A 50,203-nucleotide genomic window follows, 5' to 3' on the forward strand; every position below is an offset into this window, starting at 1 on the left:
GCCTGGCCAACAACACCGAGTACGGGCTGGTGGCGTACGTCTTCACCCGCGACCTGAACCGCGGCATCCGGATGGGCGAAAAGCTCGAGACCGGCATGCTCGGCCTGAACGCCGGCGTCATCTCCAACGCCGCCGCACCCTTCGGCGGCATCAAACAATCCGGACTGGGACGCGAAGGCGGCCACGAAGGCATCGAGGAATACCTCTACACCCAATACATAGGCATCGCCGACCCCAACGCCGGCTAAACGCGGCGGCAGCATCCTCCTGAAGCACCATTTATAAGATTGGCGGGTAGTCAAATGAGTACAACGATGAATTCAACGACCACGAAGTCGAGGCTTACGCACAGCCTGACCAGGGGCGTTTCCAGCATGGCTTTCACCGAGTTGTGGGAACGCTTCTCGTTCTACGGGCTCCAAGGCATCCTCTCCTTTTACCTTCTATATTCCCTGGACAGAGGCGGTCTGGCGCTGGATCCAGCCATTGCAGCTGGAATAGTCGGAGCGTATGGCGGATGCGTCTATCTGGCGCAGATCCTTGGAGCCTGGCTGGGCGACCGCCTGATTACCCCGCAGAGCATGGTTTCCAGCGGTGCAGTGGTAATCACTATCGGCCACCTTGTACTGGCCTTCGCCCCAGGTATCACCGGGCTGGCGATCGGCCTTATTCTGATTGTCCTGGGAACAGGAGCCTTGAAGACGAACATCACTTCAATTGTCGGGTTCGTGCTCGAAAACGAAGGAACCAAGCGAGACGCCGGATTCTCCTACTTCTACATGGCGATTAATGCCGGTGCCGTCTTGGGCCCGCTCAGCACCGGATTTGCCCAGAATCAGTTCGGCTTCCACTACGGATTCGGTCTCGCCGCTATAGGCATGTTCGCAGCCCTTCTCCAGTACAACGTTTCCAAAAAGAACCTCCCCGACCGCGCCCGGACCCTCGGCAATCCCCTGCCGAAAGAACACCGGATCCGGCACCTCCTCCTTGCGGCCACGGCCGTCGTGCTTCTCGTCCTGGCCATCCAGTTCAGGTTCCTTAATGAAAACAACCTCGTAGCCACAGTCACCACGGCTTCACTGGTCGCTGCCGTCGCCTACTTCGTCACCATGCTCCGCTCAAAGATCGTCACGGGAGACGAGAAACGCAGGGTTGCTGGCTTTATTCCAATGTTCATCGCCGGCGGCATCTACTTTGGCTTCCTGTTCCAAAAATTCACCGCCATCTCAATCCTGATCACACAAAGAATCGACCTTTCGATGGGCTCGTGGAGCTTCCCCGTCGCATGGATCACCACCATGAGTCCGTTGGCTGCGGTGCTTGTCACACCACTGATCGCCCGCCTTTGGAACCGCCTCGGAAGCCGTCAGCCAGGGCCAGCAACCAAGTTCGCACTTGGACTGACTCAGATTGGCTGCGCCTACCTGTTCCTGCTCCTCATCTCTGAAGCCACCGGCGATGCCTACATTCCACTTGCTCTGATCCTGCTTTTCATGATGATGGCGGGATCGTCCGAAGTTCTCATAGGTCCCATCGGCCTATCGCTGGCCACGAAGATTGGCCCCGAAAAGTTCAAAACACAGATGGTCGGGCTCAACTTCCTAACCCTCGCACTTGGGTCATCCCTGTCTGGCCTCCTTGGCCAAGTATTCACAAAGGTGGACAATGCAACCTACTTCACGTTGGTTGCTGCCGGCGCAATAGTACTTGGCGCCACCCTGTTTCTTGCTAGAAGCAAAATCAACCATCTGCTTGGCACCTGGACCAGGTGATTCGGCTCTGGCCCCCGACCGACCGAACAGCTGGCCGGAATCAAAGAGGGGCAGTCCGGCACGGATCCCGCCTTCCATGGACGAATCATGAAAGCACCTCGTTTCCGCGGTCCAACTCGCGCAACGGCGCTTGGGCCAAGGCACGGTAATGGTCAGAATCTACGTCACGTTGATGCTTGTGCTGACAGTCGTGGGAATCAGCTGCATTTCCCTTGCCAACGGAACTCTCGCAGGACTTTTCCTGCTGAGTATCGGCGCCGCAGGGCTCTCCGCAGGATTCATGTGCCGTCCGAGGGCCGCCCGGAGACCCGTCACGCCGAACCGCCAAGAACCAAATGATCAGAAAGACAACCCATGAACGATTCACTGCTGTGGTAGCGCCGGCAATGGAAACCGAAAGACCCAACAAAGAGGCAGCACCCGCCGAGCAGGATGCGGCCTGGCCCGCGGTGACCACCATCGACACGGCCGCCCGACCCAGCAGTGGCAGCACGCTCACGCCTGACGACTGGGTTTGGCTTAGCCCAAACGACAGGGTAAGAATCCAGCGCGAAAATGAGGCGGCCCTGGCCGGGTTCATAGACATCGTTGCCCCGGATGCATCCATCTTCTGGATCTGGCTCGACGAAGGACGGGGACGAGTGGCCCTGCATATGGACGACGACGTGGGCGTCTGGCTTGAAGCAGAACAGGCCTAACCAGTCCACGCCACTTGACAGCCCGAAATTTCCAGAAAAGGACTGCCACAATGCCCACACAACTAAGCATCACAATCAAAGTTGAGGACCCCGCCTCAAGAGACAGGGAAATTGAGCACACCTGTGCCCTGCTCCGCGGGAAAGCTACCAACTGCGGCATTCTCGTCACCAGGGTCGATTACAACACCTTCGAAATCACCCTCAGCCCCGATGTCGCCTTCGGAACCACCCGTGAGTTAGACCTGCTCTGACCCAGCAGCCCTGCGGCCACTGGCCCAGATGCCCGGATGATCCGTCGCCGGCCATCTGCGCGGCCAACCCGGCGGGGTCCAAGCCCACACCGGCGTTATCAATGTCCACGGTGACTTCGCTGCCCGGAACAGCGAGGATCACGACGGCGTTGCAGCCTCGGCGATGTCCCTGACGTTGCCGGGGGCTTGGGCTCGTCGTCAATTCCTCACGCCTGTGAGGACCTCGCTGATTATAGTAAGGACGAGGTCCGGGTGGCTGTAGTGGACATAGTGGCTGCTCTGGCCGGCGTCTATGACCCGGGTATCTTTGGTGAGCGTTTGGAAGTGACCCGTGTCGCCCACACTGTCCGTGGTCAATAGAACCACCGCCGGAAGACTCCGGTCCGTGAGCGGTTGCCCGGTGACTTGATTCGCACCGTCCAGCGACGCGGAGAGCTCCGAGTTGTTGGTATCGAGCGCGCTGGCACGGTAGAGGAAGGGCGCGTCCCGGGTGATGGCCTCAGGAGGATTTTCGCCCACCTGGTCAGCGACCAATCCGGAGATGAACGGGCGCAACAGACCGAACCGCGATATGAGTGCCTGGCCGCGGGTCAGCAGGGCCGGGATCCTCGGCTCCCCGGCTTGCAGGGCCGAGTTCTCATTCGTAGGGTCCACCAGTACCAGCCCTGCCACCTCATCCGGGTACCGTGCCGCGTACAGCCGGGCGATGAAGCTGCCCAGCGAGTGGCCCACCATGATGTACGGTCCGCGGACGCCCGCCGTCTGGAGCAGGCCATTGAGGTCCGCAGCCTCTGTGACGGCGTCACGGCTGCCCACCCCGGGATCGCTCCAGCCGTATCCTGCCCGGTCGTAAGAACAGACGCGCGTGGTTCGACTCAGTGCCGGCTGGATGCCGGACCACGTCAGCCCGGATTCGCCCAGACCGGCTTCGAGAATGACCGTCAGCTCACCCTCCCCGGTGCAGTCCAGCCGCCAAGTCCGTTCACTGGTATGGACAAGCCGGCCGGGAACCGGCAAAACCTCCTGGTCATGCCGGATAAGCGCCGCTTCCAACAGGAGCCCGGCAGCCAGCACCCCGGCGAGCAGGGCCAGCCAGCCCGTGATCAGTCTTACCCGGCGGCGGCGCGGGATGGTCCGCCCAGTGGACGCCGTCGTGGTGCTGGGATCCGGTCCGGTGGCTGATTTGCCCGGTTCATCCGTCGGGGAAGCATTCACTGCCGGTCCTTCTCCCACCCGGATCCGTACATCGGGGTGAACACGAGCGACTCCCTCACAGCAGATCTGAAACCCCATCGAGATCAAGTGCACCACGGGAAAAGGAACCCAAGATAAACAACCCGCGAAATGCCACTTCGTCAAGATAAGGAGAACACGAACCCGATGGCTGCGCAGGCCAACCCCCTCCGAATGGCGGGGCGCCGGGCATGCATGCCGGACGCCGCTTGGCCCCTGGGAGACGGGCTGTCCCGGTACGAGCGCGTCTCAGGGGCTGCCACGAGACCATCCGAAAGGAGGGGGTGCGCCCGGCCCTTCCCCCGGCATCGGACTTTCACTCATGGCCGTCCAGAGGCGTTTTCTGCCCAGCGCTTCGGGTGCGGCGTCGGCCTACGGCAACGTGTGTGTGGCTTGCGTTTCGTTTCCGGCCACGCGCAGGTCAAGCTAAACGGTGCTTCCGAAGGGGACTTCAGGCGTGAGTTGTGCTGGCTCGGAGCATCACTTCCCCTTCCAGGACACAATCAACGTCCTCCCCGATCGCCATCTCGGCTGCTCGGGCGCCGATTTCCTGGAGCGGGAGTCTCACTGTCGACAGGAGTTGCCAAAAGTCTTGGAGTTGAGGAATGTCATCAAAGCCCCCGATGGCATAGTCGCGGGGGCTTTCGCAGCCGGCAGCGCTGAGGGCTGAAATACACCCCATGGCAACCCTGTCGTTGACGGAAAGGACGCCGTGCCTCATCCCGTACTGCTGGTCCCTGATGGTGCGAAGGACTTCCTGTCCGGCCTTGAGGCCGCCCGCACGGTTCATCTCGCCGCGGATCACATTGGCCATCGGAGCACCCGACTCCCTCAGCCCACGGATGAACCCACTAACCCTACGATCGGACTGGCGCACAAGATCAGGCCCCGCGACAATCGTGAATCTGCTGCAGCCCCGAACTGCCAAGGCAGAGGCCAGTTCGGCGGCGCGTTCCGCCTCCTGGATACGGAGGACAAATTCAGCGCCGGGCGTGTTGGCGAGGATTCCTTCACCTATTGTCACCACGCGTCCCCTGGAACGCGTGTACATTTCTATTGCCTCCGCCAGGAGCAAGGTCGTTTCATGGAAACCGGGACCATCGCACCTGCTGCCTGCGAGAATGATCCCCTCGACACGCTGGGAAACGAGTGCCTTAAACGCACGCAGCTCGTCGCCGGTGCTTCCGTCGATGCCGGCCAACAGCAACAACGTTCCGTTCCGCGCACTTGCCTCCTGTGCCCCTTTAGGGATTGAGGAAAAATAGGGGTCGCCGATGTCGGGGACGACGAGCCCAAGGAGTCTGGATGTTGACCGGATCACGGCCTGTGCAGTTGCGTTGGGCCGGTAGTCGAGCGTCTCAGCAACAGATCGAACGCGTTCCACAATATCCGGCTTCGACCGTCTATTCCCCGACCCGTTAAGGACCCGTGATGCCGTGGCAACAGATACGCATGCCTGCCGGGCCACGTCGATGAGTGTCGCTGCCACCGCGGTTTTCCCCTCCACCCTCCGCTCGCCGAACACATCTGGCCGTTCTCACGCCGCAGAGCAGGCCCACATGGCTCATCGAGGAAAACACTGGAGAGCGCAGGATACTCATGGCCGCTCCCACAATTACTCACCGAGTTCGCTGGAGTGGACCAAACTGACGCTGTATTCCTGAAATTCCACGATGCGCCGCTCACCGTGGTCGTCGGTTGCCCAGAATAGGTCAAATTGAGGCATCAGCTCAGTGACGCGCGCTGAGAAGTAGAGCACGCCCCCCCGACGGGCCTCGATCCGGTCGCCAGACCTTATCCCATCACAGGATTCGATGGCCGGGTGTGAGCCGGTGGCTGCCGCGTCGGCCAGTTCAACAGTGCCGGACCCGGTTGGGATCATGGACGTCATACCCCCACTGCAAGGACTGAAGCCTTGGACTTCCACGGAAAGCGCCGTTCATGGGCTCCTGCAGCAAGGACCTCATCCGCTGCGCCAGGGACACGCAGAACAGCCTCGGTACCCGCGGGGATCACGAGAACGAGATGCAACTCATCCTCACGGATGACCTCCCACCGGACACACACGAGTCCGTGCAGAGTCTCAAGAGTTGTCTTGGCCCAGGTGAGCCCGCCGCCTGGCTGGGGGGCGACCAGGATGCGGCGGTAGCCCGGCTCCAGCGGCGCCAGACCACCGACACAACGGTGCAGCCAGTCCACGACCGCGCCGAGGGCGTAATGGTTGAAGCTCGTCATGTCGCCGGGGTTGATGGTCCCGTCCGGGAGCATCGAGTCCCACCGCTCCCAGATAGTCGTGGCGCCGTTGGTTACCGAGTACAGCCACGACGGGCATTCTGTCTGCAGCAGCAGCAGGTACGCGGTGTCCAAATGCCCTGTGGCAGTGAGGGCGTCAGTGACGAACGGGGTGCCGGCGAACCCGGTCGAGATCCGGTGCCCGGCGGCCTCGACGAGTCCGGCCAGCCGGTCACCGGCAAACTCGACGTCGGCCTGGTTCAGGACCCCGAAAACGATTGCAAGGGCGTACACCGTTGTGCAGTCGCTCTTAACCACCCCGCCTTGGACATAGTGCTCGTTGAACGCTGCGCGCAGTCCGTCGGCCATGGCACCGAACTCGGCGGCCGCGGACGCGTCGCCAAGGACCTGGGCAATGCGCGCGAGAAGGTCCACGGTCCGGTACGCACAGAGCGTGGCGACCACGTGCCGGTCCGCTTTCGCCTCCGCGGGCTGCTCAGGGGCCGCGTCCGGATCCAGCCAGTCACCGAACTGAAACCCCGTGTCCCAGAGCCCGTTCGGCGAGAGCAACTGACCTAAACGCCTGGCGTGGGAAAGCATCGAGGGAAACGCCTCCTCGAGCACCCTCCTGTCACCGTAGGCCTGCCAGAGCGCCCAAGGCACCCACACGGCCGCGTCGCTCCACAAGGCTGTGGTTACCGGATCTGGCAGCTCCGCCGAATGGTTAACGTACTTGAGTACATCCGGGACCACAAAGGGCACAATGCCGTCCTGGTGCTGCTGCTCTAGAGTCAGATCACGCAGCCAGTCGCGTAAGAAGCCCTGGGAGTCGAAGAGAAAGCACGCGCTGGGGGCGAACGCCGCGATGTCCCCGGTCCACCCCAACCGCTCATCGCGCTGCGGACAGTCCGTGGGCACATCAACAAAGTTCCCCCGCATCCCCCACACCGTATTCTCATGCAGCTTGTTCACGAGCCGGTTCGACGTTTCAAACCTACCCGTCCTGCGCAGTTCGGATGAAACTACGACGGCGGTCAGCCCACCATGGGACTGCAACGCCCCGGCACCGCCCGGCCAACCCGCGACCTCGACATACTGGAAGCCGTGGAACGTAAACGACGGCTCGAACACATCCGCCCGGCCCGAAAGCGTGAACCGGTCCGTCGCCTCCGCCGTACGCAGCGGCCGCGTGCCCAGTTCCCCATGCTCCAGAACCTCAGCGTGCCGCAACGTCACCACAGCACCTTCCGGCCCGACAACTTCGGTCCGCACCCACCCGACTACGTTCTGACCAAAGTCCACAAGCACACGGCCCGACGGGGACTCCCAAACCCTCACCGGCTCCAGCTCCATCTGCTTCCGCACCGGCGGACCAACATACGGCTCAAGGCGGGACAGGTCGTCGTCGAGCACAAGCACGCCCACCCACTCAGGTGAGGCGAACCCGGGAGCCAGCCAACCGTCGTCGTACTTCCGGGCATCAATATCCTGCCCGTCATACAGGTCATTCGAGGTCGTAGCCGACGCCCCCGCGCTCCAGGAGGAATCCGTCCCGAACACCTGCACATGCCCATCCGCGAACCGCACCCGCAACTCCGCGAAGCCGGCCAACTCATCCCCGTACAACGCCGACGCGCCAGTCCACGTCAACCTCCCCCGGTACCAGCCATTACCCAGCGCAAGGCCCAGCACCGTCGTCGGCCCCACCAACGCGGTCACGTCCACTTCGGAATACCGGACCCGCCACTCGTAAGCCGACCACCCCGGCGTCAGCAAGTCCTCCGAAGCCTTCTTCCCGTTTACCCACGCCTCAACCACACCAAGCGCGGACACGAACAGCGTCGCCGAGAGAACCTCCCCATGTCCCTCCTCAAGGAGGAACTCCCCGCGCAACAGCGGGGCACCACCAAACTCATTGTCGGGGGAAACAAACCGGGCATGCCAGGAAGTCATCATCGTGCTCCATTGCGTTGGAAGGGTACTTTGAATATGTTGACTGCCGTCTATAGGCAGTACTGTCCGGATGGTTGGGAAGTCTGGGGGCACTCAGGCCTGTAGGGCCAGTGTTTCCCTGGTAATCGGGCTGAGTGGGGGCAGCCCAGTGGCGTACCGTTCAAGTTCGGTGAGTACTGCATGTGTCATCCTCCGAGTCTCTGAGCCCATCGAGCCCGCCACATGCGGGGTCAGGACGACGTTCGGAAGGTCATAGAACGGCGAGTCCGCAGGCAGGGGTTCGGGGTCGGTGACGTCCAGAATGGCGTCCAGCCGGCCCGTGGCACACGCGCGTTCCAGGGCCGCGGTGTCTACCAGCGACCCGCGGGCAGTGTTGATCAGCGTCGCTCCCGGCCGAAGCAGCGCAAGCTCCGCCGCCCCGATCATGTGCCGTGTCTCCGGCAGGGAAGGGGCATGCAACGAGAGGACATCCGCGCGCGCGAGGGCATCGGCCAGAACTGCCGGTTCGGCGCCCGCCGCCATGACTTCGGCAGGGTCCGCGTACGGGTCCACCACCAAAATCGTGTTACCGGTCTCAAGCCTGCCCAGCAGATCAACAACCCGCCGGCCAATCCGGGAGAAGCCCACTACTACCACCGTGCGTCCGTAGCCGCTCAGCTCGCCGTGCCGGTCACGATACGACACGTCCTGGCGGAACCGGCGGGCGTCCTGCGCGAGGAACGGGACCTTCTTCAACGCCCACAGCACAGCTGCCACCGTGTACTGCGCTACCGGCTCGGCGTTGACACCCGCGGCGGTCGTGACCAGGAGACCACGCTCAAACACCGCCTCACCCACGTGCCCCCGCACGCTTCCGGCCGCATGCAGGACCGCCCGAAGACGCGGGGCAGCATCCAGAACCGCTTTATCAAGCGGCGGGCATCCCCAGGACGTAATCAGCACCTCAACCTCGGCAAGACGGGCACGGACACCAGCCGACCCCAGCTCATCGGTCACCACAGGCGTCCCAACACGGGCAGTTTTATGAAGCCGAGCCAGCTCCGCCGCACCAAACTGCCACCCCACCACATCGTTGCCCATAACCAGCAAGGTCTCAGGCCTATGCTGTCGGGTGCTCAAGTCGCGTTCGTGTAATTCAGGAAAATTCATATGTACCTCCAGTGAAAGGGTGGCCGCGGGTCCAGCCTCCGGCATTAATCAAGATTGGGGTCGCACGAAAGTGAGAGCCACCGCCCCGGGGCTCGCCGGGATGCCCAGGACGCTCACTCCAGATGGGAAGGAAATTGTGCCGAAGCGGTATTCAGCGCTGAGCCAAGCGCGTTCCCGAAGACGCTTCGGATCTGCTCCAGATACCCGGTGCCGTGAAGCGTATCCGGTTCAAGGTAGCTACCCTCAGTCCATTCGTTCCACGCGTTGATGGTCACTAATGGAACCTTGTTGTTTTCCACGAAGTGGCGGACTTTCTCCAATGCGCGTCGGAATTGCTCCGGATTGGCATCCGAGAGGATATTGGTGTGCGGGTAGCCCAGGCTCGGGTCATATACGTCGGACTGGACAGTTCGAGGCGACGGGTCCCAGCCAACTGTGACATTGGGGAAGTACGGTACGTCGTACCGTGCTGAGTTCGTCTCCCAGCCCTTCTCAGCTTGTTCGAGCATCTCAATGTAGGGGGTTTGCAGCTTTTGCATAGGGTAGTGGTGCACCCAGACATAGGACGTCACGCTATCGAAACCAAGGCCGTTGATCAGCCGCGCCTCACTCCAAGCGGCCAGGTCCTGCCCGAAAGTGGGGCCTTCCCCTGCAATCGCGTTGAGATGGATCTCAGGATGTCCGGCCCTGGCTGCCCGGTGTCGAAGACCCTGCAGCGCGTCCTTCGTGGGACCAACACCGCCGAGACCTTCCAGAAGTGTGGTCAACGAGTAGATCGAAAGGTACGGCCGGCCGTCGAGCCGCAAATATGCTGGATGGCTCAAGTACCGCTCCAAGAGATAGTCTGTCGAAGCTTCGAACTGATCCGCGTCGACACGGCCTGACTCCAGTCTGGTGGCCGGTGTTGCCGTCTTCCACGGATGAATGTTAACCAAGTCGTGATTCGCCCACATGATCGCAAACTTCATATCGTGGGCGCCGGCATTTGGCATGAACGCTTCCTCCAGTGGGCGTTCGAGGAACGGACGATCGGCATACCAATACCAGTCGAAAATGAATGCATCCACGCCGTGCGCCGTTGCCAGGGCGATCTTGCCCTCCATTACTGCAGGGTCGGCCTCATCCTCATAGCCGTGGAGGGGAACGCGAGGCTGCTGGTGTCCAGCGAAGCGTGGAGTCGCCCGTTTCAGCAACTCCCACTCCGTCCAACCTCTGCCATGCCACTTCTCATTTCGCGGGTCGATGTGGTAGTTGGGAAAGTAATATGCGGCAATAGTCGCATCATTCCCGTTCATGAATGGCCTCCATTGCCGCGTTGATGATGGACGAATAAACCCTCGTCTTTAGGTCAGTATTGTGATGCTATTGAATTTAAATCCAGTCCGCACGGGTGCGGGTTGAGGGAAAGTAGGACAAAATTGACATCCATTCGACGAAAGCCGCGTTATGAGGCGGCGCTCGTGTTCAATCCGGATGGTCTGCCCGTCTGGGCGGACCGCCACAGACTCGACGGCGGCGTTGCTGCGCACGATCACGACTTTTTCGAGATAGCACTGGTCACCCAAGGCAGTGGCCTTCACATTGCAGCGGACGGTGACTATCCGATTCAGCCAGGGAGCGCTGTGATCGTGCCGCCCAACCAGTGGCATGCCTACGGCGAATGCGAGGACCTGGTGGTCTTCGACTGTTTTGTCGCACCGGACCTTATCGACAGCACCTTGTCGTTCCTCGACGCCGAGCTGCCGCTGATGCACTCGATCAGCACATCGAGCCTGACACTGCCGCAACGCATCCAGTTGGATCCCCACGACCTCAGCCTGGTAATTGCTCAGTTGTACAGCATGAGCGATGTCAGTTCCGGACGGCGCTCACGTATTCAGGTTATTGGGCACCTTTTGATTTACCTGGATATCCTCAACCGTGCCTGGTCTGCAGACCGCGGGACAGGCCGTCGTATCCCCCTCCATCCTGCCGTCTCTGGAGCTGTAAAGATGATGGAGGACGAACCTGGTCACAGCTGGACGCTGGCGGAATTGGCCAACGCGAGTTGCACGGAACGCACGCATCTCGTGCGATTGTTCCAACGCGACCTCGGGGTACCGCCAATCGCGTACTTGAACCGGTTGCGGGCGCAGGCTGCAGCGCGGCTGCTAGTTCAAACCGACGAGCCGATCGCACAGTTGGGGGCACGGCTTGGATGGGATGATGCCAGCTACTTCGCTCAGCGATTCAAGAGTGCGTATGGTCTTAGCCCTTCTGCGTACAGGAAGCGCGCAGTCACAGGTGAAAACCGCTATCACTCCCCTGAGCCCAACCTGCCCACGAGCGGTGCACGTTTTGATTTGGCTTCTGAGGACTGAAGCGCGAAGCCTGAGCTCCTGATATCAGAAACTGGACCCAGAAAGATCCGTCCCATTCACCTGATTGGGCTAGGTCATCGCGATATAGCACTAATCGGAGGGACATCCCTTCATGACGCCTCAGGCCGACGCCGCGCCGGCTACTTGGAGGCGATGGCAGACGCCGGACTGCCCGCAGTCCCCGAGAGGATCATCATTGCAGGATGGGAAGCTGAAGCGGGTGCGTCTGGCATGCAAAAGCTCCTCGACAAGGGACCACTCCCGACCGCGGTGGTGGTCGCCAGCGTCAACGCCGGCCTGGGCGCCGCTTCTGCAGCCGCACGCAATGGCATATCAGTCCCTGAACAGCTTTCCATGATCTGCATTCAAGACTCCTGGACGGCGCAAGTATTTGTACCCTCACTGACAGTGGTGCGGATGCCCCTGCGGCAAGCCGGGGCCGTCGCGGCACAAATGCTGCTCGATCACTTGGACGGCGGAGCTCTGTCAGACGAAATGATCAGACACCCGAAACCCGAGGTTATCGTCCGATCCTCCACCGCGGGGCCGCGCTCTTAGGAGCTTGATGCCGTTCTGCGGTTCGATTCCGTGACGGCGCGGCTGAGGGAGGGGGTCTTCGGCCAGTTACACACCGGCCCCTCGGCTCATCACTATTTGCAGCAGCGCACGCCAAAGCACATCTGCCGACTAGTCAGAGAAAGGGGTCACCCCTGCGCCTGATTTCGTAACCCGACTCTTTGCAAAGGGACGGAGGCGGCAATTGGTTAGCTGCAAAGATTGCACCTCTATCAGCACTGAGGAAGAGCCCAGCTACTTCTTCGGTACATCCAATTCACCCGTTACGTATTGGGCGCGGCCAAAACCGAATGACCAGTCACCGGGTGTGTTCTCGACGTAGCCGATGAAGACGTTTTCGCCTCCCCGCCTAATTCCCCCAGCCTGTTCGCGACTGCGGCGAACAGGGACTGTTTGGCTTCCTGACTGCGGCCAGTCTGCGTAAAAATCTGGATCATGACGACGTCGCTGGTCCGTTCAAATCCCAGCCCCGCGTCTTGGGCGAAGATTTGGCCCGCCGGATGTTCTGTGAGGATATGGAAGTAGTCGCGCTCGGGTATGCCGTATTCGCTCAAGATGGCATCGTGGATCCCTTGGCTCAGGTTCTGCAACTGCTCCTTCGTCCGTCCTTCATTGACGTCGATTCGAACAAGAGGCATGACATCTCCTTGGTGGTTTGAAATAGGCAGATTAGTGATGGTCCGCTCAGATAAATCCGGTCCGCCTGCTAGGCGCAGGTCTAATGAAGTCGGCTTTCGAGAAGGGAACCCCCGACCTGCCTGCTATAGATGCTTCGGTGCCGCGGTAAAAGTTTTGGGGCCGCTGAGAGTGACCAAAACGTCAGTTTTTTGGATTCTCGCTTGGGCCGCGACTTGCTGCACCGGGGCATGAACCGTCCCGGGTTTGATGCCGCTATCCTCTGTGAGAAAGCTTTCCACCGCCATCTCCCGGGAGCGCGAGCAGGCGCTCCTCGCCTCGGTCCCGACCGGCCTGCTGATCGGCGGGCAATGGCGGGACGCGTCCGACGGCGGCACGTTCGATGTCCATGACCCCGCCACCGGGGAGGTGCTCGCCACCCTCGCCTCCGCCACGAGCGAGGACGCCGTCGCCGCTTTGGATGCCGCCGATGCCGTCCAGGCGTCCTGGGCGCGGACCGCGCCGCGGGTGCGGGCCGCGCCGCGGGTGCGGGCCGCGCCGCGGGTGCGGGCCGAGATCCTGCGCCGGGCCTTTGACCTGATCACCGAACGCGCCGAGGACTTCGCGCTGCTGGTGACCCTGGAAATGGGCAAGCCCCTGGCCGAAGCCCGCGGCGAGGTCACCTACGGGGCCGAGTTCCTGCGCTGGTTCTCCGAGGAGACCGTCCGCGACTACGGCCGCTACCTCACCACCCCCGAGGGCAAAAACAAGATCCTGGTCCAGCACAAACCCGTCGGACCCTGCCTGCTCATCACCCCCTGGAACTTCCCCCTGGCCATGGCCACCCGCAAGGTCGCCCCCGCCATCGCCGCCGGCTGCACCATGGTCCTCAAACCCGCAAAACTCACCCCGCTCACCGCCCAGTACTTCGCGCAGACCATGCTCGACGCAGGCCCCCCCGCCGGCGTCCTGAACGTGGTCTCCTCCTCGTCCGCGTCCGGGATCTCCGGCCCGCTCCGGAAAGATGCCCGGCTGCGGAAGGTCTCCTTCACCGGCTCCACCCCGGTGGGCAAGCGCCTCATGGCCGACGCCGCCCAAAACGTCCTCCGGACCTCCATGGAACTCGGCGGGAACGCACCCTTCATCGTGTTCGAAGACGCGGACCTCGATGCCGCCGTCGAAGGGGCCATGGCCGCCAAAATGCGGAACATGGGCGAGGCCTGCACCGCCGCGAACCGCTTCCTCGTCCACGAATCCGTGGCCCAGGAATTCACCCGCAAATTCGCCGCCGCCATGGGCGCCCTCACCACCGGCCGGGGCACCGACCCCACCACCCAGGTTGGTCCACTCATCGACGCCGGAGCCCGCGACGACGTCCACGCCATCGTGGCCGCCGCCGTCGACGCCGGCGCCACCGCCATCACCGGCGGCACACCCGTGGACGGCCCCGGCTACTTCTACCCGCCCACCGTCCTCGGCGGCGTGCCCAACGACGCCGCCATCCTCCGCCAGGAAATCTTTGGCCCCGTCGCCCCCGTCACCACCTTCAGCTCGGAAGAAGATGCCATCCGTTTGGCGAATGCCAGCGAATACGGCCTCGCCTCCTACCTCTACAGCCGCGACTTCAAGCGGCTCCTGCGCGTGGCGGAACAGATCGAATTCGGTATGGTCGGTTTCAACTCTGGTGTCATCTCCAACGCCGCCGCACCCTTTGGCGGCGTCAAGCAATCCGGCCTCGGCCGCGAAGGCGGCACCGAAGGCATCGCCGAATACACCACCACCCAATACATCGGCATCGCCGACCCCTACACGATCTAGACGCAGAAATTCCCGCCCAACCCAAAGCCGGACGCATGCTCCTTAGTTCCTGGCGTGCTTAGAGATCACATGGAGGAACCATGGCGCGAGGGCGGCCACTGCTGCGGGCAAACCGCAAAACGAAGAATAGCGGTGGGACGTTTTTGCCCCCCTCTAATACTGACTACATTCGCGACTGGGCAACGCTGGCCGCAGGAGAACAAGTTATCCTCGTAGATAATGACGAGACTGAATTCTCCGGCCGAGTCGACACCGTGACTGAGGACGGTTCATTCTTCTGGCTTCACCTTGCAGATGGGGCGGGACGCCGGCTATTTACACGTACTAACTACGTACTAACGTGGCGGATTGCGGAAATCAAATAAAACGCTGTGCACGGACCACGTCCGTACCAACTCGGCCCTCCAAGCGCCTGCGTCTGTCGTTCAACCCAGACGTACGTTCGGCCGTTCAGCAGACGTGTCGCGGGCGAGCCGGTCCATGCTGTGTACGACCACGGTGTCCCCGTCGCGGGCGAACTTATCAGTTCAGTGAGCTGTGGACTCGCGGTAGCCCTGCGGGATGCGGGACCTCCATGACCTACGTGCTCTGGTCCAGGGTCCTAACACGCAAAGGCGTGCGGGTGGAGTTCGTCAAGGAAAGCCTGGTCTTCACCGGCGAGAACTCCCCCATGGCCAACTTCATGTCAGGGCGCCGGAGGTGGCGTCAGCAGGATGCTTGGCCGTAAGCACTCAGGCTTCGGGCAGGTGCCGGCAGGGAAATGTCGTTTGAGGAATTTCCTCCTCAACACACGGTTCGTTCCAGATGCCCTAAATTCCCAAAGGATTGCCCTCTGAGTCCGCCCGGTCCCCGCCGCGTCCGCGCGAAGGCGCGCTCATGACGACGGCATAGTCTGGAGTGCGTCAAGCCCCGGAGCATCCACGGCGAACTTTTTACGGTGACCATGGCGCCCTCCCTAGGTTGTCGGTCTGCTGTCGATTAAGATCCTGCCTCGTCGAACACCGCGATACTTCGAAGGTTTCTGGCAGTGGTAATCCGAAAACGCCCAGCTCCTGGTGATGTCCTCAAGCGCTATCTCAACGAAACTTGACCGCCTCTTAGCCACAGGACGACCGGAACGGACGGCCCAAAAGGTCCAGCGCGCCGACAGCAGCGCCCCATACGTCGTCCTCGCCCGTCATTACGGGATCAGCAGGGAGACCATCTACCAGTGCTATGGCAAGTCATCTGGGGGTGAAACCCGTACTCACTCGGTACCGGAGACAGCCAGCGCTTCTGAGGTTCGTCCCAGGATTTCGGTGTTCGACTCCGTCAATCCGTCCGAGCACCAGTAACAAGGCCATCCGCAGGGTACTCACATTGCAGTCCTGGCGGGCCAGCTCCACCACGCTGACTAAGTCCTGAGCCGCTCGCACGTATGTCGGTGGCCATCCGCGCTGGCGGCTTTCGCGATCGTGTTCTTTCAGTGATGGTCAATCGGATGAGTGAAAGACGGTGTGCGGTTCAAAGGTACGTAATCGACAATGGGGCCCTGACCAATAGTCGTCAAGGTTGCCGCTGATCGCGGCGACGGCAGCCCGAATAATTTCCGCGTGAGTCACCACGACCAGATCCACTCCCACAGGCGAGGACTCAAGCCAAGTTCCAGTGCGGCGGATGAGTTGCAGCACACTTTCCCCTCCATGGCCGATGAAGACAGGATTCCGGCGCCATTCCTCGAGCTCGTCCATAGGTACGGAGTCCAACGTGAGGCCGTTCCATTTGCCGTCGTCTGCCGGCTGAAGCCTCGGTTCTTCCACGGCCTGTAGGCCCAAGGCGGCTGCGGAGTCCCGGCCTATTTGAGTCGGTGAAAACATGGCTGGCACGGGTGAAAGCACTCGGCAGTGTGCTTTCGATGACTTATCGAGCGGCCCGTCGGATCCAAACCGTGCCTCTCGCGTCTGCAGGCAGAGTCCATGACGGATGAACTTTACATTCACCGCCTCTGGGCCATCCGTTCAATGAAGCCGTGGAACACAATCCCGAGCACTGCCCAAAGGGTCAGCTGCGTTGCAGCGGAAGCGAGCCGGAAGTTCCACAGCAGGTCGGCGGGGAACCCAGTGTAATCGGTTCCGGTACCGGGAATCAGCCGCCATCCGACGACAATGACAGCGGCTGCGGCGAGCGCCGGGAGCGACTTATGGATGCCTGAGGTCAGGACCTTCGAACCGGCTCGTCGTCGAACCACGTACCATGTAAGCGCGGCAGTTATTCCAAGAAGCACAGCAATAACCCAGAGATTGGTTCGATAGTCAATTGACCCTGATGATCCAACTGCGGGCGGATTCGGCGGTACTAGAAGCCAAGGCACAGCCGCGACTGCCGCCCAGCCTGCGGCGGCCAAGGGCAAAACGGTTTGGACCTGCGAAGCCGTTTCAACCTTCCGGGTGATCGCGAACCTTAAGATTGCGAACACAACACCTGTTGCGCCCCCCGTAAGCGAAGTGGCCAGGAAAAGCCCGCTGCGCTGCCCGTCACGGGAGACCAACGCGGCACTGTCATTGCTATTATGGTTGTGGTCTTCCGTATCGGCAGGGGCGGCGGAAAGCCCGGCCTCGTGGCTGTGTGTTGTCGTTCCCGTTTCTTCAATGGCGATGGCTTGGTCAATGAGGCTCTCGCCGGTCACAAGGGCAACGCCGCCAGCAGCGGCTCCGGCGATGACGCCGGCCAGCAGCCCCCGGAGCACTATGCTTCGAAGCCGAAAAGTTAATTTCATTCTCGTAGCCGTCAGTGACATGGGACGCCCAAGAGGTGCCGACCGTCGTGCATGATTTCGTGTGGCAGCATGCCGGACTGCGACAACTGTCCTGCGTCGAACTGGATGAGATAGAGGATCACCAACGACGCCGAGACGGCCAGGACTGAACCTCGGCGACTTCGACATGCGGCGGCTGCGCAACCAGGAAGCCAAAGCCACCAGCGACTACTGGGAATAACCCAGAACGCACCCCGGCGACAACACGTACCGGGCGGGATGGCCATACCGCCGCCCTGCCGGTACTGAGTCCCCGGAACAGCAGTACCAACTACCTGGACCACCCGTACCAACCAGTCCTATCCGACAGCGTTCGGGGTCACCAGCTTCGTGCGCTGTCACGAACATTTCGAGGTTGTGCAGAACGATCCGGATCTGGAGTGGTTTCTGGCGTCAGTCGACGGCACGAAGCTCAGGGCATTCAAACGGTGCGCCCGGTTCCATGTTGCCGCCGCGTTGACGACCACAATGCATCGCCTTCGTCGATCTGAGCGCGGAGGCGCTGCTTCATTATGGATCGCCGGGCTGGCTAGGACGACGCCCCCGCACGGATATCGCATACGGGGGCGTGCCTAGGCGCCAATCTGATGAAGAAGGATCAGCCCCGATTTAATATAAACTGGGCATCCCGAAGTAGGTAGCCAGCAGCTTCGATGGAGATATGCCCGCCTCTTTGAGCATTCACATGGTTGACAAATGCCCGCAAATTATTGGCGTTCAACTCGCTTCGCAAACTATTGGCGACACCATCATTGTCAATCCATCCTGCACCAGCAAAGCGACCGACGAGTGCCAACAATGATTGATTACTGGCCATCGTCTCGAAAACGACTGTTTGGGTGCGGGGATTCCCGGCAGTATCACTTGCTGTGGCAGTCAATGTGTGTGCACCAAGCGGCAACGTGTACAGCGGGATTGTTGCCCCTGGCTGCACGGTTCGCTGTACACCATCGCTGTGAATGGCGACCGCCGTCTTGCTGTCGTCAACTCCGGACAAGTTATCGCTAATCGCGACGGCTGCCGTAATGTCAGTGGAATCATCGTAAGTTTGATGCGCCAGACCGGATACCGTGATCGTGGGTGCCGTCCTATCCACGTTGAGGTCGATTGATTTCGCAGCCTCTACATTCCCTGATTTGTCAGTTGAACGGTAGCTCAGGGTAATGCTGCCGTCTTGGTTAAACGTCAGAGGATTCGAGTAACTTTGCCACGTAGCGCCCCCATCAAGGCTGTACTCCGTCTTTGCGATGCCCGTTTGATTCCCGGATGCACTCAACGCGACAGTAGTCGGACTGACATACCAGCCGTGGCTACCTTCAGGCGCGCCGGGAGTTGTAGTCACAGTGGTCACAGGCGCTTTCATCACGAGCAAAGTCCAGTCATTCGTGTCAGGCTTGGCAGGAATCGTCCATTCCCCACCGGAAGGGGTAACGGTGCCAATGTCGGTGTAAGCGCCCGTCAGTGGACTAAACCATTTGGCACTATACGGGACGTTGTCCATATTTTTCAGAGTACCGGTGTTGGCGGTTGCATTATAGAAATATGCGACATACGTGTCATTATCCGCACTGGCTACGGAGTAATAGGAACCGTTATTCGCAAACCAGTCGCTGTTATCAAACCTAGGGATCAGCTGCCACCAGTTGATACTCGAAAAGAACGTCTTCATATAAGTGCCCAGTTGAGTGGACGTCGCGAGATCTTTGCTAGTCTGCCACGTGAGGTTCTTCATAGCAGTCGTGATTGTGATACCAAAAATGTTGGAATCCAGTGCCTCGTCATAGGTGCTGTTGTACAACCAAATGTCTTGTGTACCGTAGCCATGACCGTACATTCCGTTCAAATAAGCTGACCAGCCTTGCATGCGGGCGCCGAAATCATTTGTCCAAAGATTTTCGTAATGCCCTTCATAGTTAGGCGAGGGACGGCCTCCACCATTGTTCCAATAGTCTTTGGGGACGTTGAAGTCCAACTGGCCATTCTTTCTAGGAGCCCATTGCACGCCGAACCAGCTGTATCCCGCCAAATCCTTGAAGGCAGAATCAGAGGCCTTGGTAGTGCTGGTGTTCTCCTGATGAACGGTCAGTGGGTGCTGATAGGGATCATATTGATGAATCGCATTGAATACCACCTTCCAAGGGTTGGTCGTCGTGTCGTAGGTGCCGTAGAGGTTCTTATCGCTTTCCTGAGCCGTTGTCCATAGTACGGGATAGGCGGAATACCGCGCCATCCAGTATCTCGTCAGCTTCTGCTTGTATTCGGTTGAATAAGCAGCCGCATTCTTAAATTCGTTGGCAAAGAATAGTTCTGAATTGGTGTGGACCAAGCCAGCATCAGCAATGTAGGCAAAGCGAGCGTCGATGTTTCTAAATCTCTCGACATCGGATTCACTCACACCGTCGGCTAGGTTGTACCCTGCTCCGAGCGGCTCAGATTGGTAGACAGTAAAACCTTTGGACACTCGATCGTCCACCAGAGGCTTGAACATGTCCGTGTAAGGCTCTTGGGGCATGCTCCAATGGGTGTCGCCAAGATAGAAAAATGGCGTTCCGTCATCATAAACAAAGTAGCGCGTGTTTGGTTCGGTTTTTACGAACCCCTTTTGATAAATCGCAAGGCTACCCGTGTACGGTACGCAGTTGATAGTGCCGGTTTGGTGATGCAAACCAAGATCGGCCGTATTGGATGAGGTTGTTGAGTAGTTCCAGATGCCGATTTGGTTTGGGGCAAAACGAACCTTCCAGGTGTCACCACCGTCCCAAAATGCGGGCATAACAATTGTTGAGTTGTCGGGTCCTGTGAAGGTGACGTCCATGCTCACATCATCAAATGGTGAAAGATAGTAATTTTTGGTGATCTGAACGTCATCCAGATACAGATTTTGACCCGCCATTCCGGGCATCGTGTCAATCATTAGTTGCATGCTGCCGGTTTCGTTGGCAAGGTCACTTGCATTGACATTGACACTGCCGCTGTATTTTGTCCAACTACTGGCCGGGGTGCTAATCGTGCCGCTAACCGTGCCGTAGCTCTGTCCTGCGGTAAGGAAAGAGTACTGACCAGGAGTGTTGCCGCGAATTAGCAGTCGGCCACTGCTGGGAGATATGTTGAGGGAATCAACATAGACCCAGAAGCTGAAGTTATATTTTCCTGGTCCGCCCGCTTTCAAGGTGCTGTAGACATTTAACTGCGGTGAAGAATAGGACTGCGAGCGGTTTGCGAGCTTCAAGGAAGACGATCCACCATGGGCGACCGTCGTAGAAGCGGAAACCGTTCCTCCTCCGAAGGTGCCCCAGCCTGGCGGCACTGACGCGCTTTCAAACGTGCTTTGGTTTCCCGCAAGGAGCTGCGTGGTAAGGGAGCTTGTGAAGGATATATCCTGCGTTCTCCACTTCTCTACATTGAGTGTGGGCTGGGCGGCTTCAAGGGCGTTCGGTGCGGCGTCTGCACTTCCTGCGCCAGGAAATGTAATCACAGAAGCAATGACCCCCAACATGACAAGAAATACCATGGGTAGAAGGCGTCTGTTCACTATGTTTCTCCTGATTGTTTGTTATTCATTCTTAGATCAAAATGCCTCTCGGCTGGGTTAGGGTTGCCCGATTCATCTCCTTATCTCCGGCTTGAAGCAGTATCGCGATAGGAAGGGGTGCGGCTCGTCGCGGTGTGGGTAGTTCGGGGGCGCATCAACAGAGTTCCGGGCACATCCGCCCGCGGTGTTCTCGTGCTGTCTCGAGGTGGCGACAGTCGCGAACGGACCCGCCCCGCGGTGTGAGGAGACCATGACGACGGCGAGCCCAGTTGAGCCCGCAGGGCACTGAAACAACCGGGTGACTTCGAATACTTGGAGCCGTGGAACGTGAACGTATAGCAATTCGCTGCGGTGGCCAATCGTGAAGGCGCGCGGTCCAGTTCCTCATCCTTCGAATTCGGTGTGCCTTGAGGTCACCGCAGTTCTCTTTGGACCTAGGACCGCTGCCAACGCCAAACCGATCGGATTCGGAGCAAAGACTGCGATCGCATGGTCCGACGAAGGACTTCCCGACCGCCGCTGGTTGTAGGTCCGTATGCTTCGGTGCTGGGGGACCGACATCCGGATCGAAGTGCATCAGCTCGCCTACGAGGTTGTGCAGGTCCCCCGCTGGGACGACGCGAATATGGGCGTAAACCATTCGGGGTTCGGCCAGCAGCCGAAAGGGTCATGCTCCGTCGAACTAGAGTCATGCTATTGGATTTGAATCCAGCCAGCACAGGCGTTAATTGAGGGAAAGTAGGACAAAAGTAGCTGCCGGTCGGCGAAAGCCTCGCTGCAAAAATAATCCTTGCCGCCTAAGACGCCGGCTATTTCGCTTAACGATTCATGACCGGGCGCATGACTGTGCCATATGCACTGGCTGTAGGCGGCCACGTAAGTTTCCACTGGCCACGGTAGGTCTCCCCGGCGGAAGAGGTTCCTTCCAGCACGCCTAAAGAACCTGTGCAGTCCACTAACCGATGAATGTCCGCTCGCAGGCACGCTCTCGTGAAGCTGAATGGATCAAGCGCCCATGTCAATTTTATCGTAGTTCTCGTCAATCCCACACGTGGTTGTCTCGGTCTGCATTCAATAAGATTCGACTCAGGGCCCATCGAACTGCAGGATGCAACTGGGGCGGGGTTCCAGGACTTGGAGTGAGCGGACCACAATTTCTTCATCCCGCGATCAAGAGGCTGAAGCGGCACGCACGGACTGCAGCGCCGGATCTGAATATGGATTTGGTAGTTGTCCCCGGATGGCTGGCCAGCATGCGGAGAAGCACCACACTAGTTGTTACGGCCCAGCAGAGACTGGGCAAGAAGAGGCAAGGAGGCCTGTGGATGGCCATTGATGTCGAATCCAGGCCAGCGATTGCTGGCCGTGTCGCGGCTCAAAGGGCGCGACGGTCCGGGCAGCGTTTCAGACGAGACAAGTTGCTCGTCGTTTTGGGAGTACCCGGAGCTGCAGCACTGTTTCTGTTCCAATACGTGCCGCTGCTGGGCAATATCATCGCATTTCAGGACTACCAGCCGTTCACCGGGATTGATGGTTCTCCGTTCGTCGGACTGGACAACTTCAGCTTCCTTTGGGAAGGTAACTCGACCTTCTTGAACGCGCTGGCCAACACTCTGATCCTGACAGTCATCCAGACGGTGTTTGTCTTTCCGATTCCGCTGGCATTGGCGCTCTTGCTGAGCAGCTTGGCAGGGGAACGGCTGAAGGGTTTGCTGCAGTCAGTCTTGTATCTGCCGCACTTCCTGTCCTGGGTGATTGTAGTGGCGATTTTCCAGCAGATGCTCGGCAATGCTGGCATGCTCAACACATTCATGGTTCAGAACGATCTACCCATCATCCACATCATCGGAGTACCGGAGCTGTTCAAGGCGCTGCTTACCTCACAAGCAATCTGGAAGGACGCAGGCTGGGGCACAATCATCTTCCTCGCTGCTATCTCTCAGATAGACCAGGAGCAATACGAGGCGTCCGCAGTCGATGGCGCGAACGCCTGGCAGCGGCTCAGGTACATCACGCTGCCATCCTTGAAGGGTATTTTCATCCTGCTTCTGATCCTGCGTCTGGGGAGCAGCCTGTCGATCGGCTTTGAACAAATCATTCTCCAGCAAGGGCCGGTTGGACTGGATGCCAGCGAGGTGCTCGACACCTGGGTGTACAACAACGGGATTGTCGGCGGTGACTGGGGACTGTCCGCCGCTGTCGGCCTCGTGAAAGGCCTCGTCGGTGTCCTCCTGGTCATCGGCGCGAACAAACTCGCGCACAAATTCGGAGAGCAAGGGATTTACCAAAAATGAGTAAAATCAACGAGGTAACCTCCATTGCGTCCCGGACCCTCAAGCGGCCAACGAAAAACAGCAGGCGTCCTGCATGGATGGAGAAACCCAACCCCCTGACCCAAGTGCTGAAATTCATCGCACTTGGAGTATCGGTATTGCTTGTTATCGTCCCGTTCTGGTCAATCATTGCGACATCGCTCGCAGACAAGCAGACACTGGATAAGTCCGCTGGCGGAATGGTGCTTTGGCCCGGTCAGCCGTCTTTTGAGGCCTACGGAGCCGTCCTGTCGGGCGGTACCGTAACCCGGGCGATGATTATCTCCATTGGAATTACCGTGATGGGCACGTTTCTCTCCTTGGCTGCGACCGCCGGGTTGGCATACTGGCTATCCCGACGGGATGCCTTCGGTGCCCGCCCCATGCTCCTGCTTTTGCTGGGCGCCCTGCTATTCAGCCCTGGCCTCATTCCCGGCTACCTCGTGGTGAAGGAGCTCAACCTTCTGGACTCCTGGTGGTCCCTGATCCTGCCGGTACTGGTCAACGCCTTCAACGTGATCGTGATGCGAGCGTTCTTCCAGGAGCTACCTCAGGAACTGTTCGACTCGGCTGAGATCGACGGTGCATCAAGCCTCACGGTCCTGAGAAGAATCGTGCTGCCGCTCTCCAAAGCAGTCCTGGCTGTCATCGGGTTATTCTACGCCGTCGCCTACTGGAACGCCTTCTTCAGTGCAATGCTCTACATCCAAAGCACCGAAAAATGGCCCATGGCCCTCGTGCTACGCGCTTTTGTTGTGGACCAAACGGCAATCGGAGGCAACCAAGTGGGTGCTGCCACTGAAGCGCTGCCACCCCAGCTTCAGCTGCAGATGGCCATCCTTGTCATCTCACTCGTTCCAATCTTGATCGTGTATCCCTTCCTGCAGCGGCATTTTGCCAAGGGCATGATGATCGGCGCCGTCAAAGGCTGAATAAGACCCATTTTGCTCAACTATCCAAATCAAAGGAGACCAGAATATTTTGTTTACCACACAATTTGATCGCAGACGTCTGCTGACCGCCACAGGGCTAGGCCTGCTGGCCGTCGCAGCGGCCCCCTTGGCGGGATGCAGTTCCGGACAAGGCCCGGTCAATGCCGCCCAGAAGAACCTTGGCGTCAAACTGCCCACATATAGGGCCTACACCGGAGTCACTCCGGACCTCCCGGGCACCTCCGAAGGCGTGCTCCCGGCTTTTTACAACATGCCCAAAAACCGTGCAGCAAGCGTGAAGGGTAAACCAGGTACTGGGCAGTCCGTCTCGGGCATGGCGAATATCTTCTACGCTACCCCCCCGGGAGCCGACCAAAACCCCTGGTTGGCGGGTCTCAATGACAGGTTGGGCGCCAACCTGGACATGACGATGGTGCCCGCTGCCGACTATTCGACGAAGTTCGCAACTACTATTGCCGGCAACGACTTACCTGACATGATGCTTGTACCCAACGCAGGGGCCCCCAACCTAGCTGAGCTTCTCAAGGCGCGCTTCACTGATCTCACCGAGTACCTGTCCGGCGATGCGATCCTCGAATACCCCAACCTCGCCAATATAGTCACGCAGTCATGGAAGGGCGCAGTCTACAATGGCGGCATCTACGGCATCCCGATTCCCCGGGGCTTGATCGGCGGCGCATTCTTTATCCGGCAGGACCTGTTCGAAAAGTATGGTGCGAACCCGGAACCGAGGAACTACAACGAATTCGTGGAAATGACGAAGGCGTTGACAGACCCGAAGGAACGACGGTGGTGCTACGCCAACTTCGTTGCCCCGTACACTGCACTCCTCCTAATGAACGGAGCGCCCAACAACTGGCGGGAGGATGGCGGCAAGCTCACCCGTTCCTATGAGACTGAAGAATTCAAACAGACGCTCAACGACCTCATCGAGTTGTGGAAATCCGGGGTAATGCACCCGGATACCTTCTCGACGACGCAGCCCGAAAAGGCCCTCTTCAACGCCGGAACCACTGCGGTCAGTTACGGGGGCTACACGGCCTGGACCCAGTTCGCGCAGGACAACCGTAGCAATCCCGACTTCAAGCTGGCCCTGATGCCCAGCTACGAACGCACCTCCGGTCAGCTTGCCCGCTGGTGGACCGGCAATGGCCTGTATTCGATCAATGCATTCAAGAAGCAGGACAACCCGGAAAGAACCAAGCTGCTTCTAAGGATCTGCGACTACCTTGCCGCGCCGTTTGGAAGTGAAGAGCACTTCTACCGTCTGTACGGGCAGGAAGGACGTGATCACACACTCGACGCGAACGGCAACCCGGTCCTGACTCAGCAGGGCCAGGCTCAGACAGTGGTGCCAATCCGCTACCTCGCCGATTCCGCCCCCGTACTGTACGAACCTGGCCGCCCGAAGGACGCCGACGCCCAACACGCCTACCAGTCCCTCGAAATCCCCAAGGGAATCCCAGACCCTACGTTGGGTCTGTACTCCAACGCTTTCGCAACCAAAAACGCCACCATCGATAAGACGTTCACAACGGCGCTTTATGACATCGTCCAGGGCCGCAAGCCCTTCAATTCCGTCGACGACCTGATCGCGACCTGGCGCAAGACAGGCGGCGACGCGATCCGGGGCGAGTTCGAAGATCAATTACAGAAGAACTGAGCTGATCCTGCCGCACGGCACCCCGAGTAGACCAAGATAGACCCGACATAAGCGTGGGAGGCCGCGAATCCAGACGGCCTCCCACGCAGCGGCCCCGGCCGCAGAGCCAGCGCAGACACCGACATGTGCCACACACCCGACCATCGCCACACAACCAATCACACACAAGCCGAACGGGCGTCCCTACCCATGGGATCACGAGCGAGTATGCCTATCACGAGGAGAAGTCGGAACAATGTTGTTCGACCCAAACGACCGTAGCTCACAGGACGACCTTGGCAATCGAAAGTTTCAAAGGCGGGCATNTACCCATGGGATCACGAGCGAGTATGCCTATCACGAGGAGAAGTCGGAACAATGTTGTTCGACCCAAACGACCGTAGCTCACAGGACGACCTTGGCAATCGAAAGTTTCAAAGGCGGGCATTCTTGTCCGCAACAGCAGGTGCGGTTCTGGCTGCTGGCGCCCTGGGCCAGATATCCCCGGCCGCCGCAGCGTCGCCCAAGAAATTCGCAGAGCGCCACCTGATGTTCAACAAGTGGAACTTCGGCCCTACTCCATTGAATGAGTATCAAGCCTACGTAGATGAAATTGCTAACAGCGGGTTCACCGCTATGAAGGTCCATGTCCCATGGTTCAAAGTGGTATCCCGTTCCGGCAGCATCGACTTTACGCTTTTCGATCAACAGGTCGATTACATTCTCAGCAAAGGCCTGAAGTGCGCCATCGGTATAGATTTACTGCGTACCTTTTCTGATGGACAGGACGCGATCCTATCCGCCGATCAAGTCATGCTAGACCCGCAGGGCAGACCGAACATCGCCACGAATAACCAGAATCTGTCACAGTTCTCCTTTGCCAGCCGGACAGCTATGGCCCGGGCCACAGACTTTGTCAGCCTCGTCACTTCCCGATACCACCGTCGAGCCGGTGACGGCATCCTGTTCTACGAAACCACCATGACGCCGTTCGAGGAGACCGAGTACTGGAACCAAGTCTGGGATCCGCAATTGAACACCTTCACTGCTGGACATTACGACTACTCGGCGGTTGCAGTCAGCCGCTTCCAATCGTGGCTGCAAAACCGCTACGGCACGGTCGGAAACCTTAGCCTCGCCTGGACGGCTGCGCATTCCTCGTTCGCTGCGGTTCCTGCCCCGACCTCCTTCCAAGGCCCGGCGGGAGTGGACTGGTATCTCTTCCGACATACCATGCTCGCGGACGCATTGAAGTCTTTTGCGGAGGCGGTTCACGGCGTGTCGGACAAACTCCGATACTCCCTGCGGTTCGGGTCGACCTTCGACACGGTGTCGTCGTGGCGCGGAACCGTCCTGTTCCCCGAGCTCGCCCGCTACGCGGACGTGGTCCACGTGGACGATGCCCCGAGGTACAACCACCCCTTTGCCACGGACTTGCTCAACAGCTCGTTGCGTCCAAATGTGTGGACGGGCAATGAAATCGACGGACCCAAAGTGGCCGACGACGCAACGTATCACCGGCAGGCCACTGAGAGCTTCCAGCACGGGGGAACCATCGTCAACGTCGCGAATTGGGACATTACATCCCTCCGGGCACGACGCGCACTGTTCCAGTCGATCGCTTCAGAACAACTAGGAGCGGATCCACTTCCCAAGACCAACCAGATCGTGGTCCCCGTCAGCGCAGCACAGGAACTGGCCAACGGCAACAGCAATGGCTTCCAAGCCATCTATAACCAATTATCGGAAAATGGAACAAAACGCGTCCGCGTTCCGCTGGAGAATGATCTGCCCGGCAATTAGAACCGGCACGGTTTCCCAATGCTACGGCGTGGGAACCACCCAGCCGTGCGCGAAAGGCCCACCGGGTCAGAAGTATAGCCATGAGCGAGAGAAGACCTGTGACAAATTCATCCGCAATGCCAAGTCTCCACCACCGCCTACTACTCAACGCATCCGGCGTCTCGCTCCTACTCGATCTTTCGGCGGGTCACCTGCCAGCGATCCTGCACTGGGGTGCCGACCTCGGCTGGATGTCCGCGGCGGATGTGGCCGGGCTGGCTTCCAGCGCAGTACCTCCGTCGCTGGAAGCTCACCGGTTGGCCGTTCTACCAGAGCATGCAATGGGCTGGATGGGAAGGCCCGGCCTCACAGGTTCCCGGGCAGGCCGTGGCTGGGCGACGCGGTTCAGGACGACTGCGCTGACGGTAGGGGGCATACAAGTGTCACCTACCGTCAACGTCGGAGATGACCCCGAGCTTATCTCCGGGGGCGCTGCCATTGTTGAGGTCACGGCCACAGACCCCGTTCACCAGCTGGAAATCGTTGTGACCATCGAACTGACACCCTCCGGCCTGCTGCGGAGCCGGGCCGAACTCATCAATACAGGCAGCGATCCGTATCGCGTTGACGATTTGGTGCTGGCGTACCCAGTCCCACCGCGGGCCCGCGAGGTTCTCGATTTGGCTGGCCGTTGGAGTAAGGAACGAACCCCGCAGCGCCGACCCCTGGTGGTCGGAACCCACCTACGCGAGGGTCGCAAAGGACGTACTGGCTTCGAGGCAGCTACTGTATTGCACGTTGGCACGCCGGGCTTCGGCTTTGGCGAAGGCGAGATCTGGGCGGTGCACACCGCTTGGAGCGGCAACCACACGCACTACGCCGAACGGACTTTCACGGGCGAGCAGGTGATCGGCGGTGGTGAACTCCTGCTGCCCGACGAGGGCCTGCTGGATTCGGGCGAGCGGTATCTCTCGCCATGGCTCTACGGCTCGTACGGCATCGGCATGGATGACATTGCGCGTCGCTTCCACAGGTTCCTGCGATCTCGTGCAGAGCACCCTGGTTCCGACCGCCCAGTTACCTTGAACGTCTGGGAAGCGGTCTATTTTGATCATGATCCTGCCAAATTGATCCGGCTGGCCGAGCTTGCAGCCGACGTCGGCGTGGAGAGATTCGTCCTTGACGATGGCTGGTTCAGTACCCGCCGCAATGACACCTCTGGCTTGGGCGATTGGACGGTCGCTGACGCGGTTTGGCCGAACGGGCTGCATCCATTGGTGGACGGCGTCCGGAACTTAGGGATGCAGTTCGGTCTGTGGTTCGAACCCGAGATGGTCAATATCGATTCCGAGGTCGCCCGGGCTCATCCCGAATGGATCATGGCCGCTGGTGACGTGCTGCCCATCAACGTGCGGCGCCAGCAGGTAATCAACCTTGGAATTCCCGAATGTTACGCCCACGTCCGGGACGCGATGCTGGCCATCTTGGATGAGTACGAGATTAGCTACATCAAATGGGACCATAATAGGGATCTAGTTGAGGCAGCTGACCGGAGGACCGGGAAGGCCGGGGTCCACGCACAAACAAGGGCCACTTACCGGCTGATGGAGGAGTTGAGGGCTGCCCATCCAGGACTCGAGATCGAGTCCTGCTCATCCGGTGGCGGCCGAGTGGATTTGGGGGTCCTCGATCATACCCATCGTGTCTGGGTATCCGATAACAATGACCCGCTTGACCGGCAGCAGATTAATCGTTGGACCACGCAGCTGATCCCCCCCGAACTGATGGGGACCCACATCGCTTCAGCCCAGTCACACACCACTGGGCGCAGCCACGAACTTGCGTTCCGTGCTGGTACCGCCGTCTTCGGGCACTTGGGCATCGAGTGGGACATCACCAGCACGACTACTTCAGAGCGGGCCGAGCTCGCCGAATGGATAGCCTTTTACAAGTCGCATCGGAACCTGCTGCTCAATGGGGATTTGGTCCGGGTCGACCAACCCGACTCGACCCTCTTGGTTCACGGCGTCGTGGCATCAGATCGATCCGAAGCCATATTCGCACACGTCGTGCTTGGTCAGTCTGATGTGGCACCCTACGGCCGTGTTCTGCTGCCTGGCCTTGATCGGGATCGGCGCTACCGGATCGCACCAGTTCTGATTGGTAAGACACCTCGCAACATGCGGTTACCTGGCTGGTGGGAACTTGCGAAGTCGTCTTGTGGCCACGTCATGACGGGCGGTGCACTCGGCCATGCTGGCATTGAATTGCCCCTGCTGGCACCGGAGCAGGTGGTGCTCTACCGTATAGATTCCGTTCCGAAGTAGATGGAGTCGCATTTCCTTTATGGGCCCCGCTCAAGACGCCCCCGGCTTTCGATGATTTCCTTATTCGGGCCGGAAGATGTTCAGCGAGCCGATCTGCTCGACGTCGACCAGGATGTGGCCGTGTCGCTGGCGTCATGTCCCAGGGTGACCAGTCCCGGATGGGGAGCTGTGGGCCGAGGACCGAATGCGGGGATCTCGTCCGGGTCCACAACCCATGCGGTTTTGTCGGGAACCGTCATGGTGAATGGCGCAGGGAGTTCAGCCGGCTCATCCAGGTAAAGCTCGACGTTGGTGGGAGACAGGCGCAGGGCGAAGAGCTTCGGCAGCCGCTCGTCGTTCTCACGTGCCCATGCGGCCAAGTAGCTAAGGGCCTTGTCGATGTCGTCAACGCCCTTGGGGTTCTCGACGGCGTGCAGTTCAAGCTCAGTGGAGGTAATTTCCAGGGAAGGCATGCTGATTCGCTCCCCGACCTTGCGGCGCCGCCTCTGCTGGAAACGACGAATGCCCAGGACACTCAGGACCGAGGCAGCCAGAAGACCCCAAACGCCGCCTACGGTGCGATTCGTGGGCCTCAACGAACCATGGAACCACGCCGTCGGCAGGCGGCCACGGCGCAATTTTCAGCCCGAAACGAGCCTCGGCAAGGACACGCAGGCTAGTTGGTGCTCTGGCTTTACCGATGGCGTTCTCCCCGCAACGTGACGGCGTCAGGGTCTTCGAAAGACGGGCCCGGGAGCGGTGCCTGCGCTTTGAAGGTTTTCTTGGTGTCGATAAAGCTAAAGACTTGGTGTCGATAAAGCTAAAGAACTGGGATGCGCCGGCCTCAGCAGGTCGCCCGAGAAGCGGGGATGCGGAACTTTAGTGTGCCCCGAACTCTTCCAGTGACTACCACCGCGTTGAAGATGATCCTCACCATGGAACATCCGTCATCGCGATTTCTGCCCTGCCCGACTTTCACGACGACCCCGAAACCTGGAGCTGGCGCTTACAGTCCGGCGTCGTCGCGGACTCTCTTGACACGGAATTCCGAGAGTTCAAAGATGCGTCTCTCCCCCAGATCCTAAACCGCCCAGAACAGGTCCAGCTCCGGCATCAGATCCGTTACCCATCCTGAGAATTGCACCACGTTCCCGCGTCGAGCCTCAATCCTGTCGTTGGCATGCAGGAGCGCACACGATTCGACGTAATCCCCTTGGTCCTGAGCCTCGGCCTCCGCGGCGTGCGTCGTCTCCGCTGTAATGTCTGCTGCTGCTCTATTAATTCGAATCACACTCAACCTCCGACCCTAACTACAGCAGACTTCGACTTTCCCAGTTGCAGCTCCCGGCTGTGGGTGCCTCCGGTGAGTGTCTCGTCGGCCTCGCCCGGCAGCCGGAGCACCGCTTCGGTTCCATCTGGGACGACAACGGCGACGCGCACCCGCCCCGGGCGGTGCTCCCACCGGACCGACGCAGGCCCGTGCGGGGTCTCGAGTGTAGTCTCGGCCCAATCGAGGTCACCGCCGGGTTGCGGGGCAACCAGGAAGCGCCGGTAGCCCGGTTCGAGGGGTGCGAGGCCGCCAACCACGCGGTGGAGCCAGTCCACGACGGCGCCCAAGGCGTAGTGATTGAAGCTGGTCATTTCACCAGGGTTGATGGTCCCGTTGGGGAGCATCGAGTCCCAGCGCTCCCAGATCGTGGTCGCGCCCATCGTCACCGGGTACAGCCAGGACGGACACTCGGTCTGAAGCAGCAGCCGGTACGCCGCATCCAGATGACCGGTAGCGGTCAGGGCATCCGTGACGAACGGAGTGCCCGCGAAGCCGGTAGAGATGCGGTATCCCGACGCTTCCACAAGCTTGGCCAGCCGCTGGCCCGCGAACAAGTGCCGGGAGTCGTCGAGGACTCCGAACACGATCGCCAGGGCGTAGACCGTGGTGCAGTCGCTCTTGATCACTCCCTCAGCGCTGACATAGTGCTTGGCGAACGCCGTCCGGAGAGCATCGGCCAGCTGCCGGAATTCGGTGGCCTCTTCCGCCCTGCCAATAACCTGAGCGGCCTGTGAGACGAGGTCGGATGTGCGATAGGCACACAGGGTGGCCACGACGTGTGCGTCAGCTTTGGCAAGGACAGGGTTCTCCGGCGGTGCATCTGGGTCCAGCCAATCCCCAAACTGGAATCCGGTGTCCCACACTCCATTTGAGGAGAGCTTGCTGCGCAAGCGTCGGGCGTGTGCAGCCATTGAGGGGAAGGTCTCCTCAAGCACCCGCCGGTCCCCGTAGGCCGTCCACACCGCCCATGGCACCCACACCGCGGCATCGCTCCAGACGGCTGTCGTATCGGTGACGGAGGGAAGGTCGGCAGGTAGTTCGATGTACTTAAGGACATCGGGTACGACGTACGGCACCACGCCCTCATGGTGCTCCTGCTCGAGTGCCAGGTCCCGCAGCCAATCCCGCAGGAAGTCCTTGGCGTCGAAAAGGAAGCACGCACTCGGAGCGAAAACGGCGATGTCCCCCGTCCAGCCGAGCCGTTCGTCGCGCTGCGGGCAGTCCGTGGGTACGTCCACAAAGTTTCCGCGCATCCCCCATACCGCGTTCTCGTGAAGCCGGTTCACCATCGGGTTCGACGTTTCGAACGTACCGATCCTTTTGAGGTCGGACGAGATAACGACAGCGGTGAGCCCGCCGCCAGCCCTAAGAGCCGTCAGCCCCCCAGGCCAGCCCTCAAGCTCCACGTAGCGGAAACCGTGGAAGGTAAATGTCGGTTCAAACATGTCCGCCTCACCCGAGAGCGTGAACCGATCAGTCGCCGCCGCGGACCGAAGAGGGCGGATGCCAAGTTCGCCGTGCTCAAGGACCTCCGCATGCCGCAGGGACACCACGGAGCCCTGTAAGCCGGTGACCTCGACGCGGACCCAGCCCACAAGGTTCTGCCCAAAGTCCACCAGCAGCTTGCCCGCAGGGGACTCCCACACGCGAACCGGCTTCAGTTCCGCTTGCCTGCTCACGGGAGGGCCGGTGTAGGGCTCAAGGCGGGCCAAATCGTCGTCCAGTACCTTCGCAGGGGCCCAGTCCGGTGAGGCGAACCCCGGAGCCAGCCACGCGTCGTCATGCTTCCGGGCATCGATGTCCTGGCCGTCATACAAATCGTTGGCCGTCGTCGCCGACTGACCGGCCGTCCAAGACGCGTCGGTGCCAAAAATCTGCTCATGTCCGTCCGCAAACCTGACGCGCAGTTCGGCGAAACCGGCCAACTCGTCACCGTAGAACGCCGAGCCGCCTTTCCAGGTGAGCCGGCCGCGATACCAGCCGTTGCCCAGTGCGAGGCCCAGCACCGTGGTCAGCCCTACCAATGCGGTCACGTCAAGCTCGGTGTAGCGGACACGCCATTCGTAGGCTGACCAGCCCGGCGTGAGCAGATCTTCGGAGGCACGCGCACCGTTAACCCACGCTTCCACCACCCCGAGCGCGGATAGGAGCAACTTAGCGGAGGCCACATCCCCATGCCCCTTGTCGAGATCGAATTCTCCACGGAGAAGCGGCGCTCCATTGAAATCAGCGTTCGCAGAAACGAAGCGGGCATGCCAGTCAAGCATCAGTAGACTCCAGAGTGGTGGATGATGGTTTGCTAGTGGAAAGCGGGTCAGGCTGGCAGCGTGAAGGTGGTTTGCTCGCCGTGGTGCCAAACGATGGTGACCTGATGACCACCTTCGCTGAGGGGCTCAGTTGACACCTCTGGCGCTGGCTCATCAACAGACTCGCGAGCCAAGGACACCACAGCCACTACCACCTCACCCGGGGTGACGCTGCGGGAGGCGAGCCAGGGAATCGCGACGAACTCTCCGAGCGGGCTTGTGTCCTTCTCGATCACCACGCCAGCGTCGACCAACCCTGCAAGGCCTCGGATCGTGGAAATAAGGTCTTGGCTTGCTGCCTCCGCGAACGGTCGCTCCGCGTCGTCCGTGCCGGTCCGGGGCGGCTCCGAAGACGCTACAGGCCAGCCCCCGATGCGGAGCGCGAGGGCGTCGGTTGACCCGTCTACTCTCGCAAGACGAACCTCGACACCATCGCGGACGGCTGAGGCCACCGTGACGACGGGGCCGCGGGTTACAGTTCCGGAGATGTAGGTCCCAAAGTTGGCCGAGGCGTCCCCATCAGGTTCGATCCAGCGCACCGGCCCCTGTGACGCGCCCAGGATCACTCCATCGCTCCCGTCCTGGGCAAAGAGCAACTTGAACCCTGTTCGGTGGCTTGCTCGGCCGTCCTTGTCCAGAAGCACTACCGCGTTGTCCAGCGGGTTGTGGGCTGCCGGCCCAGCCAAGGGAGGAACGGTAGCGGTCGAGTACCCGAACCGGGCGTACACCGGCGCGTCTGCGGCCTCAGATCCTGCTTCCTGATGATCGCTGCCGTGATTGATGATTGTGATAAATCCGTCCTTCTGGCGCCCGGATACCAGCCAGCCAGGTGCCTCGATCACGCGCGACACGTTTCCCGTCTCTATCGGCAGCGGCTGCTCGACCTCGGTCCAGACCGGATGGTCCGGTGGCAGGAGTAGGCCCAAAGCAGCCTTGGACGCCCAGTATGGTGAGCCGGGCGAGGAGTATGTCTGACGCATTGCCGGCCACGCGCGGTGCCATCCGAGACTGAGAACATGGTTCTCATCGAATGCGCCGCGCTGCTCGAAATGCGTCACCATTCCGCTCGCTGCCCGCCGGAGCAGGCCGGGGTGATGGTTTCCGGCACCGGTCAGCGCAGCTACCCACAGCGGGGCAGCAGTGGCGAAGCGGTACACCAGACTTCTGCCCTGCACCAGCGGGGCCCCGTCCGCGCCGGTCAAGTGCAACGCATCGTCCGTATAGCGCCCCAGGTCCACGGTCCACTGCTCGCGCAGCGACGGCGGGCACAGCGAGTCGGGAACGTCGAATAGGTGCGTCCAGAGCAATGGGTAAGTGTGCAGCACCCAGCCAACGTAGTGGTCGAAGTGGCGGCCCGGCCCATCGCTAAGCCAGCCGTTCTGCCTCCGCATCCAGGCGTGAATGGCAAGATCCTCCTCGATATCAGTAGCCGACCAAGGACCGCCGTTCTCGCGGAGGAACGACTCGACCATGACACGGAACCACACCCAGTTCGAGGGCGGGTACCAGGTGCCCATGATGCCGGAAAGCCAGTTCACGGTGTTCTCCCGGACCCGGTCATCGAGCCGGTCCCACAGCCAGGGACGAGTCATTTGAAGGCCTATCACCAGCGAGGCTGCCTCCACCTTCACCTGCAGGGCATCCTCGGGTCGGGGCCATGCTTCCGGTGAGGATGGGTCCATTGCTGCGTCCAGCCCGCGGGCGTAGCGCTCCATGAGGTTTCCGGAGTCTTCACCGTTGCGGCCTGCCACCAGGGAGGCCGCCGCCAGGAAGGTCCTGGCGAACCCTTCATGTCCGCCGGACGCGGCACCGGTGCGGCTGGTCGGACCAGGCAGGTCGATGCGGGCCCCGGCCGACGAACGGTACTGCTCGGCTGCGCCCACCATGCGTTCTACGAACGCCTCCCAGTGCCCCCGGGTCCAGCCAGTGTAGGGTGACTGAATGAAGTCAAGTTCCGTACTCATGCTTGTACCGCCATATTCTCTCGTGTGATCGGGCTGACCGGGAGCAGGCCGGCAGCGTATCTTTCCAATTCTGTGAGTACTGCGTCGGTCATTCTCCGCGTTTCGGACCCGATAGACCCAGCAACGTGAGGGGTCAGCATGACGTTCGGGAGGTCATAGAGCGGCGACCCTGCCGGGAGCGGCTCGGGCTCGGTGACATCCAGGATGGCATCGAGCAGCCCTGAGGCGCACGCTCGCTCAAGGGCCGGAGTGTCCACCAGAGCCCCGCGTGCGGTGTTGACCAGGGTGGCACCCGGCCGCAACAATGCAAGCTCGGCCTCTCCGATCAGGTGTCGCGTCTCCGGCAGGGCCGGCGCATGCAAGGAGAGGATGTCTGCCCGCGCCAAGGCATCGGCCAGAACCGCGGGTTCGGCTCCGGCGGCGATGACCTCGGCGGGGTCCGCGTAGGGGTCCACGACAAGGATGGTTCCACCAAGCTCCAGTCTGCCCAGCAGATCAACGACCCGCCGACCAATGCGCGAAAATCCCACAATGACCACTGTGCGACCGTGACCGCTTAACTCCCCATGGCGGTCCCGATACGACCAGTCCTCACGGAATCGGCGGGCATGCTGGGCGAGGAACGGGACCTTCTTAAACGACCAGAGCACAGCGGCGACTGTGTACTGTGCAACCGGCTCGGCATTTACGCCGGCGGCCGTCGTAACCAGAAGACCGCGGTTGAAAACGGCGTCGCCCACGTGGCCTTTCACGCTTCCGGCCGCGTGCAACACAGCTCGAAGGCGCGGCGCGGCCGCCAGAACATCCTCGTCCAACGGCGGGCAGCCCCACGAAGTGATCAGCACCTCGACCTCGGCAAGGCGGTCGCGCACCTGCACCGATGCCAACTCGTCCGTCTGCAGCGGAGTGCCTATACTGGCCGCGGCGCAGAGCCGGGAAAGTTCAACCTTCCCAAACTGCCACTCCATGGTCTCGTTGCCCATAACCAAGAGCGCCTCGGGCCTGCGCACAGGTCGACTGGGGTCGGGCTCGTGTACTGCACGAATCATTGTTCTCTCCCGTGTTTTGTGGCCCGCAGTGCACTGCCGTGGCCATTGGTTACGGCCAATTCGTCACCGGGGACTTGAGCCCTGCGCGAGGCCTCCTCGATAAGGTTCAGCAGCGTCGCGGCGTCGTGAGCAAGCTGGACCGGCGAATCGGTGCGAACGAATTCGAGCAGGATGTCAGTCTGTCCTTCCCGCCCGGCCAGGCGGTGCAGAACTGCGCGCCAGAGTGCCGATCGGGCCGCGAGCGGATGGCGATCGTCCTGGGGCCACCAAGAGAAAGCGTGTATTGCCATGACGCGTTCGGCCAGAAGGTCCAAGCCTGCTAGTCCTTCTTCGGCGGGCATTCCCTGGGGCGGCTGCCAGTATGTTCCCACCCGGTTGTCTCGATCGATCTCCGAGAGAAGGGCTGCTGTTGACTCGGCACGGTCTGTCAGCGTGCCGCCGTGGAACTCAAGTCCCACCCGGACTCCTTGGGCTGCTGCAGCGTCAGCAAACGTTCTGGCGTCATCCACAACCCCTGCCCAGTATTGGGCGTCGGCGTCCGCAGACCCCCGGGAACCTGCCCAAACCCGTATGCGAGGTGCTCCAAGCTCGACAGCTGTTCTGAGTACATCCTCCTGCTCCCGCTGGGTGCATGCTCCGAGACGCAGGTAGGAACCGTACGACGCCATCACCAGTCCTGCCTCGGCTGTGCGTTCCTTTATCTCCTTGGCGCGGACGTCGTTCCCGGTTGGCACATGCATGTCCCCACCCCACTCGATGGCCTCGAGACCGGCTTGGGTTACGGCCTGGATGACCTCAGCCGGTTCTGACGAACGGAACGTGACCGAGCACAGTCCTGGTCGAATTCCTGTGAATGATTGAAGCTCGGACGGCTCTGGGTATGGTGCCGGGCACACTATGAATCACTTCAGCCGGTTTTGAGTGGAAGCGCCGGCCAACTCTGGTCCTGGAACAGATCCGAATACGCGGCGGACCTGTTCCAGATGGCCAGCGCCGTGCAAGGTATCTGGCTCAAGGTAGCTACCCTCGGTCCATTCGTTCCAAGCGTTGATGGTTACCAGCCGCACTCCGGTCTTCTCGACGAAAATACGCGCCTTCTCCAGAGCCAATCCGAAGTTCTCCGGAGTGGCATCCGAAATGATGTTGGTGTGGGGGTAACCGAGTTCAGGGTTGTACCGGTCTGACTGGACCGTTCGAGGGGAGGGATCCCATCCAACTGTGACATTAGGGAAATACGGGACATCGAAGCGGCCGGCGAGGGCCTTCCACCCCTTCTCCGCCTGCTCCAACATCTCCGGGTATGGGGTTTGCAGCTTCGGCATCTGGTGGTGGTGTACCCAAACGTAGGATGTGACGCTGTCGAAACCAAGCTGGTTTATGAGCGTCTCTTCGTCCAGCGAGATACCATCCTGGGGAAGTACAGGCTTATCCCGAACTGTGGCATTGAGGTGAATCGCAGGGTGGCCTGCGCGAGCGGCGCGGGCACGTAGCCCATCCAAGGCCGCTTTGGTCGGGCCGATACCGCCCAGGCCGTCCAGAAGCGTTGACAGAGAATAAATGGACAAGTAGGGTCGACCATCGACCTCAAGATAGGCCGGGTGGCTGAAGTACCTCTCCACGATGTAATCCGTGGCTGCTGTGAATTGGTCGGCGTCGACGGTGCCCAACTCCAGGTTGGTCGCTGGCGTCGAGCTTTTCCACGGGTGGATGTTGGTCCAATCATGGTTCGCCCACATCACAGCGAACTTCATCCCGTGGTTTGCAGCCGCGGGCATGAACGCCTCCTCCAGCGGACGCTCCAAGTAGGGGTGATCGCTGTACCAGTACCAGTCGAAAATGAAGGCATCGACACCATGGCTAGTGGCCAAGGTGATCTTGTCCTCCATCACGACCGGGTCGGCTTCGTCCTCGAAACCGCGGAGTGGGACCCGTGGCTGCTGATGGCCCGCGAAGCGCGGACCGGCTTGCTTCATCAGCTCCCATTCAGTCCAGCCTTCGCCATGCCACTTCTCGTTTCGGGGGTCAACGTGGTAATTCGGAAAATAGTATGCGGCAATATTCACATCGCGTTGGCTCATGCTTCATCGCCTCCCTTGCTGTTCGGAATTCGGGCAGTGGCGGGTTGGTATCTTTTTTCAATCACAATGAAATGCTATTGAAGTGGGCCACAAACTACAGCGGCCTGCGTTGAGCGAAAGTAGGTCATAATTGACTGGCAAAACCAGGCCGCGCTACGAAACGGCGGCCGTGTTCAACCCGGACGGTTTGCCGGTGTGGGCTGACCGTCACCGGCTGGATGCCGATGTCGCAGCCCACGACCATGACTTTCTCGAGATAGCCCTGGTCACCCAAGGCCGGGGGTTGCATATCGCCGCAGACGGCGATTTAGGAGTGACCTGCACGGTTCAAGGAACAGGTCGGGACGAGTGCCGAGGATTAGTGACATCGGGTGGTCAGCAGTCGCGTGCACCACCAGGCAGCTTCGGAGTTGTAACCTTCGCGGTGTCCGCTGCCGGGATCCATCGGGAAGGGTAGGTACAGAGACGCCGAGTTTTTGGGCGCCTTCACGAAGCGGTGCGTCGTGGCTGAGGAGCCTAGGTGCGGAGCTGACCTTGGAGTCCCTCATGACGCATTTGCGGTTAGGACCCTGCTTTTGTGTCCCTCGCGCCCTGCAGGCTGGCCCCGGGTAGGTTCGACCAGATACTCCCGCCCCAACGGGGCCAGTGACGTCGCAGTGTCGATCGTGTCGGTCAGGCTGTGTTCCGACGACCAAGCCGTGGAATTTCCGCACGCTTGTGCTGTTGCCGCGTTCGTGTGTCAATGGCCATTACGTTCCATGTCCTACGGGCAGTTTTTCATGGCAGCTAACATTGGTGCTCGCCATGCAATCTGGCCGCCACAACCTGGGGCAACACCAGCCGCGCCGGCACCCGGATAGCCCACAAATCCGCCTCCTCGTCGCGTTTGTCGGTGCCTAGGGCGGGGTTTTGTATAGACGTCTGGCTGCACGCAAGCAGTTAATCTTGCCACTGGATAAGCCTCACCACAGGCTGGAGCGCCAAGATTAAAAGCCCACGGATGATAGGCTGAAATGGCCATTGATTGAAGCTTCAAGCATTCAGCCTTACATAATCTCCACTATCGGCTCTTAAAATACGGGAGTAGAAGTAGCTGCGAGAACTCCCGTCCCATGACGAATCTGGCATTTCCGCAGGTCAACCGGGCTTTGCTGGTGGCGCGCGTTCCTCACACCAACGGCTGAATTTGCCCTCGGATCGCCTATGGCTGTAGGTTTCCTGCATCTAATGCATGTTTCCGTGGTTTAGGGGTCGTTGTGAGTGGTGCCGTTCCGGGTTTCGTCCCGCGGATGCTGGCGGATCCGGACATTGGGCTGTTCAGGGCTGATGAACGGGTCTTCACGGCCATGCTGGATGGCTGGCGGGCGCAGATGCTGGCACGCGGCCTCACGACACAGACGATCAAGCAGCGCTGCCAGCTGCTGGAACGCTTTCAGCGCTTCACGGGTGAATTTCCGTGGCAATGGCGGCCGGCAGACGTCGACGAATTCCTGGCCGGACTGCGCTCCGGTGAAAAGCCGATCAGCCTGAAGACGCTGCGCTCGTATAGCAATGCCGTGGCGATGTTCTGCTCTTACGTGACGCATCCTGGCTACGGCTGGGGTGAGTTCTGCGAACGCACTTTCGGCGATATTCCAACCCAGATCTGCTTTGAATGGAACACGCCCAGGCACACGACCGACGACGCCGTCCCGGCAGCGCGGCGGGCGTTCACCAAGGCGGAACCGCACCGGATTTTCGACCATATCGACGATCTCGTCGACCGTGAATATGCTGCGGGAACCAAGCGGTGGCTGCCCCTGTTCCGCGAACTCGGTAGCATTCAAAGTCTGTTATGCCTATGGGCTTCGCCGGCGTGAGATGACGATGCTGGATCTGGAGGACTTCGGCCCCAATCCCCACGTCACCGACTATGGCCGGTTCGGTGCCATCCAGGTGCGGTTCGCCAAAGGCACCGCAGGTTCAGGGCCCAGGCGGCGCACTGTTCTGACCGTGCCGGAGTTCGACTGGGTCGTGGATCAGCTGCGGACGTGGACATCCGGAGGGATGCGGGCGAATTTCGCAACAGCGGACCGGTCATCGGCGATGTGGCCGAGCGAGCGGGGCGCCCGGATGTCCCTTGGTTCTTTCGGGGATTCCTTCGCAGCGGCACGGGACGCCGTTGGGTTGCCCAAGGAACTGGGGCTGCACTGCCTCAGGCATTCCTATGTGACCCATTTGATCGAAGCCGGCTACGACCCGGCATTCGTGCAGACACAGGTTGGCCACTCGTACGCCTCGACCACCGGCCTCTACACATCGGTATCGTCGGACTTCAAGCAGAAAACCGTGCAGCAGATGATCGCACGCCGCATCACTACCTTGGAGGACCCAGATGCCTGAGCAGCGCCGGATCGGCTACCGCTGGAATTTGCGTGCCCTCATGGCCAAGCGCAACCTCTGGAAGACCACCGAACTGATGCCCCTTCTGAGATCCCGCGGAATCAACCTCTCCGAGAGCCAGGTCTACCGGCTGGTCACAGCCACGCCGGAACGCATCCCGGCCAGAACATTCGCGGCGCTCTGCGACATCCTGGACTGCACCCCGAACGACCTGTTCGAACCATTCGTAGAGATGCGGGCCGCAGCAACGGCAAATGCCCCGCAGCGCAGCGAAGACCTCGGAATCCAACCAGGAAACCCGATCGCCAAACGCATCCGCCTTGTCACACCCGAGGACGGTGAGTAGGCCACGCAAAGCAGAGGACCCCATCCGCTGGCCGGTCCCCTGCAACCGCTGCGGCCAGCACCACCAAACCGTCGCACGCTGGCCCGACGGCGGCGTCTGCGGCTACTGCTACCAGCAAGCCAAACGCACCCGAGGAATCTGCGCCTGCGGACACGAAGGCGTCCTGCCCGGCTTCATCGATAACCAAGCCGCCTGCCGTCGTTGCTCAGGCATCCGACTCAACATCGACTGCGAGAGCTGCGGGGCCGAAGATGAACTCCACAGCGGCGGCCGCTGCTGGGCATGCGTCCTCGGCAATGTCGTAGATGACCTGCTCACCGACCCGGCCACGGGAGCCATCGCCAACGATCTGATCCCGCTGGCGGCCGCGCTGAAGTCCATGAAACGGGCCAACAGCGGCATGACCTGGATCCGCCAAAACCACGTCACGGCGTTCCTCCGCAACCTCGCGGTCGCACCACAGATCACCCACGAAGTCTTCGACGAACTGCCCGACTCACGCACCCGCGAATACGTCCGCGGACTCCTCACAGAACACGGGGTGCTCCCCCAACGCGACGAACTCCGGATCCGCTACAACAGCTGGGCCGCACAAGCCCTCGAACGCGTGAGTGATCCTCAAAACCGTGAGGTGATCCGCCGCTACATCCGCTGGCACCACCAGCGACGGATGAACCACATGGACGAAGTCACCCGCGGCACCTTCCTACGCGCCAAACAGGAAGTCACCGTGGCCCTGCCCGAACACCACCGCGGTGACCGCGCTGGTGAGGTTGTCGTACCGGATGTGCTTGGTCGGGATGCCTCCCAGGACCTGGAATGCTTCAATGTGTCCCTCCAGGAAAGCTTCCTGCGCCTGCGTGGGATAGATCCGGTGGATGGCCCTGCCCGAGTGCGAGAGCCGGAAAACAAACATGTGGCACTTTGTCTTCACACCGTTCAGCACCACCCAGACTTCACCGAAATCCACCTCCGCCTCCGCGCCCGGGGCGTGTTCTTGTGGGATAAACACCTCCACCCGGCGGCCGGCCTCCACATCGATCTGGGCCCGCGGACCCGCACATAGTCACGCACGGTCGAATACGACAACTCCTCCGCGCCGTGCTCTTCGATGAGCCGGGCCAGAATCCTGCGCGCGGTATGTCGCTGCTTCCGCGGCGCCGTCGTATCCTCGGTCAGCATCACATCGATCGCAGCCTTGAACGGCTCCAACCGCCAGGCCAGCCCTTGCCTTGGCTTGCGTTCAGGAGGTGAGGCGGATTCCAGAGCCTGCCGCACAGTCCTTCGATGAACCCCGTGCCGGGCAGCCAGTGCACGGACCGAGAGGCCCTCAACCCGGGCATCCCTTCGGATTAGCGCGAACAACTCCACTCTCGACTCCATCCAGTCCAGCCTTCCGCCGCATCCATCCACTGATGAATCCAACGTTGAGGCGGGGCCACATATAACCGTCACAAGCTGCCCGGCGAGTCACGAAGTGGGGCCAGAAATATCCGTCCTACCGGGGCCATCCAAACCTGTCATAGTCACAGTTCAGCTTCGAAGGCCACCGTCAGTACAAAGGCGCAGGTTTTACCGGTGGGCCAGCGGGGTCCGGATTCTGTGGTCATTGCTTGACTGCCATGTTGTTTTGGCGCCACCAGGTACTGACTTCGTTGCACGTGGCAAACCAGACCCCGTCAGCTTCCTGCATGTGGGTGATCCAGCGATCAAGTAGTACCGCCCGGCCCATCCCGCTGAGCATTATCTTTCCTGCGGCCGAGCTATTTTTTCGCCTGGGGGTCAGCGTCCATTGATGGTGGTGAGACGAAAATAAGGGCGGACCCTACCGCCTCGGATTCATTGCGGAGCCGGTGGGGAACCGATGAACGGAATTCCACTGTGTCCCCCGTTCCCAGTACGTACGTATCTTCGCCAAGATCCATTAGCAACTGGCCACTCAGAATGAACACGATTTCATCCGAGTCCCCGTGCGTATAGGGGGCGTCACCGGTGCTGTGACCTGGGTCAAGGGTGGAACGGTAGGCTTCCATGGTTCGATGCATTGGCGTCGTAAGAAGTAATTTTGAATGCCCCGGTTCCAGATGAAGTTCTGGATGCTCGTGGGAGCGTGTTACGTGTCCCTCGGGGCTATCGCCTTCGAAAAATTGGGGCAAACTCATGCCAAGGGCCCTAGTCAATTTCACCAGTGTCGCCAGACTCGCTCCACTTTCACCGCGCTCAAACTGACTGATAAAGCTGGCCGTAGTTCCTGATAGGCGCGCAAGTTCGCGAAGGCTCAAACCGCGGAGGCGGCGTATCTCCCGGATCCTTGTGCCGGTGCCGGCGTGCGACTGGCTGCTAACGTCCGTCACAGAAATCTCCTGTCAAATAGCTTGGATTCATCGCGTGATGGACGCCCCGATTCAAAACGAAAACCTGGGGCTCAAACAGAAACACTTATATACACTTTTCGCAGGGTTTCCTCAATGTGCCACTCGCCCGAAAAACCATCCGGTATGACGACCATATCGCCAGCTGAATGAGACGAGGTGTGGCCCTCATCTGAAACCAAGACGCCGGATCCTGAAAGAATATACACGATTTCGTCTGCGCCCTCTCGGGAGGTCCTAAAGACCCCGGGCGTGCACTCCCAGATCCCCGCGCGTACCCGAGAATCAGCTTTTTCCCATACTTCCCGTGTGACATCACAGGGGCTGCCCGCTGTCGTCGTCGGCTTGGCCAGCTTGACTCCAAGTGAGAGATCACCGGCACCCTTACAAATAAGAACTGTTTCCACGGCCCCGACCTTCAGTTATGTTCCAAGCTTCCCTGGGAAGCGGGAATCTACGTTACTACCTACTGTATGCATGCTTAGTGGCTCTTGACAAGTCATCAACCTCCACTGTACAAAGAGTACAGCGGTAGTGAGGCGGGTCACTCTAGGTCCTGATAACGAAGCCCACTCCACGTGGGGCCCAGAAAATCTTCCTGATGCTTCTGCGCCTATGAAATAGCAAACGGTCCGTGCTTTGGCTGTAACAGACAAGAAGGAAACCCAATGGCAAAACATATGTCCCGTCTCACCCCTCTCGCCGCGTTCGGTCTGGCCACGACGATGGCTCTTAGCGCCTGTTCTGGAAGCGCGCCGACCCCAGCGGCCTCGAGGGACCTAGGCACACCTGTGGCGGGCAAGATCAAGCCTGGAAGCCTGAAGGGAACGACACTGACTTTCGCCTCGTCTGGGGGGATCTTTCAGGATGGTCAAATGAAGTCAGTCTGGAATCCGTTCGCAGAAGAATCCGGGGCGACCATGCAACAGGATGCTTTCGACCCGGCTAAGACTAAGGCCATGGTGGAGTCCGGCCAGGTAAGTTGGGACATCGTGGACGCCGCAAGCATCCAGGGCACCATGGAGTGTGGAACGACATACCAGAAGTTGGACAAGACCCAGATTGATTTTTCCAAAATACCCAAGGGGCTGTTAGCTGACGACTGTTCGGTGCCGAGCATCTTATACGGTGACATTCTGGTGTACAACACAGCTCTTTTCGGCGCCAATCCTCCCACCAGCTTCGCCGACTTCTTCGACACCAAGAAATACCCCGGGAAGCGAGGAGTGAATATGACGACCCATGTTGAGCCCGAAATTTTGGAGATAGCCCTTCAGGCAGACGGCGTCGATCCCTCCAAGCTAGCTCCCGCGGACATCAACCAGGCTGTAAACAAATACAAGTCACTCGGGAACAACCTCGTGGGCTGGACTTCCGGAGCCCAGGCGCAGCAGCAGCTCGAAAGCGGAGAAGTGGCCATGAGCATCGTCTGGAGCGGACGCGGATTCGGCGCCGCGAAGGCCGGCGCTCCGGTGGCTCCGATGTGGAATCAATGGAAGATCATGACAGACTCGCTCCTCGTTCCCACCGGGGTGAAGGACCCTCAGGCGGCATTCGCTGGCCTCAATTACTTTCTTGGTTCAGAACAGCAAGCAAAGTCTACCGAAGCAACCTCATATGCGCCCGTCAACATCGATGCCAAACCCAATGTTCCCGAACAGACCGCTAAATGGTTGGTGACTTCGAAACTTGATTCTGGTACTCCCAGGAATGCGAAGTTCTGGCGGGAAAATTTTGATGCACTGACGAAGGCATGGGGGGATTGGGTCACAGGAAATTAATCGCCCTTTTCCGCTGCTGTTACGCGGCCAAATAACTTTTGCATCACCAGGTAGAAGGAGTCAGGATGTCAATCGACACAAACCTGGACACCCCCCAGCAAGAATCGAACGCTCAACGGAGAACTGTTCGAAGTCGTTTTGGAAAGCTCCGCAATTGGACGTCGGTTCTACTGCTAGTTCCCGGGATAGTTCTCATCATCGGTTTCTTTGGCCTCCCACTGGGGGACGTCATCATTCGAAGCCTCAGTGATCCAGTGTGGGGTATTCAAAACTTCCAGTGGCTGGCGCTCAGCGAAACAAATATCGCAGTAGCCGGGCGAACGTTCGGGACAGCGTTCCTTGTGACCGTGATCTGCCTTCTGCTTTCATATCCCTACGCCTACCTCATGACCATCTGCTCGGAGCGGACGCGTCGGCTGCTGACAATTTTCGTCATGATGCCGCTCTGGACTAGCATCCTCGTCCGCACCCTCGCCTGGATGGTACTTCTGCAGGATTCCGGACCGATAAATGACCTTCTGGAGTATATCGGAGTGGGAAGGATACCATTGATTCGGACAACCCTGGGCGTCGCTCTTGGCATGACCCAGGTCCTTATGCCATTCATGGTATTGCCGCTTTACTCTGCAATGGCCAAGATCGACACCCGACTGCTGCCGGCAGCCAGGAGCCTTGGGGCAACACCCATGACAGTATTCCGCACCGTATATCTGCCGCTATCAAAACCAGGAATCGTCGCAGGCTCAACCACTGTATTCATTCTTGGGCTGGGATTCTACATCATTCCATCGCTCTTGGGGTCTCCGAGGGAATCTATGATGGCAACGCTCATTCAGCAGCAAATCGGCGGCTTCCTTCAGTGGGGCCACGGCGCGGCAATGGGGATCGCACTTTTGGTGGTGACGGTGGCAACACTGACTGTGGCGACCAGGCTTGCCAAGGGCGCCAGCATAGTGCCAGGAGTGCAGCGATGAAATTAAAAGCAATCCTTGGAGTCTTGGCCGTTTTTATCGTCCTCTGGCTCACGCTTCCTACACTTGTCATTATTCCAATTTCATTCAACTCAGCGCCCTCATTTGACTTTCCGCCGAAGGATTTTTCCCTGCGCTGGTACGAAAACTTCTTTACTGATCCTGCGTGGCTGCGCTCTCTGGGCGTTACTGTCCAGGTTGCCTTTCTGACCACTTTTGTGGCCACAATCTCTGGTGTTGCTGCTGCCTTGGGACTCTCAAAAGTGAATTTTCGGGGCAAGTCGATTATTGAGAACCTATTCCTGGCGCCACTGATCGTACCGGGCATCGTGCTTGCCATCGGCATGTACTCCATTTTCCTGCGGTTTGGCATGCTGGGCACGCTTTTTGGGTTTGTTGCCGCGCATACCGTCCTAGCCCTTCCGCTAGTGATCATGAACGTCGCAGCAAGCCTGCAGGGTATGGATCCAAAACTTCAGCATGCATCTGCGAGCCTTGGCGCTCCTCCAATCACGACCTTTTTTAGGGTGACGCTTCCACTTATTGCCCCGGGAGTATCCGCCGGCGCCCTCTTCGCATTCGTTACGTCATTTGATGAGGTAATCCTGTCGCTCTTTATCCAGACCCCTGCCCTGCAAACGCTGCCGGTCAAGATTTACAGAAGCGTCACGCAGGACACGGATCCCACCGTAGCCGCCGTAGCTGTCATCATGATGACAATTTCCATCATCCTGATCCTTGCCACACAGTTTTTTTCGAGGAGAAAGAAAGCCCGCTCATGATCCATGTATCGCAAGGCACCGCTAGTAAAATAGGCATTGAAAACGATCGGACGCCCCTTGGTACGGATGCGCCGAAAGGCTCTGGCATCCGACTTCGCGGTGTTAGTAAACGCTATGGCGCGACGACAGTCGTCGATAACATAAATTTGACCATCGAACCGGGCGAATTTATGACACTTCTTGGCCCCAGCGGCTCAGGAAAGACGACCACACTCAACATGATTGCCGGCTTTACGGAGATCACGGAAGGCGAGCTTTTAATTCATGGAAGGCCAATAACTAACGTTCCCGCGCACAAGCGGGAACTTGGGGTGGTATTCCAAAATTACGCACTGTTCCCGCACATGACCGTAAGAGACAATATCGAATACCCTCTCAAGCGGCGCCGCATCGACAAGCCGAGACGCCAAAGCATGGTGCGCAAAGCACTGGAGATGGTCCGCATGGAAGATTTTTCCGATCGCTTCCCCTCGGAACTGTCAGGCGGACAGCAGCAGCGCATAGCGCTGGCGCGGGCTCTAGTCTTTGGGCCCAATGTTCTTCTTATGGATGAACCGTTGGGTGCGCTTGATAAGAAGCTCCGTGAGTGGCTCCAAGGTGAAATAAAGAGAATCCACCGCGAAGTGGGTACTACATTTGTCTTCGTAACGCACGACCAAGAGGAAGCACTCTCAATGAGTGATCGAATCGCCGTCTTCAACAATGGAAAAATCGAACAGGTAGGCACAGCAGTCGAGCTATACGAAAGCCCTGCGACGCTCTTTGTCGGCCAATTCCTGGGTGAGTCAACAATCCTCGAGGGAACGGTCCAAACCGATCACCACGGCAACAGCGTGATCGAATTTGCTGGACATAAGTTGATAGCCCATGGAGAAACAAGCTCTGAACGAGCCACGATCCTGATCCGTCCTGAGAATCTCCAACTGCTGCCGGCGTCAGACAGCCGCGAGTCGCCATCCGGGCACAACGCCATCCCAGCGACAGTCAGCACCGCCACATACCTGGGGTCAGGATGGCGCTACGAAGTTTCCCTTCCCGGTGGCATAACCGGAGTAGTTCGCACGGCACACGATACGCACCGATTCGCTCCAGGACAAGGAGCGATCATGGCTTGGAGAATCACCGCCGGGGTGCTCCTGCCGGTCCATGACCAGAACAATAATCCCGCCTGACTTCCCAGAGAAGGAACAAATTGATGAAAACCATAATTATAGGAGCAGGGTTGTCGGGTCTCACTGCGGCCTGGGAACTTGAAAAACTCGGGCATGAAGTGGTGGTTTTGGAAAGCCGTGACCGCGTTGGAGGACGTGCTTGGTCGCAGCAACTTGACAACGGCCAGGTCATGGAACGCGGCGGGGAGTACATTTACCCCGACGATTTCGAAATACGAAAACTCGCCTGCGAAGTGGGCATACCAGTGCTCACCCACAACGTTCGCTTTGCACGTCGAACGGTCGGCGACTCACATATGTCGTTTGCCGAGCTAGGTGAACTGACGAATCTCCTAAAGCAACGGCTTCACGAAATGACTTCCGACCACCTCCACGACGTGTCGATAGATTTTCTATACGCTGAAGCACTAGGTAAGACTTACCGCACGCACCCGCTCTACCTCCGACACGCGACCTCCATTTCCGCCCCTCCAGAGCTAGTTAGCGCCCAAGCCGTCTTTCACCGTCTGGACGGGGTCCATAGTTACATCGAGGACGGCGGACGCTTCATTAATGGCAACCAGTCCCTGCCCACTGAGTTGGCCAGCAGGCTCGCGGGTCCGGTGCGGCTCGAATCCCCGGTCGCCGCCATCGACCAATCCCTGCGTGGCGTACAAGTCCGTCTCGCCGACGGTAGCACCGTTGACAGCGATTTCGCCGTAGTCTCGGTGCCCCTGCCAATACTTCGGGAGATGGAATTTGGCTTCGAACTAACACCCGAGCAAGTACTGGCGCTTGACCACCGGTTCATGGGCGTCGCTGCGAAGATCGCCATACCCGTGAGCAACACTGATGGCGACACCGCCCTCCAGAATCCCCAGCAAACATGGTGGACCTGGAGGTCTATGTCCCGGGACGGTGAAACCCGTATTCCTGCCCTTGCCGGGTTTGCCGGCGGCCCCACGGCCCTCAGTGCACTCGACACCGGAAACGGACCGGACGGATGGATTAAAGCGGTGACGGCAATGCGACCAGAAATGGTTATTGACGGCGACCCGCTCCTCACTGACTGGACCCGTGAGGCATGGACCCGCGGCTCCTATTCCGCTCCCTCGCTGGGCTGGACCCCAGATGACACGGCCGCCTTTGACACAGCGGCCGGCCGCGTCGCGATCGCAGGAGAACACACAGGGATGGCGCAGACACTCAACGGTGCAGTGGTGTCCGGAATCCGGGCAGTGACCGCGCTGAGCAGGTTAGCAACCTAGCGCCTCCACTGGGTGCGGGGACCCCCTCCAAATACGGTTAGCCCGCTAGCCAAACCCCCGGAAACGAGGGGCTAAGACTTTAGGTCTGCAGACCCCAAGACCCTTACTCCGTCGCGGGTCAATCACCTCCAACGGACCAATCCGCAATCAACGTCAAGGCCAGCTTTCGAAACGAAGCCGCGGAGACATCCCTACCGAAGGAATTAGTTGATGAGTTCCTCAACCGATGCAGAACTCCTTTTGCTCGCCCGCGTTCCCACTGGGCTGCTGATCGACGGCGAGTGGCGTCCGGCCGCTTCCGGGAAGACGTTCGACGTCGAGGACCCCGCCACCTGACTTCGGTCATTCGGCTTAGTGCCTGGCCCGCGGGTTCCGGATCGCGTTGAGGACTGCCTGTTTGTCGGCGGGGATGGCGGGCGGGAATGTCTGCTCGGTGCCGTTGATC

The 50,203-nt window shown here is 59.9% G+C and carries 40 protein-coding genes and 4 pseudogenes; 22 read left to right on the top strand and 22 right to left on the bottom strand.

The window, feature by feature from the left end:
- The 4 genes from VLA65_RS19975 to VLA65_RS19990 form a co-directional block, all read left to right on the top strand.
- The coding region (locus tag VLA65_RS19975) for an aldehyde dehydrogenase family protein (protein WP_332603491.1) at nucleotides 1-248 on the top strand (248 nt) is incomplete at its 5' end.
- A gap of 66 nt (nucleotides 249-314) precedes the next feature.
- Complete coding sequence (locus VLA65_RS19980) at nucleotides 315-1,772, top strand: peptide MFS transporter (protein WP_332603492.1); 1,458 nt, start codon at nucleotides 315-317, stop codon at nucleotides 1,770-1,772.
- Between the two features lie 386 nt (nucleotides 1,773-2,158).
- Nucleotides 2,159-2,470: a hypothetical protein gene (locus VLA65_RS19985; protein WP_332603493.1), complete on the top strand. Its 312-nt coding sequence runs from the start codon at nucleotides 2,159-2,161 to the stop codon at nucleotides 2,468-2,470.
- Between the two features lie 50 nt (nucleotides 2,471-2,520).
- Nucleotides 2,521-2,721 (top strand): hypothetical protein, encoded by a 201-nt coding sequence (locus VLA65_RS19990; RefSeq protein WP_223937305.1) that lies wholly within the window; start codon nucleotides 2,521-2,523, stop codon nucleotides 2,719-2,721.
- Nucleotides 2,722-2,919: 198 nt separating this feature from the next.
- On the opposite strand, the gene VLA65_RS19995 is transcribed toward VLA65_RS19990, so the two are convergent.
- The 6 genes from VLA65_RS19995 to VLA65_RS20020 form a co-directional block, all read right to left on the bottom strand.
- Nucleotides 2,920-3,936 carry an alpha/beta fold hydrolase gene (locus tag VLA65_RS19995; RefSeq protein ID WP_332603494.1) on the bottom strand — a complete coding sequence of 339 codons (1,017 nt, stop codon included), beginning with the start codon at nucleotides 3,934-3,936 and terminating at the stop codon, nucleotides 2,920-2,922.
- A gap of 469 nt (nucleotides 3,937-4,405) precedes the next feature.
- On the bottom strand, nucleotides 4,406-5,443 hold the full coding sequence (locus VLA65_RS20000) for a LacI family DNA-binding transcriptional regulator (protein ID WP_332603495.1): 1,038 nt from the start codon (nucleotides 5,441-5,443) through the stop codon (nucleotides 4,406-4,408).
- A 126-nt stretch (nucleotides 5,444-5,569) separates the two neighbouring features.
- Nucleotides 5,570-5,845, bottom strand: coding sequence for a hypothetical protein (locus tag VLA65_RS20005; RefSeq protein WP_332603496.1), 276 nt, complete (start codon nucleotides 5,843-5,845; stop codon nucleotides 5,570-5,572).
- Entirely contained in the window at nucleotides 5,842-8,139 is a 2,298-nt protein-coding gene (locus tag VLA65_RS20010; RefSeq protein WP_332603497.1) for an alpha-L-rhamnosidase, read from the bottom strand. The genes VLA65_RS20005 and VLA65_RS20010 overlap by 4 nt, the downstream gene beginning before the upstream one ends.
- A gap of 93 nt (nucleotides 8,140-8,232) precedes the next feature.
- Nucleotides 8,233-9,288 carry a hydroxyacid dehydrogenase gene (locus tag VLA65_RS20015; protein WP_442880347.1) on the bottom strand — a complete coding sequence of 352 codons (1,056 nt, stop codon included), beginning with the start codon at nucleotides 9,286-9,288 and terminating at the stop codon, nucleotides 8,233-8,235.
- 113 nt (nucleotides 9,289-9,401) lie between these two features.
- A complete protein-coding gene (locus VLA65_RS20020; protein WP_332603499.1) occupies nucleotides 9,402-10,583 on the bottom strand; it encodes a glycosyltransferase WbsX family protein in 1,182 nt (393 codons plus the stop codon).
- Nucleotides 10,584-10,706: 123 nt separating this feature from the next.
- Here VLA65_RS20020 and VLA65_RS20025 point away from each other — a divergent pair, with 123 nt between their 5' ends.
- Both VLA65_RS20025 and VLA65_RS20030 read left to right on the top strand, forming a co-directional pair.
- Nucleotides 10,707-11,648 carry an AraC family transcriptional regulator gene (locus tag VLA65_RS20025; RefSeq protein WP_332603500.1) on the top strand — a complete coding sequence of 314 codons (942 nt, stop codon included), beginning with the start codon at nucleotides 10,707-10,709 and terminating at the stop codon, nucleotides 11,646-11,648.
- Between the two features lie 63 nt (nucleotides 11,649-11,711).
- Nucleotides 11,712-12,206, top strand: coding sequence for a LacI family DNA-binding transcriptional regulator (locus VLA65_RS20030; protein ID WP_332603522.1), 495 nt, complete (start codon nucleotides 11,712-11,714; stop codon nucleotides 12,204-12,206).
- 252 nt (nucleotides 12,207-12,458) lie between these two features.
- Here the strand turns inward: VLA65_RS20030 and VLA65_RS20035 are convergent.
- A pseudogene (locus VLA65_RS20035) lies at nucleotides 12,459-12,862 on the bottom strand (tautomerase family protein).
- Nucleotides 12,863-13,124: 262 nt separating this feature from the next.
- Between VLA65_RS20035 and VLA65_RS20040 the strand changes: the two are divergent.
- A complete protein-coding gene (locus tag VLA65_RS20040) occupies nucleotides 13,125-14,657 on the top strand; it encodes an NAD-dependent succinate-semialdehyde dehydrogenase (RefSeq protein ID WP_442880348.1) in 1,533 nt (510 codons plus the stop codon).
- A 461-nt stretch (nucleotides 14,658-15,118) separates the two neighbouring features.
- Here the strand turns inward: VLA65_RS20040 and VLA65_RS20045 are convergent.
- Nucleotides 15,119-15,222: pseudogene (locus VLA65_RS20045) on the bottom strand (recombinase family protein); the annotation flags it as partial.
- On the opposite strand from VLA65_RS20045, the pseudogene VLA65_RS20050 reads away from it, so the two are divergent.
- Nucleotides 15,222-15,342: pseudogene (locus tag VLA65_RS20050) on the top strand (recombinase family protein); the annotation flags it as partial. The pseudogenes VLA65_RS20045 and VLA65_RS20050 sit on opposite strands and share 1 nt — an antisense overlap.
- A gap of 787 nt (nucleotides 15,343-16,129) precedes the next feature.
- Here the strand turns inward: VLA65_RS20050 and VLA65_RS20055 are convergent.
- The 4 genes from VLA65_RS20055 to VLA65_RS20070 all read right to left on the bottom strand — a co-directional run bounded on the left by VLA65_RS20055 (nucleotide 16,130) and on the right by VLA65_RS20070 (nucleotide 20,962).
- Nucleotides 16,130-16,513 (bottom strand): histidine phosphatase family protein, encoded by a 384-nt coding sequence (locus tag VLA65_RS20055; protein ID WP_332603502.1) that lies wholly within the window; start codon nucleotides 16,511-16,513, stop codon nucleotides 16,130-16,132.
- A gap of 119 nt (nucleotides 16,514-16,632) precedes the next feature.
- Nucleotides 16,633-17,412 (bottom strand): CbtA family protein, encoded by a 780-nt coding sequence (locus VLA65_RS20060; protein ID WP_332603503.1) that lies wholly within the window; start codon nucleotides 17,410-17,412, stop codon nucleotides 16,633-16,635.
- Nucleotides 17,413-17,423: 11 nt separating this feature from the next.
- On the bottom strand, nucleotides 17,424-17,678 hold the full coding sequence (locus VLA65_RS20065) for a CbtB domain-containing protein (RefSeq protein WP_332603523.1): 255 nt from the start codon (nucleotides 17,676-17,678) through the stop codon (nucleotides 17,424-17,426).
- A gap of 371 nt (nucleotides 17,679-18,049) precedes the next feature.
- Nucleotides 18,050-20,962 carry an apiosidase-like domain-containing protein gene (locus tag VLA65_RS20070; protein WP_332603504.1) on the bottom strand — a complete coding sequence of 971 codons (2,913 nt, stop codon included), beginning with the start codon at nucleotides 20,960-20,962 and terminating at the stop codon, nucleotides 18,050-18,052.
- Nucleotides 20,963-22,308: 1,346 nt separating this feature from the next.
- Between VLA65_RS20070 and VLA65_RS20075 the strand changes: the two genes are divergently transcribed.
- From VLA65_RS20075 to VLA65_RS20095, 5 genes are all read left to right on the top strand, one after another.
- Nucleotides 22,309-23,277: an ABC transporter permease gene (locus tag VLA65_RS20075; RefSeq protein ID WP_332603505.1), complete on the top strand. Its 969-nt coding sequence runs from the start codon at nucleotides 22,309-22,311 to the stop codon at nucleotides 23,275-23,277.
- Entirely contained in the window at nucleotides 23,274-24,227 is a 954-nt protein-coding gene (locus tag VLA65_RS20080; protein WP_332603506.1) for a carbohydrate ABC transporter permease, read from the top strand. The genes VLA65_RS20075 and VLA65_RS20080 overlap by 4 nt, the downstream gene beginning before the upstream one ends.
- 49 nt (nucleotides 24,228-24,276) lie before the next feature.
- Nucleotides 24,277-25,911, top strand: a complete 1,635-nt coding sequence (locus VLA65_RS20085) for an extracellular solute-binding protein (RefSeq protein WP_332603507.1) — start codon at nucleotides 24,277-24,279, stop codon at nucleotides 25,909-25,911.
- A gap of 357 nt (nucleotides 25,912-26,268) precedes the next feature.
- A complete protein-coding gene (locus VLA65_RS20090; RefSeq protein ID WP_332603508.1) occupies nucleotides 26,269-27,693 on the top strand; it encodes a beta-galactosidase in 1,425 nt (474 codons plus the stop codon).
- Between the two features lie 116 nt (nucleotides 27,694-27,809).
- Nucleotides 27,810-29,999 (top strand): alpha-galactosidase, encoded by a 2,190-nt coding sequence (locus VLA65_RS20095; protein WP_332603524.1) that lies wholly within the window; start codon nucleotides 27,810-27,812, stop codon nucleotides 29,997-29,999.
- An 80-nt stretch (nucleotides 30,000-30,079) separates the two neighbouring features.
- Here the strand turns inward: VLA65_RS20095 and VLA65_RS20100 are convergent, their stop codons facing one another.
- The 6 genes from VLA65_RS20100 to VLA65_RS20125 form a co-directional block, all read right to left on the bottom strand.
- A complete protein-coding gene (locus VLA65_RS20100; protein WP_332603509.1) occupies nucleotides 30,080-30,451 on the bottom strand; it encodes a hypothetical protein in 372 nt (123 codons plus the stop codon).
- 820 nt (nucleotides 30,452-31,271) lie between these two features.
- Nucleotides 31,272-33,575 carry a family 78 glycoside hydrolase catalytic domain gene (locus tag VLA65_RS20105; RefSeq protein ID WP_332603510.1) on the bottom strand — a complete coding sequence of 768 codons (2,304 nt, stop codon included), beginning with the start codon at nucleotides 33,573-33,575 and terminating at the stop codon, nucleotides 31,272-31,274.
- A gap of 47 nt (nucleotides 33,576-33,622) precedes the next feature.
- A complete protein-coding gene (locus VLA65_RS20110; RefSeq protein ID WP_332603511.1) occupies nucleotides 33,623-35,578 on the bottom strand; it encodes a DUF2264 domain-containing protein in 1,956 nt (651 codons plus the stop codon).
- The gene (locus VLA65_RS20115; protein ID WP_332603512.1) at nucleotides 35,575-36,627 is read right to left on the bottom strand and encodes a hydroxyacid dehydrogenase; all 1,053 of its coding nucleotides are present in this window, start codon (nucleotides 36,625-36,627) and stop codon (nucleotides 35,575-35,577) included. Before VLA65_RS20115 ends, VLA65_RS20110 begins: the two co-directional genes overlap by 4 nt.
- Nucleotides 36,624-37,523 carry a sugar phosphate isomerase/epimerase family protein gene (locus tag VLA65_RS20120; protein WP_332603513.1) on the bottom strand — a complete coding sequence of 300 codons (900 nt, stop codon included), beginning with the start codon at nucleotides 37,521-37,523 and terminating at the stop codon, nucleotides 36,624-36,626. Before VLA65_RS20120 ends, VLA65_RS20115 begins: the two co-directional genes overlap by 4 nt.
- 6 nt (nucleotides 37,524-37,529) lie before the next feature.
- Complete coding sequence (locus VLA65_RS20125; protein WP_332603514.1) at nucleotides 37,530-38,705, bottom strand: glycosyltransferase WbsX family protein; 1,176 nt, start codon at nucleotides 38,703-38,705, stop codon at nucleotides 37,530-37,532.
- A gap of 1,256 nt (nucleotides 38,706-39,961) precedes the next feature.
- On the opposite strand from VLA65_RS20125, the gene VLA65_RS20130 reads away from it, so the two are divergent.
- The 3 genes from VLA65_RS20130 to VLA65_RS20140 are packed head-to-tail and all read left to right on the top strand — an operon-like array spanning nucleotide 39,962 to nucleotide 41,433.
- Nucleotides 39,962-40,564, top strand: coding sequence for a phage integrase N-terminal SAM-like domain-containing protein (locus tag VLA65_RS20130; RefSeq protein ID WP_332603515.1), 603 nt, complete (start codon nucleotides 39,962-39,964; stop codon nucleotides 40,562-40,564).
- A 1-nt stretch (nucleotide 40,565) separates the two neighbouring features.
- Complete coding sequence (locus VLA65_RS20135) at nucleotides 40,566-41,087, top strand: tyrosine-type recombinase/integrase (protein WP_332603516.1); 522 nt, start codon at nucleotides 40,566-40,568, stop codon at nucleotides 41,085-41,087.
- On the top strand, nucleotides 41,080-41,433 hold the full coding sequence (locus VLA65_RS20140; protein WP_069949793.1) for a helix-turn-helix domain-containing protein: 354 nt from the start codon (nucleotides 41,080-41,082) through the stop codon (nucleotides 41,431-41,433). The genes VLA65_RS20135 and VLA65_RS20140 overlap by 8 nt, the downstream gene beginning before the upstream one ends.
- A gap of 205 nt (nucleotides 41,434-41,638) precedes the next feature.
- Here the strand turns inward: VLA65_RS20140 and VLA65_RS20145 are convergent, their stop codons facing one another.
- The 4 genes and pseudogenes from VLA65_RS20145 to VLA65_RS22035 all read right to left on the bottom strand — a co-directional run bounded on the left by VLA65_RS20145 (nucleotide 41,639) and on the right by VLA65_RS22035 (nucleotide 44,212).
- Complete coding sequence (locus VLA65_RS20145; protein WP_332603517.1) at nucleotides 41,639-41,905, bottom strand: hypothetical protein; 267 nt, start codon at nucleotides 41,903-41,905, stop codon at nucleotides 41,639-41,641.
- A 261-nt stretch (nucleotides 41,906-42,166) separates the two neighbouring features.
- A pseudogene (istA, locus tag VLA65_RS20150) lies at nucleotides 42,167-42,816 on the bottom strand (IS21 family transposase); the annotation flags it as partial.
- A gap of 380 nt (nucleotides 42,817-43,196) precedes the next feature.
- On the bottom strand, nucleotides 43,197-43,787 hold the full coding sequence (locus VLA65_RS22030; protein ID WP_442880351.1) for a helix-turn-helix domain-containing protein: 591 nt from the start codon (nucleotides 43,785-43,787) through the stop codon (nucleotides 43,197-43,199).
- A gap of 71 nt (nucleotides 43,788-43,858) precedes the next feature.
- Nucleotides 43,859-44,212: a cupin domain-containing protein gene (locus VLA65_RS22035; protein WP_223937276.1), complete on the bottom strand. Its 354-nt coding sequence runs from the start codon at nucleotides 44,210-44,212 to the stop codon at nucleotides 43,859-43,861.
- A 261-nt stretch (nucleotides 44,213-44,473) separates the two neighbouring features.
- On the opposite strand from VLA65_RS22035, the gene VLA65_RS20155 reads away from it, so the two are divergent.
- The 6 genes from VLA65_RS20155 (at nucleotide 44,474) to VLA65_RS20180 (ending at nucleotide 50,094) form a co-directional block, all read left to right on the top strand.
- Complete coding sequence (locus VLA65_RS20155; protein WP_332603518.1) at nucleotides 44,474-45,586, top strand: extracellular solute-binding protein; 1,113 nt, start codon at nucleotides 44,474-44,476, stop codon at nucleotides 45,584-45,586.
- Nucleotides 45,587-45,651: 65 nt separating this feature from the next.
- Nucleotides 45,652-46,560 (top strand): ABC transporter permease, encoded by a 909-nt coding sequence (locus tag VLA65_RS20160; protein WP_332603519.1) that lies wholly within the window; start codon nucleotides 45,652-45,654, stop codon nucleotides 46,558-46,560.
- Nucleotides 46,557-47,339, top strand: coding sequence for an ABC transporter permease (locus tag VLA65_RS20165; RefSeq protein ID WP_332603520.1), 783 nt, complete (start codon nucleotides 46,557-46,559; stop codon nucleotides 47,337-47,339). The genes VLA65_RS20160 and VLA65_RS20165 overlap by 4 nt, the downstream gene beginning before the upstream one ends.
- Entirely contained in the window at nucleotides 47,336-48,511 is a 1,176-nt protein-coding gene (locus VLA65_RS20170) for an ABC transporter ATP-binding protein (RefSeq protein ID WP_332603521.1), read from the top strand. Before VLA65_RS20165 ends, VLA65_RS20170 begins: the two co-directional genes overlap by 4 nt.
- A gap of 23 nt (nucleotides 48,512-48,534) precedes the next feature.
- Nucleotides 48,535-49,758, top strand: coding sequence for a flavin monoamine oxidase family protein (locus VLA65_RS20175; protein ID WP_332603525.1), 1,224 nt, complete (start codon nucleotides 48,535-48,537; stop codon nucleotides 49,756-49,758).
- Between the two features lie 210 nt (nucleotides 49,759-49,968).
- Nucleotides 49,969-50,094: a hypothetical protein gene (locus tag VLA65_RS20180; RefSeq protein WP_332603526.1), complete on the top strand. Its 126-nt coding sequence runs from the start codon at nucleotides 49,969-49,971 to the stop codon at nucleotides 50,092-50,094.
- Nucleotides 50,095-50,203: the final 109 nt, after the last annotated feature.

The sequence above is a fragment of the Arthrobacter sp. S2(2024) genome (assembly GCF_036662515.1).
Taxonomy (GTDB): domain Bacteria; phylum Actinomycetota; class Actinomycetes; order Actinomycetales; family Micrococcaceae; genus Arthrobacter.

What these genes read in the sequence shown, in the direction of transcription:
- VLA65_RS19980 (WP_332603492.1), top strand. Translation starts at nt 315, where the DNA reads ATGAATTCAACGACCACGAAGTCGAGGCTTACGCACAGCCTGACCAGG.
- VLA65_RS19985 (WP_332603493.1), top strand. Translation starts at nt 2,159, where the DNA reads ATGGAAACCGAAAGACCCAACAAAGAGGCAGCACCCGCCGAGCAGGAT.
- VLA65_RS19990 (WP_223937305.1), top strand. Translation starts at nt 2,521, where the DNA reads ATGCCCACACAACTAAGCATCACAATCAAAGTTGAGGACCCCGCCTCA.
- VLA65_RS20005 (WP_332603496.1), bottom strand. Translation starts at nt 5,845, where the DNA reads ATGACGTCCATGATCCCAACCGGGTCCGGCACTGTTGAACTGGCCGAC.
- VLA65_RS20010 (WP_332603497.1), bottom strand. Translation starts at nt 8,139, where the DNA reads ATGACTTCCTGGCATGCCCGGTTTGTTTCCCCCGACAATGAGTTTGGT.
- VLA65_RS20015 (WP_442880347.1), bottom strand. Translation starts at nt 9,288, where the DNA reads ATGAATTTTCCTGAATTACACGAACGCGACTTGAGCACCCGACAGCAT.
- VLA65_RS20020 (WP_332603499.1), bottom strand. Translation starts at nt 10,583, where the DNA reads ATGAACGGGAATGATGCGACTATTGCCGCATATTACTTTCCCAACTAC.
- VLA65_RS20055 (WP_332603502.1), bottom strand. Translation starts at nt 16,513, where the DNA reads ATGTTTTCACCGACTCAAATAGGCCGGGACTCCGCAGCCGCCTTGGGC.
- VLA65_RS20060 (WP_332603503.1), bottom strand. Translation starts at nt 17,412, where the DNA reads ATGAAATTAACTTTTCGGCTTCGAAGCATAGTGCTCCGGGGGCTGCTG.
- VLA65_RS20065 (WP_332603523.1), bottom strand. Translation starts at nt 17,678, where the DNA reads ATGGCCATCCCGCCCGGTACGTGTTGTCGCCGGGGTGCGTTCTGGGTT.
- VLA65_RS20070 (WP_332603504.1), bottom strand. Translation starts at nt 20,962, where the DNA reads ATGGTATTTCTTGTCATGTTGGGGGTCATTGCTTCTGTGATTACATTT.
- VLA65_RS20075 (WP_332603505.1), top strand. Translation starts at nt 22,309, where the DNA reads ATGGCCATTGATGTCGAATCCAGGCCAGCGATTGCTGGCCGTGTCGCG.
- VLA65_RS20080 (WP_332603506.1), top strand. Translation starts at nt 23,274, where the DNA reads ATGAGTAAAATCAACGAGGTAACCTCCATTGCGTCCCGGACCCTCAAG.
- VLA65_RS20090 (WP_332603508.1), top strand. Translation starts at nt 26,269, where the DNA reads ATGTTGTTCGACCCAAACGACCGTAGCTCACAGGACGACCTTGGCAAT.
- VLA65_RS20095 (WP_332603524.1), top strand. Translation starts at nt 27,810, where the DNA reads ATGCCAAGTCTCCACCACCGCCTACTACTCAACGCATCCGGCGTCTCG.
- VLA65_RS20100 (WP_332603509.1), bottom strand. Translation starts at nt 30,451, where the DNA reads ATGCCTTCCCTGGAAATTACCTCCACTGAGCTTGAACTGCACGCCGTC.
- VLA65_RS20105 (WP_332603510.1), bottom strand. Translation starts at nt 33,575, where the DNA reads ATGCTTGACTGGCATGCCCGCTTCGTTTCTGCGAACGCTGATTTCAAT.
- VLA65_RS20110 (WP_332603511.1), bottom strand. Translation starts at nt 35,578, where the DNA reads ATGAGTACGGAACTTGACTTCATTCAGTCACCCTACACTGGCTGGACC.
- VLA65_RS20115 (WP_332603512.1), bottom strand. Translation starts at nt 36,627, where the DNA reads ATGATTCGTGCAGTACACGAGCCCGACCCCAGTCGACCTGTGCGCAGG.
- VLA65_RS20125 (WP_332603514.1), bottom strand. Translation starts at nt 38,705, where the DNA reads ATGAGCCAACGCGATGTGAATATTGCCGCATACTATTTTCCGAATTAC.
- VLA65_RS20135 (WP_332603516.1), top strand. Translation starts at nt 40,566, where the DNA reads ATGACGATGCTGGATCTGGAGGACTTCGGCCCCAATCCCCACGTCACC.
- VLA65_RS20140 (WP_069949793.1), top strand. Translation starts at nt 41,080, where the DNA reads ATGCCTGAGCAGCGCCGGATCGGCTACCGCTGGAATTTGCGTGCCCTC.
- VLA65_RS20155 (WP_332603518.1), top strand. Translation starts at nt 44,474, where the DNA reads ATGGCAAAACATATGTCCCGTCTCACCCCTCTCGCCGCGTTCGGTCTG.
- VLA65_RS20160 (WP_332603519.1), top strand. Translation starts at nt 45,652, where the DNA reads ATGTCAATCGACACAAACCTGGACACCCCCCAGCAAGAATCGAACGCT.
- VLA65_RS20165 (WP_332603520.1), top strand. Translation starts at nt 46,557, where the DNA reads ATGAAATTAAAAGCAATCCTTGGAGTCTTGGCCGTTTTTATCGTCCTC.
- VLA65_RS20170 (WP_332603521.1), top strand. Translation starts at nt 47,336, where the DNA reads ATGATCCATGTATCGCAAGGCACCGCTAGTAAAATAGGCATTGAAAAC.
- VLA65_RS20175 (WP_332603525.1), top strand. Translation starts at nt 48,535, where the DNA reads ATGAAAACCATAATTATAGGAGCAGGGTTGTCGGGTCTCACTGCGGCC.
- VLA65_RS20180 (WP_332603526.1), top strand. Translation starts at nt 49,969, where the DNA reads ATGAGTTCCTCAACCGATGCAGAACTCCTTTTGCTCGCCCGCGTTCCC.